Source organism: Polyangium fumosum (genome assembly GCF_005144585.1).
Taxonomy (GTDB): Bacteria; Myxococcota_A; Polyangia; order Polyangiales; family Polyangiaceae; genus Polyangium; species Polyangium fumosum.
This window is the reverse complement of the sequence record NZ_SSMQ01000014.1, coordinates 1-57,671: the sequence shown is the minus strand read 5'-3', so window position 1 is coordinate 57,671 and position 57,671 is coordinate 1. Positions and strand designations below refer to the sequence as shown.

The following is a 57,671-nucleotide window of genomic DNA, read 5'->3' as shown; positions in this document are numbered from 1 at the left end:
ACGAGGTGCTCGACCGGATCCTCGATCCCCGCGAACGCGAAGCGCTCCGCTTCGGGGCGCGCGAGCGCGTCACCGACGTCCACGAGCCCCCCATCCGCGACCTGCCGCGTGTCCTGCCCTCGCTCTTCGCCGAGGCCGCGCGGCGCGCGAAGGACGCCGGGTTCGACGGCGTCGAGCTGCATTACGCGCACGCCTACACGATGGCCTCGTTCCTCTCCGCGCGAAACGACCGGGAGGACGGGTATGGCGGATCCCGCGACGCGCGCGCGCGCCTGCCGCTCGAAGTCTTCGCCGCCGTGCGCGAGGCCGTCGGCCGCTCGTATACCGTCGGCTGCCGCTTCCTTTGCGACGAGATCATCGAAGGCGGCAGCCGCGTCGACGACGCGATCCATTACGCCCGGCTCTTCGCCCGCGCCGGCATGGACTTTTTATCCCTCTCCACCGGCGGCAAATTCGAGGATTCGAAGCAGCCCAAGGTCGGCGAGGCGGCGTATCCCTACACCGGGCCGAGCGGCTACGAGTGCATGCCCACGGCCCTCTCCGACGCGCGGGGCCCCTTCGCGCGCCAGGTCGAAAAGCAGGCCCGCATTCGCGCCGCGCTCCGCGCCGAAGGGCTCGACACCCCCACCGTCGCCGCCGGCGGCATTGGCACCTTCGTCCAGGCCGAATCGATCCTCGCCAACGGCGAGGCCGATCTCGTCGCCGCGGCGCGCCAATCGCTCGCCGATCCCGACTGGTTCCGCAAGCACCGCGCGGGCCGCGGCGCCGAGGTGCGGCGCTGCATCTACTCGAATTATTGCGAGGCGCTCGACCAGCGCCACCGCCAGGTCACCTGCCAGCTCTGGGATCGGCAAGATCTCGACGCCCCGGACGCCGTGCGTAGCGTCGAGGGAAATCGCAGGCTCGTCGCCCCTCGCTGGGATCGGTGACTCGTGTACCTTTGCCGGACCGGCGCCCCGCCGCGGGCGCCCTTGAAGAAAGAGTGGCTTTCCATGAATACACGTTGGCTCACAACGATTGCGGTCGTCGGCCTCGGCGTCCTCTCGGGCTGCAAGGAGACGGTCGACTCGCAGAACGTCAAGACCGCCGGCATTGCGGCGATCCTCTTCGCCACCGCCGAATCCGACCAGGAGACCCGGCTCACCGCCACGCTCAAGGTGGGCGGCGACGAGAGCAACACCTACGTCGACCTCTCGGGCGGCGACAGCATCTTCGCCTCGGCCGGTGACAAGCGCGTCCAGATGCAGACCCAGGAGACCGGCGTCTACGAGGCCAAGTTCAACACGGCCGCCGAAGGCACCGAGCTCCTCGTCGACCTCCAGCGCGCGAACGACGACGACGCGCCTTCGAGCCGCGGCACCCTGCCCGCGCCCTTCGACCTCACGATCGGCGCGTCCGCCGTCTCGCGCGCGGCCGATCTCAACATCACCTGGACCCCCTCGGGCTCGAACGACGACGTGCGCCTGGAGCTGAACAGCCCCTGCACGTTCCTCGAGACCATCGACGTCCCCGGCGACAGCGGCACGCACACGATCCAGGCCAATACGCTCCAGGCCACGGGCTCGGCCGATCAACCCCCGCCCACGTGTGACGTCACCGTCACGATGACCCGCACGCGCCGCGGCACGACCGACATCGCCTTCGACAGCGAAAGCTCGTTCGTCCTCCAACAGATCCGCGTCGGCAAGTTCACCTCGACGCCCTGAGCGGGGGTAGACTGCGGCGCGCATGCCGACGCTCGCCGCTTCCCCTCGCCTCCTCGCCGCCCTCGGACTCGCCGCCTCGCTCGCCTCCGGCTGTAGCGATCCGACGCCCGCCGAGCCCCCTCCGCCTCCGCCCACGGACGAACGTTGCCCCGGCCCCGGTATCAGCAAGGGGCCGTGGTCGCTTCGCGCCGATCGCACCTCCGCCGTCGTCCGCTGGGAGGCGTGCCGGCAGGGCGTCGCGGGGGGCGTCGTGTTCACGCCCGAGGGCGGGGGCGACGCGCGCGAAGCGACCTCCACGGTCACGACGTACGAGGTCACCACGACGCGCAAGGCGGTCCTCGATCCGAGCGCGCCGCCCGACGAGGCCGGCACGTACTGGACCCACGAGGCCGTCCTCTCGGGCCTCACGCCCGGCGCCTGCGTCGACTACCACCTCGCCGCCGACCCGGCCGCGAAAGGCCGCGTCTGCGCCGCCAAGCCCGACGGCGCGGACCTGCGCTTCCTCGCCATCGGCGACACGAACCCGGGCCTCAATCGCATCACGCAGAAGGTGCTCGACCAGGTCTTGCCGATGGGCCCCGATTTCACGCTGCACGGCGGGGACATCCAGTATTACGACTCCGGCCTGGAGACCTATGCCTCCTGGTTCCCCGCGATGCGCCCCTTGCTCGCGCAGGGCGCGTTTTTCCCGGCCCTCGGCAATCACGAGCTGGAGGTGCCCGAGGAATACGAGGCCTATTATCGGCGCTTCTTCGGCGGCGCCGGGTTCGACGGCGCGGGCGACCATTACCGCTTCGAATCGGGCGGCGTCTGGTTCTTCTCCCTCGACACGGAGCAGCCCCTGGGCATCGCCTCCGAGCAGGGGATATGGCTCGCCGAATCCCTCGCCGACGCGGCGTCGAAGCCCGGCTATCGATTCTCCGTGGTCTTCCTCCACAAGCCGATCGTCACGTGCGGCGACAAATCCGACGACCCTGCGACGCGCGCCGAGCTCGAGCCGCTCTTCGTGCAACACGGGGTCCGGCTCGTCATCCAGGCCCACATGCACGGCTACGAGCGATTCGCGTTCCCCGACCTCACGTGGATCACGACGGGCGGCGGCGGCGCCTCGCTCGCGAACGTCGACGAGAACATCGATCGCCCCATTTGCGCGATGCGCGCCGCGTCGGGCACCGTCCGTCACGCCGTCATCCTCGACGCCACGGGCAAGACGCTCTCGGGCGAGGTGATTGATGACAAAGGCACGGTCTGGGATACGTTTGTCCTCGACGGGCCCTGATCGAAAATGAGACATCCGCGCTGGCGCCCCCTCCTCGCCCTCGGCCTCCTCGGTGGCCTGACACTCTCGCTCCTGCCGCTTGGCTGCTCCTCGGCCAGGATTTACCGCCCTCCGGCGCCCGAGGACCGGCCGCGTGTGCCTGAAGCCACCGCAGAGCGCCTCAGGGCATGCGTCGATGAGCTCAAAAGCACCATCGAGCCTGGGTACTACTCGCTCGACGCCTCGATAAAGGTCGACCAGGAAGGTCGTGTCGTGGAGGTGGAGACGACCGGCCAGCCCAATCCGGACGTCGGGGGTTGCATGCGGATCGCCCTGCGGGGCATGACGCTGCCCGAGGAGGTCCTTGCGAGGGGCCTGTTGCGTAGGCCCGCGGCGGCGAACGGGCAGGGGATGCCGGAGCGGGGGCCGATCGGGGAGGTCGTGACCATTGTTATCGTCACGGTCGTCTTCACCGAGGTCATCATCGAGGCCTTCGCGATCGCCGTCGGCGTCACGGTCACGGCCACGGTCGCGGCGGGGGCGGCGGAGGCGTTTGCGAAGAGGAGGAAGCGTCGGAGCTGTACGACGCATTATGACATGTGCATGGACGACAAAACGGGGGACGAAGATGGGAATCATCGGGGCGAAAGCCTTTGCGGTACGTGTCGAACAATGTGCAAGAATGGCCATTGGCCAGAACAGATCGGCACGGGCCAATCCTGTTTGTATCGGGGATATGACGAATGGGACGACTGAAGCACGGCGGAGAAATGGAAAAGGATGAACTCGCATTCGCCAAGGCGAACGGCAAGCTCCTGGTCGAGTCGGTGAAGTCGAGCCGGAGCTTCGCGGAGGCCACCCTTGACTTCCGCAAGCTCGAGGCCGAGTTCGTGGAGCGCGTTGGCGACGACGAATTTATTGCGCTCGAGACGAGGCGTCGCATCGCTGAACACATCTTGATGCTAGCCCATGACAAGCGTCCCCCCTTCGACGTCTTTCGGGAGACTTGGAACGATCTGGTTCGCCTTGGCTTCTCGGGCATCGACCGCGAGTGCTCGATGTCCTGGTTTTTCGCCGATGGATGCGCGTATGACGAGCGGCCCGATGAGGGACTCGCGGTGCTCGAGCCGCTGCTCGCGAAGCTCGAGCGCTTGCTCGAAGGCACGAGGGGGACGGGGGAGAAGTACCCCGCGCACTTTTACGAAAACGAGCTCGAGCAACTGGAGAACCTCCGGGACGTGCTCGAGGCCCAGAAGCGGGGCGAGGTCGTCCCGTGGCAAGAAACCCGCCGCGAGGACGAGGCGCAGCAGAACACGCCGAAAACTCCAGACGAAGAACAGGAAGGCGCGCTCTGGGATGAGTTCGTGCGCGCGCGCCGCGCCGTGTACAACACCTTTGCAAAATCAAAGGATCGGAGCTTTGCCGACGTGGCCGCCGACTACCGACGGGTCGAGGCGGAATTCACGGCGCGAGCGGGCGAAGGCCAAGCGTTCGAGGAGTGTTTGTTCGCGATGAGGGCAGCGACCGCCGAATCGATCTTCATGGCGGCGGCGGAGACGCTCGGCGCGCCGTTCGCTGCATGGCGCGAGGGATGGGACGCGCTCGTCCGGTCCGGCTTCATCAGCGACGGGGAGGGCTGGATGCATAGGGGGATGTACGTGCAGACCTGCCTCGCGAACAACGAGCCCGAGGCAGGCCTCGCCGTGATCGAGCCGTGGATAACCGAGATCGAGCGCCAGCTCCAGGTGCCCAAGAAACCCTTGCAACCCCCGGGGCACACCCGCGCGGAGCTCAAGCGCCAGCTCGAAGAGCTCCACGAGCTCCGCGACAAGTTCATGGCCATGCGCGGGGGCGGCGAGCAGGGCTAGCACGCGACGCGCACTGCGTTGACAGGCGTTCGATGTTTCTGCTCCGATCCAGAAAATGCGACGTCCGCGTCGGCGGCCCCTCCTCGCCCTGGGCCTTCTCGGTGGCCTGGCGCTCTCGCTCCTGCCGCTTGGCTGCTCGTCGGCGAGGATCTACCGCCCTCCGGCGCCCGACGACCGGCCGCACGTCCCTGAAGCCACCGCAGAGCGCCTCAGGGCATGCGTAGACGAGCTCCGCGGCACCATCGAGCCTGGGTACTACTCGCTCGACGCCTCGATAAAGGTCGACCAGGAAGGCCGTGTCGTGGAGGTGGAGACGACGGGCCAGCCCAATCCAGACGTCGGGGGTTGCATGCGGATCGCCCTGCGAGGCATGACGCTGCCCGAGGAGGTCCTCGCGCGGGGCCTGTTGCGTGGGTCCGCGGCGGCGAACGGGCAGGGGATGCCGGAGCGGGGGCCGATCGGGGAGGTCGTGACCGTCGTCGTGGTCGTCACGGTCGTCTTCACCGAGGTCATCATCGAAGCCTTCGCCATCGCCGTCGGCGTGACGGTCACGGCGACGGTCGCGGTGGGGGCGGCGGAGGCGTTTGCGAAGAGGAGGAAGCGGAGCTGTTCAGATCACCTCGGAATTTGCCTGGAGAGGCATCCAAAGAACGGACCGGGGGAACATCATGGTGGCTCGTTATGCCACGCATGCTGGAAAAAGTGTTCGAACGGCAATTGGCCGGAGAAAGTCAGGCTGGACGAGCGATGGGAATCGTGTGCGTATGAGTAGCGGTGATAGCATTGCAAGCGGGGCGACCGGTCATGACCATTGAGGAAGGACGAACCAAGCAGCTCGGCTGGGATTTGGCTCGAGCACACGATGCCCTCTTGGTAAAATCCTTGGATCCAAAGCGGAGCTTCATCGAGGCTGTCGAAGATTTTCATCAGCTCGAGGCGGAGTTCGTGGCGCGCGCACCCGACCACGAATTCCACGTGATCGAGACGAAGCGACGCGTCGCCGAGACGATTCTCGCGCTAGCCCATGAGAAGCATCCGCCCTTCGAGGTCTGCCGCGAGGCGTGGAACGATCTGGTTCGCCTCGGCTTCTCGCACATCGACATCGAGTGCTCGATGTCCCGCATTTACGCGGATTGCTGCGCATACGACGAGCGGCCCGACGAAGGGCTCGTGGTGCTCGAGCCACTGGTCGCGAAGCTCGAGCGGCTGCTCGAGGACGCGAAGAAGACGGCGGAGGAGTACCCCGCGCGCTTTTACGAAGACGCGCTCGAGCGCTTGGGAATTCGCCGAGACGCGCTCGAGGCCCAAAGGCGGGGCGAGGTCATCCCATGGCTGGAGACCCGCCGCGAGGACGAGGCAGCCCCCCCGATCACGCCGGAGGAAGAGCAGGCCGACGCGCTCTACGACGCGTTCTGGAAGGCGCACCATGCCGTCTTCAAGACCTACGGAAAATCGCTCGATCGGAGCTTCGCCGACGTCGAGGCCGACTACCGACGGGTCGAGGCGGAATTCGTGGCGCGCGCGGGCGAAGGCGAGGCGTTCGAGGCGTGTGTGCTCGATATAGGGGCAAAGACCGCCGCGGCGATCCTCATGGCAGCTTGCAGTCTCCACGCGCCCTTCCAGGCCTGCCGAGACGCCTGGGACGAGTTCGTCCGCGTAGGCCAAGACAAGAGCTGGATGTATCCAGAGATGTATGTGCAGGCCTGCCTGAGGAGCAACGAACCCGAGGCGGGGCTCGCCGTGGTCGAGCCGTGGATCGCCGAGATCGAGCAAAAGCTCCAAGCGTGCAACGAACCCTTGCGGCCCCCGGGGGAAACCAGCGTGGAGCTCAACCGCCAGCGCAAAGAGCTCCACGAGCTCCGGGACAAGTTCATGGCCATGTGCACCGGCGGCGCGCCGTCGGCTTGAGGATCGGGGCAAGGCGGAGCGAGGCCCTGCACCAGGACCCGTGTGTCACGCCGGGGGCGTCCTTCCGTAAAACACGTGCTTCCGGCGTTCGCGCCTTGACGTGGAGAGGCTGCACTCGTTACAAAATCAACATGCGACGCGGCGTTTGCCTGGGAAAAGCCGGCCTCCTCTCGCTCCTGTGCGCCGCCACGCTGCTCCTTTCGAGCGCGGCCCGCGCCGACGATGATGATCCGCGGCGGCTCAAGCCCAAGTACGGCCTGGCCGGGATCGGCTTCCACATCGAGGCCGGCGCCGGCGTCTACCAGGTGGTCGGCCAAGGCGGCTTCGTCCCGGGCATCTACCCCCGCGCCGCGCTCGAGCTGCACCTCGGCCCGCATTTCTCGATCCCGGTCGTCGCCCGCTTCCAGACCGCCATCGACCCGAACGCGGGCGCGCCCGACTTCGCGCAGCTCTCGGTCGCGCCAGGCATCAATTTCCGCCTGCGCGAGCTCGACTGGCCCATCGCCCTCGTGTTCGGCGCCGCCGTGCGCATCGGCCGCTTCTCCGCGAGCCAGAAGCTCGTCGACGCGAACTTCGAGACGACCCCCGACGCGGGCACCGAGGAGGCGCTCGGCTTTCCCCTCGCACCCGAGGCCACGGCCAAGCTCGAATGGTGGATCGCGCCGCCGCTCGTCGCGAAGGTCAGCGCCACGTACGCGCCGGTCTTCGTGAACAAGCAGCCGATCCACAACATCGAAGAGGCCCTCGCGATCGCGCTGGTTTTTTGACGTAGCACGGGGCCATTCCCTTCCGCCGAGAGGGCTCGTACCCTCGACGGTGGGAGCCCTGCATGGAACCGACCCCTTTCTCCCGGCAGCACCACGCGCGCTTTCTCGGCGCAGGTGAAACCACGATCGTCCTCGCCCACGGCTTCGGGACGGATCAAACGGCGTGGCGCCATCAAGCGCCCACGCTCGCCGAACAGCACCGCGTCCTGCTCTTCGATCACATGGGCGCGGGGCGCTCGGATCTCACCGCCTACAGCCCGCGCCGCTACCAGAGCCTGCGCAGCTACGCGATGGACCTGCTCATCCTGCTGGAGGAGCTCGCCCTGGAGGACGTGGTCTACGTCGGCCACTCCATGAGCGGGATGATCGGCCTGCTCGCCGCCGTGGAGGAGCCGAGCCGCTTCCGCAAGCTCGTCCTGCTCGGCGCCTCGCCCCGCTACCTCGACGACGAGGGGTACGAAGGTGGCTTCACGCGCGCCAAACTCGACGGGCTCTACCGCGCGATGCAGACGAACTTCCACGCCTGGGCCAGCGGGTTCGCCCCCCTCGTGACGGGTAACCCCGACCAACCCGATCTCGCCCGGGACTTCGCCGCCACCCTGGGGGCGCTGCGGCCGGACATCGCGCTCACCGTCGCCCGCATCACCTTCGAGTCCGACCACCGCGGAGACCTGCCCAAGCTCACGCGCCCGACGCTCGTGCTCCAATCGCAGGCGGACATCGCCGTGCCCATGTCGGTCGGCACGTATCTCGCGGACCACATCCCCCGCGCGGAGCTCCAGGTGCTCGACGCCACCGGCCACCTGCCGCACTGGAGCGCTCCCGGCCAGGTAACACGCGCGATCCTCTCGTTCGCCGTCTCCGCCTGATGGGTACGAGCACGCCCGAAGCCCTGCTCGCCGCGCTCGGCGCCGGGGATCCAGACGCGGCTCTCCCCCGCGTCCTCGCCGTGCTCCACGAGCGCTTCCACGCCGACGCGGTCCTCGTGCTCCGCCGGATCGACCCCGTGACGGCCCTCGCGCTCGCGAGCGCCCCGGCGGGCCTGCTCCCCGACGGCATGACACACGCCGCGATCTTCGCCGGCGCGCTCGAAACGGCGCGGCCGGTCTTCGACGCCGTCGTGACCTCCGAGATGGGGCTGCCGCGGAGCCTCCGGGGCCGCCTCGCGATCCTGCCCTGGTCCTCCAGCGACGAGGTGGGCGGCCTCGCGCTCGTTCGTCGCGAGGACACGCCCTTCTCGGCCGAGGAGCAGCGCGCCCTCGTCACGTTCCTGCCCCTCCTGCACCTGCTCGCGCTGTACCTGCAGAAGGCGGAGCTCGCCTCCGCGGTGTCGACCCGCTTCGACACCGTCTTCCAGACCCTGCCGCATGGCCTCATCTTCGTGGACGATCGCGGGTCCGAGGCGTGGGTGAACGGGGCCGCGGCGGCGCTCCTCGGCCTGCCCAAGGGCTCGCATGAGCCGGCCCGCGTGGCGCGATCGATGGCCGGCCTCTGGAGCCGCGCCGAGGACCGCGCGGGCCTCCGGCAAAGCGCGCTCGCCGTGATGAACCAGCGGGACGGCGAGCTGCGCGACGCGCGGTGGGTCTTCGCGGGGCCGCCGCGCCGCGTGCTCAGCATCTCCAGCACGGCGACGGGCGAACGCGAGCACCGCGGCCGGCTCTGGCTCTTCATCGACGTCACCGCGCAGCACCTCGCCAGCGAGGAGCTCGAAATGAAGAACGCCGCGCTCGAAGCCGCGCGAAGGGAGGCGGACCTCGCCAACGCGGCGAAGTCGCGGTTCCTCGCGACGATGAGCCACGAGATCCGGACGCCCATGAACGCCGTCCTCGGGATGACGGGGCTCCTGCTCGACACCCCGCTCGACGAGGACCAGCGCGACGTCGTCGAGACGATCCGCCAGAGCGGCGAGGCGCTGCTCACCATCATCAACGACATCCTCGATTTCTCGAAGATCGAGGCGGGCCTGATGGACCTCGAAGAGCAGCCCTTCGCGCTGCGGCCCTGCGTGGAGGAGGCCCTCGACCTCGTGACGATCGCGGCCCGCAAGAAGGGCCTCGAGCTCGGCGCCTTCATCGACCCGCGCACGCCGCCCGGCATCTTCGGCGACGTGACGCGGCTCCGGCAGGTCCTCGTGAACCTGCTCGGCAACGCGGTGAAGTTCACGTCCGCCGGGGAGGTCCTCATCGAGGTCGCCCCCGCAGACGCGCCCGCGCCCCCCGGCAAGCTCGTGCTCCATGTCGCCGTGCGCGACACCGGCATCGGCATCCCCAAGGACCGCCTCGGGCGGCTCTTTCAATCGTTCTCCCAGGTCGACGCTTCGATCTCGCGCAAGTACGGCGGGACCGGGCTCGGCCTCGCGATCTGCAAGCGGATCGTCGAGCTCATGCACGGGCGGATCCAGGTCGAGAGCGAGGAGGGCGTCGGCACGACGTTCCATTTCACGATCACGACGAGCCCCGCGCCCGACGTCGGGCGGGACCTCGCGGACGCCCTCGCCCTCGCGGGCCCGGACCTCGCGGGCCGGCACATCCTCATCGTCGACGACAGCGCCACGAACCGGCGCATCCTCGCCGAGCAGACGCGGGCGTTTGGCTTGACGCCGAAGGTCGCCGCGTCCGGCGCCGAGGCCCTCGACCTGCTCCGGCGCCGCGCCGCGGGGCGAAAGCCCGACGACCCCTTCCCGTTCGCCCTCGCCCTCCTCGACGTGTCCATGCCGGGGATGAACGGCTTCGAGCTCGGCGCCGCGATTCGCCGGGATCCTCGGCTCGCGGAGCTGCCTTTCCTCCTGCTCACGTCGAGCGACCTCGCCACGCATCGGGAGGCGGCGGAGCTCGGGGCCACGTGCCTTTCGAAGCCCGTCAAGCAATCGAGCCTCTTCGACGCGATCATGCGCGTGCTCTCGCAATCGGTCGTGCGGCCCTCGCGCGCCCCGCGGGCCCTCGGGATCGATCCGACGCTCGGCGAGCGGCATCCGCTGCGGATCCTCCTCGCCGAGGACAACGTCGTGAACCAGAAGGTCGCGAGCCTCTTGCTCCAGCGGCTCGGGTATCGCGTGGACATCGCGGCGAACGGCCTCGAGGTCCTCGAGGCCGTCAGGCGCAAGGAATACGACGTCGTCCTCATGGACGTCCAGATGCCTGAAATGGACGGCCTCGAAGCGACCCGCCGCCTCCGCGCAGAGGGCCCGCTCCAGGGCAAACCGCGCGTGATCGCGATGACGGCGAACGCGATGCAGGAGGACAAGAAGGAGTGCCTCGCGGCGGGCATGGACGATTTCGTCGCCAAGCCCATTCGTATCGAGGAGCTCGTCGCCGCGCTGACCCGCTCGGCCCTCGGCCGGCCGAGGCCACTCTCGACCACGCGATTGCCGGCCCTGCGCCTGCCGGACGAGCCCGTCCTCGACGAGGAGGCGTTCGAACGGATCCGGCTCGTCGCGGCCCTCGACGAGGAGAACCCGCTCGCGACGCTGGTGGGCGATTTCGTCCGGGATTCGCGGCGCAACCTGGAGGACATGGGCGCCGCGTTCGTGGCGGGGGATCTCCGTACGCTCGAGCGCCTCGCGCACAACCTCAAGGGCAGCGCCGGCATGCTCGGCGCCTTGCGCCTCTCGCGCCGCTCGGCCGACGTCGAGCGGGCAGCACGCGAGGGCCTGCGCGAGGGCCTCCCCCGCCTCCTCGAAGCGGCCCTCGACGAGCACACGTGCACCGCGGAGGTGCTCCTCACGAAGTGCTAGCTCCTGGGCGATTCCCTCCCCCGTGACGTGGAAGAATTCTGCTCCCTGAAACGCGGTTCTGCGTATCATGCCGCCGCATGCGGCATTCTCTCGCCAAGACGCTCTTCTTGTGCGCCCTGCCTTTTGCCGTCGCGTGCACCACGGCCCCGGCCGCCCCCGTGAAATCGCCCGAAGGCGGCGCGCCGACGGACACGGCGAAGGCCGGCGACGGCGCGCGCCAGGTGCGCGTCTCCGCAGGCGACGATCCGGGGATCGTGATGCCGATCCCGACCCGATACGCCTGGTCGATCGGGCCCGGGGAGTCGTGGACGATCAGCATTTACCGGTTCGTGCGTAGCGAGGGCTCGAAGAACCTGCTCAAAGGCCCGGCCGACGCGCCCGAATTTTCGATCCCCGGCGCGTTCACCCGTCCGGCGTTGCCCGCCCGATCCCTCGCGAAAGGCGCGCCCGTGCTCGTGCCCGACCTCGATCCCGACGACAGGACCACGTTATGCGGCCGCGTGACGTCGACATCGCCGGACGTGGTCAAGGTCGCGATCCTCGGCGTCCAGAACGAACCCGAAGAATACACGTTCGACCTCGACCAGGTTTTGCCGCTCGACGGCAAGCTCGGTTTCGGCGCGCCCGTCGCTTTCAAACGGACCCCGGACGAGAAGCTCTACGCGCCCGGCGTGCTCGTGCGCATCGACGAGCGACATGCCTGGCTTCAATCGGCGCTGCGCGTCGCGGCCTCCGACGTGAAGGCGATCGACGTTGGGCGCACGTACAAGGTCGGCGACAAGGTGCTCGTGGTGCCAGACGACGGCAGCGGCCGCTTCACCCCGGTCACGATCACGGCCGTGATCGGCGACGGGCTTGCGTATGCGTTCCAGAACAAGGACGGCACCAGGACCGTCGTTGATTATTGCAGCGTGACCTCCGCGCTGTAACCGACCCCGCTGTTTTGTCCCGAGGGGGCGCCTCGCGTCCCCCTCTAGCTCCGGTCGACGGGGAGGACGAACGAGAACGTCGTCCCCCGGCCGAGCTCGCTCTCGACCCATATCCGCCCGCCCTGCGCGGCCACGAGGCCCTGCGAGATGGCGAGCCCGAGCCCGGTGCCCTTGTAGGCGCTCGCGTCGCCCCGCCAGTACGGCTTGAACAGGTTCGGCAGGTGCTCCGCGGGGATCCCGCGGCCCGTATCCGCGACCGAAAAGACCACCTCGTCCTCGCGCGCCTCCAGGCGCACGACCACGGATCCGCCTGGGTCCGTCGCGCTGATCGCATTGCCGAGGAGGTTGCCGAGGATCTGGATCACCCGGTCGTGATCACAAAGCACCCGGGGCGGCTCCCCGACGACCTCGCACCCCAAGCCGAGCCCCCTCTCCCTCGCCCTGCCCTCGAAGCTCGCCGCGGCTTCCTGCACGATCCTGCGTGGATCCTCGGCTTTGCGTGCCACCGTGAGGCGATTCGCCGTCACGGCCGCGAGGTCCACGAGGTCCCCGATGATCCGCGCCATGTGCCGCGCGTGGCGCAACGCCGTCTCCGTGCGTTGCCGGAGGTCGGCCCCGGCCTCGCCCGGCGGCGCCCTCCGGGCCAAGAGCTCCAGGTTCATCGTGATCACGCTGAGCGGATTGCGCAGGTCGTGAGACACGATTTCGAGGATCTGTTCGCGCGCCTGGATGGACTCCCGGAGCTCGGTGATGTCGATGGTCACCGCCTGGAACATCGGCGCGCCCGCGCGCTCGGTCCCATGTACGCCGGTGTGGACCCAGAGGACACGACCGTCCGACCGCAGGAAACGGTGGTCCATGCGCTCGTCGGTCCGTGCTTCGCGGCAGCGACGGAAAAGCGCGAGGAGCGAGGCGAGCTCCGCGGGGGGGACGTGGGCGGCCCAGAAATCGGGCACGCTCATCCATTCGGCCGGCGTCATACCGGTCACGGGCGTGGCCCGCTCACTCACGAACGAAAACCGGAGCGACTGCGCGTCGGCCTCCCATACGACGACGTGGTCCAGGTTGTTCACGAGATCCCGGAAGCGCAGCCGCTCGATGTCGACCTGGGCGAGGACACGTTCGAGCTCGGCGCGGCTCTCCCCCGCGCCCCGGTCGCGGGCGCGCGTGTAGCGCTCGACGGCCGCGACGATGGCCGCGTCGATGGCCTGGTGGAGGGTCAGGAACGCCTCGGGGTCGCCGGGCAGGTTTTGCTTTTGCCAGAGCGACCGCGTGATCGTGGACCTCAAGAGCGCGTATTCGGCGACGACGGAGGCGAGATCGAATCCCTCCTCCAGCCGCTCGTCCGCGTGGGCCTCGGCCGACTCGGACGGGGGCTTGGGGGTCCGACCGGCCCGACGCGCGTCGGCCATGTCGGCGATCTCTTCCAGCATGGTGGGGATGTGATCGAGGAGGTGCGGGCGCGGGAGATCCCGCCCGGCCGGTATCTGCCGGGCGGCGCGCTCCCACGCTTCGAGGATCTCCGGCTGCGCGCTGCGCAGGAGGTCGGCCAGCGCGGCGTCGTGCGCTTCTCCGGGTCCCTCGCTTGGGGGCACAGGCTCCACGTGGGTCGAGCGTGACCGCCCGAAACGCGTGGAAAACCAGCGGGCGAGCCGTCCCTTCGTTCGCGGGCGTTCCCTTGGGTCCATGCCTCCCGTCTCACGTGGAGCCGAGCGCCCTCTATCGGCAGGGGCCCCATGCGCTCCCGCGCCGACGGACGGGGTAGCAGCCAGGCGAGCGGGTCAATGCTCTGGGCCAATGCGGATCTTTCGAACGCACAATTTCACAGCCATAACGGACCCCCTTCATTGTGCTGTCGCTCCAGGCATTGTGTCGCTCCGTCGACGAGCCTGTGACTTCCTTTACATCGATGCCCCCCAATGTGCAGTCGCGTGCTTTCGTAAGGTCACGTTGGGCGCTTCTGGACATCGATAGCTGACGAAATCGGCGTGGAAATCGTGCCGTCCGTCTTGCGGAATTTACGTATTTGCTGGACAAACAGGATCGACGATAGATTTTTGTTCGCGATGGGGGGCGGGAGGGCCGATGAACAGCAAGACCTTCGACCCCGTTCTGGGGAGTGGTATGCCCATTCCATCCAGCGATCGGAACCCCGGCTCGCGCACCGAGGCGATCTCGTGCGACGGCTTTGCAGGGGGTGTCGGCGCCGTTTCCCATGAAATGGCGGGCGGGGCCCTGCCGAGCACGCGCGAGCCTCGCGCCTCGGCCCGTCCCCTCCAGGCGCCGGCGCGGGCCGATTCGAAGGAAAAGCGCGCCCGCGAAACGACCGATCTCCCGGGCCCCGCGGTCACGAAGGTCCCGCGCGGCGGCCTCTTGCCTGCGACGTTCGCGCAGCAGCGCTTGTGGCTCGTCGGGCAGATGTTCCCGGAGACGCCCGTCTACAACGAGCCGATCCTCGTGCAGATGCGCGAGCCCGTGGACGCCGCGGTGCTCGCCCGCGCCTTGACCGAGATCACCCGCCGGCACGAGGCGTGGCGCACCGTCTTCGTGGAGGAAGGCGGCGAGCCGATGCAGCACATCCGGCCGCCGCGGCCTTTCGCCCTGCCCGTGCTCGATTTGACGATGCTGCCGCCCGAGGAGCGCGAGGCCGAGGCGCTGCGCCTCGCCCGCATCGACGCGCGGAGGCCCTTCGACCTCGGCGAAGGCCCGCTCGTGCGCGCCCTCCTTTTGCACCTCGCCGACGACGACACGCGGCTCTGCGTGACCGCGCATCACATCATCGCCGACGGCGTCTCCTTTTTTGGGGTCTTCCTGCCGGAGCTCCGCGCGCTTTACGCGGCCTTCTCCCGCAAAGAGCCCTCGCCTTTGCGGGAGCCCGCCTTCCATCTCGCGGACTTTGCCGCCTGGCAACGGCGCTGGCTCACGGAGGACGAGCTCGCCCCGAAGCTCGCGTATTGGCGCAAGCAGCTCGCGGGCGTGACGGAGCTGGATTTCCCCCTCGATCACCCGCGCCCGGCCCGGCCCACGGGAAACGGCGCGCGCATGAAGGTGGAGCTCTCGGCGGAGCTCGCGGCGAAGCTCCGCGAGATCGGCCATCGCGCCGGCGTCACCCTGTTCACGACGCTGCTCGCCGCGTGGAAGACGCTCCTTTTCCGGTACACGCGCAAGGACGACATCGTGGTCGGCTCGGCCGCGGCGGGGCGCCCGCGCCCCGAATTCGAATCCCTCCTCGGGTATTTCAACAACAACCTCGTCCTGCGCACCCAGCTCGACGGCGCCCTCCCGTTCGAGCAGCTCTTGCCGCGCGTGGGCGAGTCGCTCCGCGGGGCGCGCGAGCACCAGGACGTCCCCGCAGACCGGCTCCTCGCTTTGCTCGACGGCCCGCGCCCGCTGGACAGAAACCCCCTGTACGATACCGGCTTCCTGCTCATGCCGCCGCTCCCGCCGGTGACCGAGGCGCCGTCCTGGAGCTCGGGCCGGATCGACATCGGCACCGCGAAGCTCGATCTTTATCTGGAGCTTCATCAACGCCCGCAGGGCCTCGTCGGCCACATCGAATACCAGACCGACCTCTTTTCCGCCGCCACCATCGAGCGCATGGCGAGCCATTACCGGACGCTGCTCGAAGGCATTGCCCGGGATCCGGCGCAGCGGCTCGGGGATCTCCCGCTCTCGACCGAGGCCGAGCGGCGGCAGTTGATCACGTGGCAGGGGCCGGCCGTGTTGCCCGCCGAGAACGACGCGCGCGAAAGCCTGGAGCAAATCTTCGCGGCCCACGCGGCGCGCACGCCCTCGGCGATCGCCCTGGAGCACGGCGACACGCAGCTCACCTATGCCGAGGTCGACGCGCGCGCGAACCAGCTCGCGCATGCGCTGCGCGCGCGCGGCGTCGGCCCGGAGACGCTCGTCGGGCTTTGCTTCGATCGCTCGATCGATGCCTACATCGCCCTCCTCGGCGTCTTCAAGGCGGGCGGCGCGTATGTCCCCCTCGACCCGGATTCCCCGCGCGAACGCCTCTCGTTCTTCCTGGAGGACGCCCAGGCGCGCCTCGTGCTCACGAATACGAGCCGCGCAGGCGTGCTCCCGGCCGGCGTCTCCCTCCTGCGGCTCGACGCCGACGCCCCCGAAATCGCCGCTTTCCCTCGGGAGGCGCCCCCGCCGATGGCAGGGCCGAACCACCTCGCGTACGTCATCTATACGTCCGGCTCCACGGGCCGGCCGAAAGGCGTGCTCGTCGAGCGCCGCGGCCTCGGCGACCTCGCCCGGTCGGAGGCGGCGTATTTCGGCCTCGGCGTGGGCACGCGTGTCCTGCAGCTCTTCCCGCTCACGTTTGATGGATCGGTCGGCGATTACACGCTCACCTGGTCCGCCGGCGCGACGCTGGTGCTCGCGGACAAGGAGAGCACCCTGCCGGGCCCGGCGCTCGCGCGGTTCCTCCGGGAAAAGGACATCCACGCCTTCGAGACGACCCCGTCCGTGCTCGCCGTCCTGCCGCACGAGGAGCTTCCCGCGCTGCAGACGCTCATCACGGCGGGCGAGGTATTGCCCGAGGAGATCGCGGCGCGCTGGGCGCCCGGGCGGCGCTTGTTCAACGTCTACGGCCCGACCGAAGCCACGGTCGCCGCCGTCGCCGCGCACTACCTCGCCGGCACAGGAAAACCTGCCATCGGGCGCCCCTTCCCGCACGTCGCGGTCCATGTCCTCGACGAGCGCGGGCGCCCCGTCCCCGTGGGCGTCCCCGGCGAGCTTTGCATCGGCGGAACCGGGGTGGCGCGAGGCTATTTGAATCGCCCCGACCTCACCGCGGCCGCGTTCGTGGCAAGGGATGGGACGGCGGGCGCGCGGCTCTATCGCACGGGGGATCGGGTGAAATGGCGCCCCGACGGACACCTCGACTACCTCGGGCGGGTCGACCGGCAGATCAAGCTGCGCGGCTACCGCATCGAGCTCGGCGAGATCGAAGCCGCGCTCGGCAATCACCCGGCCGTGAACCTGGCCGCGGTCGAGCTGCGGAAGATGCAGGGCGAGGCCCGCCTCGTCGCCTACGTGCATCCGCGCGGAGGCGCGCACGAGGACATCGGGCGCGAGCTCGGCAAATACCTCCGCGAGCGCCTGCCGGAGTACATGGTGCCGGCGAGCTTCGTCGTCCTCGAATCGATGCCCACGAACCTCAATGGCAAGATCGATCGCGGGCGGCTCCCGGCGCCGCCGCCTCCCGCGCCGGCTGCGCAGCCTGCGGCGCCGGCGGCCGCGACGACCACGTCCCCTGCGGACCTGACGGCCCGCATCGCGGCCATCTGGCGTGCGGTCCTGGGCGTCGCCGAAATCGACATCGACGTGCCTTTTTTCGAGGCCGGCGGCCATTCCCTCTCCCTCGCGCGTGTGCAGAGCGCCCTCGCGGCCGAGCTCGGGGTCGATATCGACGTCGTGACGTTGATGCGTATGCCGACGATCCGCCTCCTCGCCGGGCACATCGCCACCTTGCGCGTGGCCTCCCGTCACGACCCCGCCACGCCACGCGAGGCCGCCGCCGAGGAGCCGGCGCGCGCGCGGGCCCTTGCGATCGTCGGCATGGCGATCCGCGCCCCGGGGGTCCGTGATGCGGACGAGCTCTGGGACGTCGTTCACTCCGGGCGCGAGACCGTCCGCAGGTTCGATCCCGCGTCCTTGATCGAGGCCGGCGCGGATCCGAAGCGCGTTCGCAAAGCGGAGTTCGTCCCGGTCGAGGGTGTGCTCGAAGATGCGGATCGCTTCGACGCCGCGTTCTTCGGGTACAGCGACGCGGACGCGGCGTTCCTGGACCCGCAACAACGGATCTTCCTCGAATGCGCCCACGAGGCGCTCGAACATGCCTCCTGCGATCCGACACGTTTTTCGGGCCGGATCGGGGTCTTCGGGGGCATGGGCGCGCCATTGCACTGGCTCGGCCCGGTCGCCGACGTGATCCGCGAGGAGGGCCGCTCGGCGAATGCGTTCCGCGCGCAGACGCTCAACATGCACGATTTCCTGGCCACGCGGGTCGCCTTCAAGCTCGGCCTCCGCGGCCCGGCGATCACCGTGCAGACGGCGTGCTCGACGTCGCTCTCGGCCGTCCACCTCGCGCGCCAGAGCTTGCTCGCCGGCGAATGCGACGTGGCCCTCGCCGGCGGCGTCTCCCTGGCCTCGCTCCGGGACGGCGATCGCGGATATCTCTGGGCCGAGGGCGGCGTCTTCGCCAGCGACGGCCATTGCCGCCCCTTCGACGAGGGCGCGAGCGGCATGGTGCCTTCGAGCGGCGCCGTGATCGTCGTCCTCAAGCGCCTCGCCGACGCGCTCGCCGATGGCGACACGATTCACGCCGTCCTCCTCGCCTCGGCCATGAACAACGACGGCGCGGAGAAACTCGGCTTCACCGCGCCAAGCGAGGACGGCGTCGCGCGGGTCGTCGAGCAGGCCCTAAGCACGGCCGGCATTGATCCACGAACGATCGGGTTCGTCGAAGCCCACGGCACGGGCACGCGCCTCGGGGATCCCACGGAGGTCCACGCGCTCGTGCGGGTCTACCGGCATTCCACGGATCATCGAGGGGTTTGCGCGCTCGGCTCGCTCAAGGCGAACCTGGGGCACCTCGACGCCGCCGCGGGCGGGGCGAGCCTCGTCAAGGCGGCGCTCGCGCTCGAACACGGGGTCATCCCGCCGCTGCCGAACCTCCGGGCCCCGAACCCGCTGCTCGACCTCGCGCGCAGCCCGTTTTTCCTGCCCGACGCGCCCCGACCGTTTCCGCGGACGAAGGGCCCGCGCCGCGCGGCCGTCAATGCCCTCGGGCTTGGCGGGACGAACGTGCACGTGGTCCTGGAAGAGCCGCCACCCGTCGAAATCACCCCGAGCCGCCGCCCGACGGCGCTCCTTTGCCTCTCCGCGAACACGGAGACCGCGCTCGCGGAGGCCCAGCGCAGGCTCGGCGAGCACCTCGCGCGCCATCCGGACCTCGACCTCGCCGACGTCGGCTTTTCCCTCGCCGTCGGACGAACGCCGCGACGGTTTCGCGCGACGATCGTTTGCCATGACAAGGAGGCCGCCGCGCAACAACTCTCGGAGCGGCAAGCGCGCGCCCCGATCGCGGCGTCCCGCGGCGCGCGCCCCGTGGTCTTCCTCTTCCCGGGCCACGGCGCGCAATACCTCGGCATGGCCCGCGCGCTCTACGACGCGGAGCCCGTCTTCCGCGCCACGATCGACACCTGCGCCGAGCACCTGTACAGAGACGCGGGCCTCGATCTGAGGCCGCTCCTCCTCGAACGTTTGCCCGAGCACGAGCGCAAGCTCGACGAGATGCGCGCTGCCCAGCCCCTCCTTTTCGTGGTGCAATATGCCCTCGCCGCGCTCCTCCAGGCCTGGGGCGTTCGACCCGCGGCCATGCTGGGGCACAGCGTCGGCGAATACGTGGCCGCTTGCCTCGCGGGCGTCTTTTCGCTCCGCGATGCGCTCTTGCTCGTCGCGGAGCGCGGGCGCCTCATGGACGAGACGCCCCCGGGCGGCATGCTGACGGTCTTCGGCGACGCCGCCGCCATCGAGCCCTACCTCCCCGCGGATCTCGCCATCGGGACGTACGCGCCAAACGCCGTCGTGCTCTCGGGCCCCACCGCCTCCATCGACGCCACGCGCGCGCGGCTCGAAGCGGCCGGATTCGAGACGACGGGCGTCCGCGTCTCGCGTGCGTCCCATTCGCCGGCGATGGCGGCCATCCGACAAACCTTCCGGGACGCCGTGGCGGCCGCCTTCCTCAAGCCGCCTGCGATTCCGATCGTCTCCAACCTGACCGGAACGTTTCTCACGCCCGAGCAGGCCACGAGCCCCGATTTCTGGGCGGATCACCTCTGCAACGCCGTGCATTTGACCGAGGGGCTCGGCACCTTGCTCGATATGCCCTCTGCGGTGTTCCTCGAAGTGGGGCCCGGGGGCACGATGGGCTCGTTCCTCAAGGCGCATCCGCACGTCGCAGGGCGTGACATCGAGGTCCTGGGCACGCTGCCCGGATATCGCCGGCGCGACGTGCCCGCCCACGCCGAGGTGCTCCGCGCGCTCGGTCGGGCATGGGAGATCGGCGTCGATATCGATTGGCAGGCGTTCCACGCCCCGGAAAAGCGGCGTCGCGTCCCGCTGCCCACCTATCCCTTCGAGGGCCGGCGCTTCACGCTCGGCGCCGCGCCGGCCGAGCGCCCCGCGACGCTGGAGGAGCGGGCCCTCGGCATCGCGCGGGAGCTCGGCACGCGTGGCATCGACGACGAGCCGGGATTGCGCCCTGCGCTGGAGGCGCTCTGCGCGAGCCTGGTCCTCGATTTCTTCGCCCGGCGCCTCGGCGCCGATCTCGGCCATGTCTTCTCGCTCGAAGCCCTGCGGGAGCGCGCCGGCATCCTCCCGAAATTCGCGCCGATGCTCGATCTCTGCGTGCGCACCGTGGAGCGCGGCGGGCTCGCGTCGCGCACCCCGGCCGGGGAGGTTCGTTTCGACGTCACGCAGGCAGGACGCTCGGCCGCGCACGTGGCACGTTTGCAATCCGAGTTCTCCCGGTTCGGCGGTCTCGTCCGCCTCGTCGAGCATTGCGTTCAAAACTACGACGAGGCCCTGACGGGAGGCACGGAGCCGGTCGGCGTCCTCTACCCCGACGGGACGGATTCGCTCTTCCGCGCCTGCATGCGCGATTGCCCGCCCGGCAGCCGCGACGTATCCATCGAGCTTTGCTGCCAGCTCGTGCAGGAGCTCGTCCAGCGCCGCGGCAATCGCAAGATTCGAATCCTCGAAGTCGGCGCAGGGCATGGCACCCTGACCTGGCCGCTCGTCGCGCGCCTCCAGGGCGCCGACGTCGAGTACCATTTCACCGACATCGGCCGCTCCTTCCTGCACCGCGCCGAGGAGGAGGCCCGGCGGCGCGGCATCTCCTGGCTCTCGGCATTCCCGTTCGACATGAGCCGGACGCCCGAGGAGCAGGGGTTGTCCGGTGAATACGACCTCGTCCTCGGGCTCGACGCGGTGCACGTCGTGCCCGATCTCGCGCCCGTGCTCGAGAACCTGCACCACCTCACCGCGCCGGGCGGGACGCTCCTGCTCGTCGAGTTCACGCGCATGGATCCGTGGTGGGAGCTCATCTGGGGCCTCGCGCCGGGGTATTGGACCGTCGCGTCCGCGCGCGGCTCACTCGCCATGGGCCTCGGGCTTTGGGAGCACGCGCTGAAGCAGGCAGGATTCACCCGCGTCGTCAGCGCGCCCGGGGACACCGGGGCACACGATACGGCCGACCACGGCATTTTGATCGCCGAGCGAGCGAGCGCCCCCACGCCCCCGGCGCACCTCTCCGCCGTCATGCCCGCGGCCTCGAACAGCGCGGCACGATATACGCCTGCGAAGGTCGAGGGCGACGCGGCGAGGCACGCCCCCGAGGCCGACGGAGACGACGCCGAAATCCTCGTGCAAGGCATCTTCCGGCGCTTGCTCGGCCTCTCCCGCGTCCCCCCCCGAGCGAGCTTCTTCGACCTCGGCGGTGATTCGCTGCTCGCCATCCAGATGCTCGCGGAGATTCGAACGAGGACGGGCCACGAAATGAAGGTCTCGCAATTCAACGAGGATCCAACGGTCCACGGGATGGCGCGGTTTCTGTCGTCCCGGGACGATACGTACGCCGCGGCCGCGCCTGCGGCCCCCGTCGCCCTCCGCGCCATGCCAAACCCGCCGACGGCTTCGGCCAACGGCCTGATCCCGCTCGCGCCCGGCGGGGACAAGCCTCCGCTCTTCCTGGTCCATCCCATCGGCGGCGGCGTCGCTTGTTATGACGCGCTCGCGAGGGAGCTGTCCCCGGACAGGCCCGTGTATGGCATTTCGTCGCCGATGCTCCACGATCCCGCCGCCCGCCCCGGCAGCCTCGGGGAGCTGGCCGCGGCCTATGTGGAAGAGCTCCGCAAGGCCGCGCCGAGAGGCCCCTACCTGCTCGGCGGCTGGTCGTTCGGCGGTGTGATCGCCATTGAAATGGCGAGGCGCTTCGCGCAGAGCGGAGAGGAGGTGCGGCTCGTCCTGCTCGATGTGTTCGCCTCGCCCAACGTCGGCCGCGAGCACCTCCGCCGGACCGGCATCACGCCTCCGCGGCCGCTGGACGGCGACGTCGCCGTCGCCGAGCACCACCTCGATCTGTGGCAACGCCATGCGCTCCGGCAGCTCGCCGTCCCGGCGACGCTCTTCATCGCCGAGCAATCGCCGCCGCGCCCCGCCGGCGATCTCGACCAGGCCCTCCAGGGTCTCCACTCCGTGCAGGTGCCCGGCGACCATTTCACGATCCTCGCGGAGGAGAACGTCGCGGGCCTCGCCGCGCGTATCGAGGCGGCGCTCTCGGATCCTGCGCCCGTCCCTCCCGAGGTCGTGGACGAAGCCTCCGTCCGCGCATTCATGGAAGAGCTGCTCGAACGAATGCTGGAGCGCGACGGAGGCGCCATCGGGAGCCTGTGGGGCGAGAGCGAGACGGCCGTGCTCATCCCGGTCGGCGACAGCGTGATCGTCGGATCCGAGACCATCCGGCGTCATTACAAGCGCGGCAGCGCCTCGCTCCGCGACGCGGGCTTGCGCGTGTACGACCAGCACGTGCATGTCTTCGCGAGCGGGCGCGCCGCGACCGTGAACGCGCGGTTCGACGCCGAGATGGTGATGGATGCGAATGGCCGACGGACGCTCTACCGGGGCGTTCGCGCGAGCTGGGTCCTCGAAAAGCAGGGCGCCTCGTGGCATCTCGTCCACGTGCATTACTCCATGCCCGTTGGACCGGCCTACTCGATGGCATGACGAACGAACCTCGCTCGAACACGGAGAAGGAACAAATGCGATTTCAAGGCAAGGTGGCGCTGGTCACGGGCGGGACCTCCGGATTGGGCCGTGCGACGGCCGAGGCGTTCGCCCGCGAGGGCGCGAAGGTCGTCCTCACCGCGCGCAGCGAGGGCCCCGGGCAGGAGGTCGAGGGCGCGATCCGCGCCGCGGGCGGCGAGGCGACGTTCCTGCCGTGCGACGTGACGGACGAGCGCCAGATCGGCGCGCTCGTCGAGCAGACGGTCAAGACGTACGGGCGGCTCGATTGCGCATACAACAACGCCTGGGCCGCGCCGAAGATGGCGCCGCTCTCCGAGTTCTCCGCCGAGTTCGAGGCGAACTTCGCTCTCCTGCGTGGCCTCTTTGCCTGCCTGAAGCACGAGATCGCGGCCATGCTCACGACCGGCGGCGGGGTCATCGTCAATGGCTCGTCCGCCGCGGCCAGGGCAGGCGCCGCGTTCCTCGGCCCCTACGGCGCGGCAAAGGCGGGGCTCGAGAGCGCCACCCGCACCGCCGCGGCCGAATACGCCGGGCAGAACATCCGGGTCAATTCGCTCGCCCTCGGCGCCTTTGATACGCCGATGTCCCGGGAGACGTACAAGGATGCGCCGCCGGAGGCGCTCGCGGCCTTTACCACGAGAATCGCGCTCCGGCGCCTGGGTCACGTCGACGAGGCGGCGCAGACCGTCCTTTTCCTCTGCTCCCCGGGCGCCAGTTACATCACCGGCGCGAACCTCGCCGTCGACGGTGGTTACTTCCTGACCTGACGAGCCGCCTTTGGCGCGGCCCCCTTCACCTGCACGCTGCCCTGCGCCCGCATGCACCGGAGCAGCGCCGCGCGCAGCGTCGAGAGCGTGGCGATCGAAGAAAGATCGACCCCCATCGAGACGATCGTCTGCGCGACCTCGGGCCGGATGCCGACCACGATCGCCTGCGCGCCGAGGAGCTGCACCGCGCGGACGATCCGCATGATGTAATCGGCCGTCGCCGTATCCACGGTATCGACGCCCGTCAGATCGATGATCGTATACTCGCAGGCGGTGCGCGTCACCGCCTCCAGCACCACGCTCATCATCTCCGCGGCCCGCTTCTCGTTGACGCTCCCGAGAACGGGCATCGTCAGGACGCCCTCCCAAACCTCGATGATCGGCGTGGACAAACTCCGGATCGCGGCCTGCTGCTCCTCGATGATCCGGAGCTTCTCCCGCAACGTCGCCTCGGCCTCCTTGCGCTCGGTCACGTCGAAAAGAAAACCGCCGAGCACCTCGGCCTCGTCGACCGCCCGCGAGCTGAAGACGTTGTGCAGCCACACGGTGCGCCCGTCGGACGCCGTCATCCGGAAATCGAAATCGTCGTCTCCGGTGGCCGCGAAGAAATGCATCAGCGTGCTCTCGCGGTCCTCCGGGTGCACGTATTTCGACAGGAAATCCGGCCCGAGCCAGGCGTCCTGGGGATACCCGAGCATCTTGGCCACCTTCGGGCCGACGTACGTGAACCGCGCCGTCTCCGCGCGGGCCTCCCACGGGACCACGCTCGCCGTCTCCACGAGCCGCGCCAGGCGCTCCTCGCTCTCGCGCAACGTCCGCTCGGCCTGGGTCCGCTCCGCCGTCTCTCGCGCGAGATCGGCGGCGAGCAGCGCGTTCTCCAGCGAGATCGCGGAAAGGAACTCGAGGAGCGCGAGCCGCCGCGCCGTGAACACGCCACGCGCCAGGTTGTTTTCGAGGTACAGAATGCCCGCCACCTCCCCGCGCCGGACGATCGGCGCGCAAAGCATCGATTTCGGCGGCGCCTTGGAGAGGTAAGGATCGGCCGAGAACATGCCCTGCGCGGCCACGTCGTCGAGCATGAGCTTTTCGCGGGTGCGACGCACGTAATGCGCAATCGAGAGCGGAAACGATACCGCGGAGGGCACACGCGCCCCCTTGGGGATATCGACGCGCACGCCGTCCTGATCCGAGGTGACGTCCGCGGCGACCCCGAGCGTCCCCGCGGAGGGCAAAAGCAAGCAGGCCCGCTGCGCCCCGGCGTGCTCGATGAGGATACGCATCAGCGTCGCGAGGAGCTGATCCGGCGACATGTCGCTCGAAATGGCGGCCGAGGCCTTCGCAGCCGTCAGGGTATCGATCGGCTCGGAGTTCGCTGCGGGCGTGGGGCCGCTCTCGCGGCGCGGCTCGGCGAGGAGGTCGGGGTGGAGCGCCTCGAGCTGCCTCACCTTGCCCCGCGCGCCCCATCGCGCATAGAGGGTCCGCGCCTCGCGGAAGAATGCGGCTGGCAAGACGGCGAGGCCCCGGCGTAGCGAGAATCGGCCGGCGAGCTCGCAGGCGAGCGCCTCGATCTGGATGAACCCCGCCGCGCGGGCGTCGCGGATCGCCCGATCGTACAGGGTCGACGCGTCATGATCGCGCCCCTCCAGGCGCGCGATCTCCGCAAGGACGAGCGCGTGCCGGCAGGCGAAGTTGTCCGGACAACTCGCCGCCCAGCTCCGCAGCGTCGCCTCGCATGCGTCGAGCTCTGCCCGGAGCTTGCCCTTGTCGTTCCTCTCCTCCGCGCGCTCGAGGAGCGCCGCGAGCGTGAGCCCCGTATAGAGGCAGCACTCGGCGTCCGAAACCCCGTATACGCGGGCCCGGGAGAGCTCCGCGGCGGCCTCGGCCGACGCGAGCGCGCCCTCGTAATCGTGCGCCAGGTACCTCGCGATGAGCTGGTACGTGAAGAAAAACAGGCGGACGAGCGGGATGTTTGTCTCCCGCAGATGTACGGCGAACGCCCCCTCGTCGAACCCGTCTCCGCTGAACGAGCCGAAGCGCTCGGTATCTCCGCACAAGCATCGGATGAATCGCTGCATCAATCGGACGTTCTCAGCGAGGAAGCCGTACTTCGCGTTGTTCGCGAATTCGAACGCCGTGAGCGTCGCCTCGTACGCGGCCTCGAGCGGCTCGCCGAGCGCGAGCAGGATCATCACGTTCTGGACGAGGTCGATGGCCGCGTAGAGGTGCTGTCCCGATTCGCGAGCAGCCTTGAAGGCGTTCCGGAGGGGATCGAGCGCCTCCCGCATGTGCCTCGACCAGGGCAGGGTCGTCGTGGCAAACCCGGCCAAAGCCTGCGGGGCGGTATCGCCGAAGCCCGGCCGTCGCGTGAGCTCGCACGCGAGCTTGCCGAAACGATATCCCTCCTGATACTCCCCGAACGAGGCGCAAAGGACCGTGCCGAGGTGCGCAAATCCGGACACCGAGGCCGAGGTCATCCCATGCTCGATGCTGAGGCGCACCATGCGGGTCACCGCCATGTCCGTGAGGCCCATCGCGGCGTACACCGTGGCCGGATACACCGACGCGAGGACCTGCATCGCGGCGACCATGCTCGGATCCGTCATCGCCGGCAGGTCGACGAGTTCCTCGATGGCGTGACCGCGGAGCGCGGCGCGCATGGCCACGAGCTCGGCGCGCACGTCGTCCGGGGTCGGGCTCGCGGGCAGGTCCACGCCGAGCTCGCGCAGGCACGACAACGCGACCTCGATCGCGCGCGCGTTGTTCACCTGCGCAATCGCGAGCCGGATCTGCAAACGATGGGCGGCCGACCGCTCGACCAGCGTGCGGGCGCGCTCCACGACGGTGGCGCAAAGCCGCTCGGTCTCCTCGAAGCGCGCGAGCATGAACTCGGACTCGGCGAGCTCGAGGGTGAGGCCGTACGTCAGCGTGTATTCGACGTCCCATGGATCGGGCGGGAGCATCGACACGCCCGTGGATAGGTATGCCGCCGCAGAGCGCGGCGCGCTCGCGGCCTTCGCCTTTCGCCCAGCCGCGAGATCGAGCTCGGAGATGCGGCGCCGATCCTCGGCGGAGAGCGCGCGGTTCGCGCCGAGGTTCAACTGATTGGCGATGTCGAAGAGCAGGGCGTCGCGCCCGGATTCGGGCGTACGCTCGAGCAGGAGCCAGCCGAGGCGCAAATGGAGCCCGGCCCGCTCTTGCTCCTGAATCATCGAATACGCGGCCTGATGCACCCGCGTATGCATGAACTTGTATCCGTCCGGGCGCTGCAGGAGCAGGCCTTCGGTCAGCGCGGATTCGAGCGCGCGGCGCGCCTCTTCGGGCGTCCGCTCACTCAACGTGCCGAGGAGCGTGACCGAGAATTCGCTGCCGATGCAGGCCGCGAGCTTCAAGAGGTCGAGCGTATCCTGGGGCAAACGCCGGAGCTTGCCGAGGACCAGCTCGACCATGTCGTCGGTGATCTCTTTGGCTTCGAGTTCGGCGATGTCCCACACCCACGCCCACCGGCGCGTGTCGAATCGAATGAGCTGGTCCTGGTGCAGCGCGCCGAGGAGCTGCCCCGCAAAGAACGGATTGCCCCCGGTCTTCGTCCAGAGCAGGGCCGCGAGCGGCTCCGCGTCCTTGCGATCGCAGCCAAAGAGATCGACCACGAGATCCATCAAATCCACGCGCCCGAGCGGGCGAATCACCCGCTCGTGGACCGCGACGCCGGCCTTCTGGACCTCGCGAAGCATGGCCTGGGCGGGCTGCGACGCCTCGTCCTCGTCCTCGCGCTCGGTCCCGATGAGGAGCAAGCTCCGGCCTTCGGGGTGCGTCAGGATGTGCTGCAAGAGTTCCAGGCTCGCGAAATCAGCCCATTGTAGGTTGTCGAGCACGAGGACGAGCGGCCGCTCCCGACACGCGAATGCGGAGACGAATGCCCGGAACGTCTGGTGCAGGCGGGCGCGAGCCTCGGCCGGGGGCAGCGGCGTGACCGGCGGCTGTTTGCCGATCACGAGCTGAATCTGTGGGACGAGCCCGATGATGAGCTGCCCATTGTCGCCGAGGGCCGCCGCGAGCTCCTCGCGCACGGCCGCGAGCTCCGCGTCGGTCGAGGCGATGGTATGTCGGATGAGCCCCTCGAAGGCCTGGCCCAGGGTCGCATACGGGATGTCGCGCCGCTGCTCCTCGAACGTCCCCCACAAGAAGATCGCGCGCGCGCTCCCGGCCTCGCGCTGGAGCTCGCGCAGAATCGCGGATTTGCCGATGCCCGAGGGACCCTTGACGATCACCACCTCGCGCAGGCCCGTCTCGCGCACGCGCTCGAGGATCTCATGCAGCGCCGCGAGATCGGCGCGCCGGCCGTACATCCGGCTCGCGGCGCGGAGTTTGTCCCATACGTCCTGCGCGCCGAGGGGGAAGGGCTCGATGTGGCCATGCGCCGTGAGCTCGGAGAGGCACCGCTCGAGGTCGTGCGTGAGCCCGCGGGCGCTCTGGTAGCGCTCCTCCGGCGATTTCGCGAGCAGCCGCATCACGATCTCGGAGACGATCACCGGCGTCTCGGGCGTCACGTCCGCGAGCGGCCTCGGGGCCCGCGCGACGTGGCAATGCACCCAGCCGACCGCATCGTCGGCGTGGAATGGCAAAGTACCTGCGCAAAGCTCGTAGAGCACCACGCCGAGCGAATACAGATCGACGCGATGATCGATCGCGGCTTCGAGCCGCCCCGTCTGCTCGGGCGCGATGTACGGCAGCGCGTCGAGCGGCAGCGTCAGCACCATGGACGCGGTGAGCTCGTACCCCTCGGCGCCGACGAGCTCGACCCCCTCGCCCGCGGGCTCGATCCGCAGCGTTTGCGGGCGGATGTTCTGGTGGATGATCCCGCTCTGGTGGAGCTTCGCGAGGGCGTCGGCAGCGGCGATCGCGGCCCGAAGCCAGGGCTCGAGGGCAAGGACGGGCTGCGCGGGGTACGGAGGGTGCTGCATGCGGCCCTCGTCGTATCATGAAATGCAGGCGAACCGGTAGATCGTACGCATCCGCCCAGGAATTCCCTGAACCGACGCGCCCTTCGAGACCCAGGATACAGACCAACGACACAATAGGAAGGGCGCCGGGGTTTTGACGGAAGCCCTTCCATCCTCCTAGAATGCGCTGAGAATTCGGCCACGGACCTGCGGCCACTTGGGCGACGTGGGTGTAATCACGTCGAAATGGTCGGCGTTGTGCACTTTCTTCAAGGAGACGTGGTCCCCTGCATCGCGCGCATGTTCACGGTAGTTCTCACTCGACGAGAGCGGGATGATGTCGTCGGCGGTCCCGTGGATGAGCACTTGCCGCACCCCGATCGGCACGAGTTCGCTCGGATTGCTCTCTGCATAACGCTCCGGAACGTCCGTGGGCGTGCCGCCGAGGAGCTGATCGGCGAGGGTCCCGCAAGCGCCGCGCGCCACGGGATCGGCGATATCGAGCACGCCGGCGAGGGAGACGGCGGCCGAGAGCGGGAGCGGATTGGTGCCGCGGATGGGGCTCGTCGTGGGGAGATTCGGGCGCGCGGCGGCCCATACGCCGAGGTGACCGCCCGCGGAGTGGCCCACGGTCACCACCTCGTCGAGGTCGAGATCGTAGATCGGGGCGAGCGTGCGCAGCTTGTCGATGGCCGCGCCGACATCGAGGAACGTCTCCGGATGTCCTGAATCCGTGCCGCCGTATGTGATGCGGCGGAATTCGACATTCCAGGTGGCGATACCCCTCTGCGTGAGGTCTTCACCCATGTCGCTCATTTGCTCCAGCCCGAAGATGGTCGTCCAGCAGCCGCCGTGGAGGAGCACCGCGACGGGATGCGGGCCGCGCCCCGGAGGCACGCGCAGCTCGCCGAACTGGTCCGGCTCGGATCCGTACGAAATGAGCATGGGCTCCGCCACGCAGGAGGCGGCCTGCGCCTCCGCTGTGAGCTCCTCGGACGGGTCCCCCAGATCACCCCCGCAACCGACGAGACTCGCGAGCGAGAGCGCGAGCCCTCCGATCTGTCCGATACGACGGAGAACGCGGGCGACGTGGAGAACGCGACGAGGTGAAGGTAGAACGTACGTCATGGTTAAATCCCAGCAGGTATGCTGAGAAGGCGCAAGATCCTGACGCAAAAACCACGACAGGCCCCTCCATGGGCGAGGAATGCGAGTCCACGCTGTTTTTTTGACAAAATTGCTCGTTTGATCGCAACTCTGCCGCGACGCGGGGGCGGGGCGGCGCGACGACGAGGTCGTGCAGACGCGCGAATTCGAGACTAAAACCGCGCCTTCGCGTGCCCGCCGAGGTATCCGATCGCCATCGTGTACCTGCCATTGCCGACGTCGCTCCGCGAGGTCGTCACCGTCCTCGGCAGGATCCCTTGCGCGCGCGCGTCGGCATGCAGATCGAGCCACGACGTCGCCCGGACGACAGCGCCGAGACCGCCCACGAGCCGGTGCCCGTCGGGCGAGCCCACGTCAATTGTCTCGTCGGGCGAGGCCGGCGATTGATACCCGACCGTCGCCGACATCGTGAAGTGCCGCGAGAGCGCAAAGCGCCCATTGGCTTCGACCCACACCGTGTCGTTCCACGTCCGGGGCAAGATCGCCCGCACCGAGGGCCCGATCCCAAGCTTCGGCTGCGCGAGCGAGGGCGATCGGGTCGTCACGACGAACGCGTCCACGTCCGAATAGGTCACATACTGGACGAACCCGTCGACACGGAAGGCCCGTGTCGCCTGATACGACGCGCCTGCCGTGATTCGCTTCGGGAGCCGGAAGGCGAGCTCGGCATCCCCTTGGACGAGCGGCGGATACCGGAGCCCCTGCGCGGCGAGGTCCTGCGTGAAGAACGGATCGTTCATGTCGAGCGCGAAGCGCCCCCGGTACCGCATCTGCGCGCCGTGCTGATAGGCGAGCGCGAGGCGGACGTCCTCGGAAGGCTGGTACAAAAGGCCGACGTTGAACGAGATCCCGTGGCTCAGGGCGTTCGTGATCGAGATCGGCCGCGAGAGCACGTCGAGCTCGCGCACGTGGCTCGGCGCGTTCGGGCCGAACTCGTTTGGCTGGCCAATCGGCGGATCCGAGAACGCGCGCTGAAACTCGGGGAGCTCCGCGAAGTCTTGCTTCTTGGAGAGGCTCGCGAGGCCGCCGACGTACGAGACGCCCGCGCCGAACGAGAGGGTTGGCAGCACGCGCAGGGCCGCGCTCGCCGTCACGTAGGACGCCACGATGAACGCCTGCCGGAGCTGCCACGCCTGCGGGCCATTCGCCGGGAAATCGAGCGCCGCTGCATAAGGCACGTACGCGCCGAGCCCGAGGACGAGCCGCCGCTCGGCCATGGGCCATGCGAAAAACAGATCCCCCGTCGGCGCGAGCGGCGTCGCGATCACCTCCCTGGCAAAACCATGTTTTCCGGGGTCCGTCTCGCCCGCCGCCATGGGCCCTCGCAATCGTAGGCTGTCGGGCGTCTGGTACGTTCCCCGCCGCTCGCGGCGATACCCGACGCGCCCTGCGACGAGGCCCGCGCCACCGAAGAGCTCGGGGCGATCGAGATCGGCGAGCGCTGCGGGGTTCCAGTGAATGGCCGCGCCGTCGGAGATCGTCGGCCCGGATTGTCCGCTCCCCACGAGCGGCGCGTCGAGCCCGGACGCGCCCGCGCCTCGTGACGCGAGGAGCCCGCCGAAAAGGAGGGGCAAGGACACGATACGCAGCGGACGACGTGACATGGTGCTCTCCCCCTTCGATCGATTCACGACACGCGCGTCACGACGAGCAAGAGCCTGTGCAGGCTCGGCTTTTCTTCCGCGACGATCTCGAAGACGCGCCCCTCGGCGTCCTCCACGTACAGCCGATCGCCCGGCGCAATCGGCACCTTTTCGTGCGCTGCGTCCCCGTCGATCTCGACGCGCGAGGACACCTTTTGCGTGAGCGCGGCGTCGGCGAAGAACCCCGGGCGCGTGTAGGCGTACGGCCGCACGGGATTGCCCTCCGCGTCCTTCCGGATGTCCTCGGGCGCCACGAAATAGATCCAATCCTCGGCGCTCCCCTCGGGCTGCACGTAGAAGACATCGGCGTCGCCGCGGGTGTTCTGCGTCAGCGCCTCGGCGATCTCCCGCAGCGTCGCGGGGTTCCCTTCGATGTTCTCGCGAATTCGCGCGACGACTTGCTCCGTTCGCACGCCCACGGGCACGTCGTGCACGGCCATCACCACGTTCGCCTCGCCCTCCGCGAGCCCGCCGTCGTGCATTCGCGCCTGCGCGACTTCGAGGAGCATGTCCCAGTAATACGACGGCCGAGGCGACGTCTGGTCGAGGATCACGCTCGGATCGATGTCGATCTGCACCCATCCTGCACCATCGATGCACACCCGCACGGCCTCGAAAGGATCGGAGACCTCACCCGCCGGCGAATACGTGGTGCAATGGGGCGGGATACGCGCCGCGAGGCGCCGCCCCGCCTCGGCGAGGACACGCTCCTCGACCCAAGGCGCCGCATTCCAGACAGGAGAATTGCCGAGCGGCCGCGGATCCCGGCGCGTCCCGGGCGCGAGGTAGGCCGGGTCCTCGTCGATCGTCATCGTCATCTCCCGGATCGCGAGGTCCTCCGCGAGCCCTTGCACTTCGAGCCACCGCGGATCCGTGAAATCGAAGGCGCGGCCGATCTGCCCGCCGATCGAGTTCACGCTGGCGACGCGCGCATGGGAGGCATCGATGCCTCGATACGGCAAGGCATTCACGTCGAGCCGCACCGTCATCCGAAAACCCCCGTCGGCGGTCGAGAGGCCGGAGGCGGACTGGAGAAATCCGGGATGCGCGGGGCCTTCGGGGCGCGTCGGATCGAGCGGCGCCCGGCCAAACCGCTCCGAGAGCGAGGCGAAATCCGTGGCCACGTCGTGGAGGGTCAGGGCAATTTTCCCTTTCTCCACGTCGTAAAGGCCTTCGGGGTGATCGGCGCTCACCGGGCCCTTGCGGACGCGCGCGCGCGGGTGCGTCGCAATCACCTGGTCGAGAACGACGTCGGTGACGATCGATCGCGGGGCGAGCGGCTCGTTCGGCCCCACGCCCGCGAGGTCCGCGAGGATCCGCGACGGCGAGATCCCGACGCCCTCGCCTACGGCCGTGAGCCCCGCGAGCGACGTGCCTTCGAGCCGCGCGCTCGCCGGCGTCATGTGGAGAAGCGCGAACATGTTCCATGCCGGCTGCGGGAGCGCATTCGCTTCGTCTTCGGGGAGACGCATGAATCGATCGAGCGCATTCTCCACGAGCGGCCGGAGCTCCATGTCGAAGAGCCAAGTCTCTTCGAGCGTTTTTCGCGGCAACCGGCGGAGCTCCTCCGGGCCGAGCGTCTGCGCGAAATCCTCCACGTCGAGCCGCAGGAACCGCAAGGTGATCGCGCGGCTCTCGCCCACGGCAAGCTCGTGCTCGGGCGGGGGCGATTCCAGCGTGACGGGCTCGACGCATCCCGCTGCACCGAGGAGGGCGAGCAGGGCAGCGCATCGTCGCGGGGTCATTGGGACCTCCGCGAGGCGACCTTCTCGAAATCGACGATCATATCGCGTCCCTCCTCCTCGGGCACCAGGATCCGGATTTCGTAGACGTCGCGCGTGTCGTCCTCCGCATAAAGCACGAGCTCACCCGGCGAGAGCGGCACCTTCTCGTGCTCCGTGTCGGCGACGCCTGGGATTTGCCGCTTCGAGAGGCGGCTCTCCTCGGCGAGATCCGGGCTCTCGAAGAACCCGGGGCGCTCGTAGCGATAAGGCTTGGGCTGGTCCGAGCCCGCCAGGCCTGGCTTTGGATCGGAGGGCGCCACGAAATACAAGAGCGACCGCCTGCTTTCCGCGTCGCGACGCACGTAGAAATCGAGGTCGTGGTTGTTCTCCCAGAACCGCCCGACGATGACGTTCGCCATCAGGTCCGCCTGCGATTGCAACATCGGTCGCATCGCCTGGACGAGCTCGGCGCCACGCGGGCCGATCGGCACGTTCCGCAGCGCGAACACGGGCCTCGCCGCGCCCTCGGGGATGTCCGCGGCGCCGTCGCCCGTCGGATCGTGGAGCGAAATCTGCGCGACCTCCGCCAGGAGCTCCCACAGGAATCGCGGCTCCGGCACGGTCACGCCCCGGATCGCATTCGCGAACGTGATCCACCCCGGCGCACGACCCCGTCCAATCGTCACGCCGACCAGGCATTCGCCGTTGAGCCCGACGTAACAACGATCGTACGACCGCTGCCCGTACGCGCGCCGCGCGCTGCTCGTCACGATCGATTCCAGGAAAAACGGACGGCAGCCGGGATCGGCCTCACACGAGGGGACGAAATGGTCCGCCTCGACGGTCGCGAAACGCATGTCGACCGTGGGGACGTCTGCGACGCCCCGGATGACGAGCCGCTCGGGATCCTCGAAATCGAACGAGAGCGGCGCGCGGCCTTCCATCAAGAACATGTCACCGCCGCCAGACGAGAGATCGATCCCGCGCACGCGGCGCAGGTTCGATTCGGCGACCACACGCATGCGGAAATCGGGGCCGAGCACGTCGCTCCGCGTGGCGAAATACCCGTCGTCCGGCACGAGCACGCCGGGATGCTCGCCGGAGCCTGCGAACGGGCTCCTGCCCACGGGGCCGAAGGTTTCGGGCAATGTCGAGAGGTCTTTCAGCGCGTCATAGAGGGTCACCGGGAGTTTTCCCGAGGGGTCGTCGATTCCCGGATGCGTGCCGAGCAAGTTTTCCTGGAGCGAGCGCACCAGCGCCGCCGTGGGCACGACGGGATCCGTGCGCCCGATGCCGAGGGTCTCGGCGAGCACCTCGGCGAAATCGAAGCGGAACGTCGTCGGGTTTTGGTCGACGAGCTCGGAGAACGTCGAAAGGCTCGTCCCCGAAAGATCCGTATTCGCCGGCGTCATGCCGAGCAAACGCACGAGGCCGAACTCGGCCGAAGTGCGCCATGCGGGCCCGAAGGTCCGCCCGAGCGCGGTTTGCGTGCAATCGTAGCCGGGGTTTTTCTGATCGAGCCTCCAGCCATCGCCGCAGGCGTCGCGGATGGCGTCGAGGACGTTGCCAAGCAGCCTGGTGGAGTCGACGTCGAGGATCCGGATGCGCCGCGCGGATTCGCCGAACATTCGAAGGGCCTTGGCCTTGTCGAGCTCCAGCGTGAGCTCCTCGGACACCTCGGGGCCCGGCCGGGCGAGGAGGACCCGATTCGCGAGAATCGGCGGCGGCGGGGCCTCGTCGCCTTCGGCCGGCGGCTCGACGCCGGAGAGCTCGGTGGTGGCCGCGGGGCCACCACAAGCGCCGAGCGGTAGGCAGAGGAGCCAAAAACGGGTGCGTGTCGAGGTCCGCATGGAGCGCATCTCCGTCGGAACGAAAACGAGGCGAAAGCGCCCGGGACGCTTGCCGCGATGCGGCAAAGCCTGGAGGCATGATCGCCTTCTCCCGTTCCAAACGAGATCGTTGGGCGACGCCATGCGCCGTCAACGGCAGGCGCGCCGCGCGTGAACCGGGCCGTCCTGAACGCTTGACCTGCAACGAAGGAAAGCCATAGGATGCCCATTTCATAGGCGACCGCCTCTCCACGGAGCTCTTCCATGCGCCGCTTTCTCGCCCCCTCGCTCGCCGCCCTCGCGGCGCTTGTAACTTTATCGACCGCCCAGGACGCCGAGGCCCAGGCGTACCGCGACGGGCCGCCCCCGCAGCACCGGATCGTTTATAACGATTTGACGTTGTTCCGGTGGAATCCGCTCGGCCTCATCACGGACGCACGTTTCGTCTACCGATACCGGCTTTACAAGAGCGAGAGCGTGGCGCTCCGGGACAATTTCATCGGCATTGGACTCGCGCCGTCCCTGAGCGGCGCGTTCGCCCGCGGCGGACCCACGATCCAGATCCAGCCGGCGAGTTTCCTCCAGCTCTGGGCGCTCTACGAGGGAATCGCGTATTTCGGCGCGTTCAACTTCCTGCAATCGTACCCCACAGCGGACGCGACGAAGGTGAATTACAGCGACACCGAACTCGCTCGGCGCGGCGACCTCGAAAAGGGCGACCCCCAGAAAAATTATTCGACGACCGGCACGCAGCTCATCGCCGGCGCGAACTTGCAGTTCAAGTTCGGCCCCGTCGCGGCGCGCAACCTCTTCCGGTTCGGCCGGCCCGACATGAAGCTGCGCCAGGGCGACCGCGTCTTTTACGATATCTTCTACGATCTGCTCGTGGGCGACGGCGGCCTCTGGTACTCGAACGACACCGATCTCCTCTTCCAGGGCCTCGACAACCGCCTCAGCGTCGGCCTGCGCTGGACGACGGGGCAGGCGTTTTACAACGACGACCATTTCGCACCCGGCAACGACAAGACCCGCGCGCCCGGCGCGATTCACCGGCTCGGGCCCATCGCGGCGTGGACGTTCAAAAAGCCGGACGGCGCTGGGCTCGAACCGACGCTCCTGCTCGTCGCGAACTGGTGGCTGAAGTCGCCCTACCGCACGGGCCAGGACGTCTCGCAGGCCGTCCCCTACATCATCCTCGCGCTGAACATCACAGGAGACCTCCTGCCCGCTCCGCCGAAGGAAAAGGCCGAGCCCGAGGCCACGAAGCCCACGTCGAGCGAGCCCCCGGCCACGCCCGAGCCTGCGAAGGAGCCGGAGCCGGCCAAGGAGCCCGCGCCCGCCGAGCCTGCGCCCGCGGCCCCCGCCTCGCCCGACGCCGCCAGCCCGCAATAAACCGAGCCTCCGCTCGTCGTTTTCGCCGCATTCGGCTAGAGTTGCCGCATGCGATTTCTCCATCCCGAGCGGGACGAAAACCTCGAACTCGCGCTCGAAGACGTCTTCTTGACGCCAGGGTATTTCGAGGGCGTCTCGCGCCTCGACGTCGATCTCCGGCCGGTCGATTTTCCGGGTGGGTCGCACCCGATCGTCTCGGCGAACATGAATGCCGTCACGGGCAAACGCATGGCGGAGACGATGGCCCGCTTCGGCGGTCTCGGCGTGCTGCCCCAGGACATGGCCCTCGATACGACCGAGCGCATCGTCGGGCACATCAAGAGCGCCGATCCCCGGTACGATACGCCCCTCGTGGTCTCGCCGCGCGAGAGCCTGCGCGACGTGCAAGGCATCATCCGCAAGCGATCCCATGACATGGTCGTCGTCGTGGATGACGAGCGCCGCGTCCTCGGCATCGTCACGCACGCGGACCTGCGGGATCGGGATCAGTACACGCCCGCCTCGGCGCTGATGTCCTCGCGCCTCGTGACGATCGCCGCGGGCACGCCGAACCGCGACGCATTCCTCCTCATGGAAGAGGCGCGCGTGAAGGCCGTGCCCGTGCTCGACGCTCAGGGCAAGCTCGTGGGGGTCTTGACGCGCGACGACGCCGTGCGGCTGGAGCTGCTCCGGCCGAGTTTGTCCGGGCGCGGCGAACTCATGGTCGCGGCCGCCGTGGGCATTTCGGCGAACGCGCCCGAGTTTGCCCGTCGGCTCGTGGACATCGGGGTCTCGGCGATCGTGCTCGACACGGCGCACGGCCATCAGCGGCGCATGATCGACGCCATCCGGGCCGTGCGGAAGGCCATCGGGAGCGCCGTGCCGCTCGTCGCGGGCAATGTGTGCACCGCCGAAGGCACGCGTGATTTGCTGGAGGCGGGCGCGGACATCGTGAAGGTGAACGTGGGGCCGGGCGCGATGTGCACGACACGCATGCAAACGGGCGCGGGCCGGCCGACGTTCAGCTCGGTGCTCGCGTGTGCGCGCGAGGCGCACGCGCACGGAAAACACGTATGGGCCGACGGCGGCGTGAAATACCCGCGCGACGTGGCGCTCTACCTCGCCGCGGGCGCGTCACGCGTGATGGTGGGCACGGCGCTCGCGGGCACGTACGAGAGCCCCGGCGACGTGAAAGAGGACCGCGAGGGCGCGCTCTACAAGGAGAACTACGGCATGGCGAGCGCCCGCGCCGTGCACGATCGGACCGCCGACATCGATCCGTTCGAGCGCGCGAAAAAGAGCTTCTTCCGGGAGGGCATTTCGACGTCGCGCATTTACATCCAGGAGGGCAAGGAGAGCGTGGGCGCGCTGCTCATCGACATGATCACGGGCGTGCAATCGGCCTGCACGTACGCCGGCGCGCGGAGCTTGCCCGCGCTCCATGAAAAGGCGGTGATCGGGGTGCAGACGCTCGCGGGGTACGGTGAGGGCAAACCCCACGGCGCCGTGCGGCGCTGACGCAAGGGCGCTCCCGGCGGAGGCGAGTTTCGGGTAAGCTCCGGGGATGCGCGCGCCGCTCCTCGCCGTTTTGCTCCTCGCCTCCGCCCCCGCGTGCAGCGAGCCTTCCGAGCCCCGCGGATCGAGCATGTTCACGCCGGACGAGCTCTCGCTCTTCGCCGAGCTGCGCACGAACGGCGGCACGGCCCAGGTTTTGGTCACGTTGCTCGGCGACGGGACGAGCATCACGCTGGATAACACCGATCACTTGAGCCTCATCGAGCCGGGCGGCCCCGAGCAGGCCCTCGTCGCCGGCGGCTTCGGATACGTGGCGCAGCTCGAGACGAGCGCCACGGAGTTCGACCTCGTCTTTTTGCGCGGCACCGAGCTCTTCGTGAGCAAGCTCGTGGCGCCTCCGCCTTTTTCGATCGTGGTCCCGAGCGCGCCCGCCTCCCGCGCGTCTCCCATCCCGATCAACTGGGACGCGGCGGATGGCGCGTTCGAGACGTGGGTCGACGTGACGGCCCCCTGTTTGTCATGGCCGATTACGCGTTATTTCGCGGAGGATCCCGGCGTATACGCGATCCAGCCGGCGGACCTCGCGATCGAACCCGGGACGGCGGGCTGCGATTTCCGCGTGTGGATCACGCGGTCGGCGTCGAGCGGGACCATCGCGCCCGGGCTCGGCGAGTCCCCCGCGCCCGGCGGACTTCAAATGCGCTCGGTTTCCATCTCCACCTCCCCTTGAGGACGACGCCATGAACATGAGGCACCTCGACAAGCTCTTCGTCATGATCATCGCCACGACGGCGCTCGGGGCGCGCGGGCTCGCGTGTGGGCCGTGTCCGGAAAACGTGTCGCAGATCCCGCTCCTGCCGCCGAGCAGCGACGGGGGCGTCGAGGACGCGGGCGACTGGATCGCCGACGAATGCCAGCGCAAATGCCCGAACGGGATCTCGTGCGTGCCGGCGTCGATCCCCCTCGAAGACGGAGGCACGATGCCCGCGATCGAGTGCACACAAATGTCGGAGTGCGGCGCGGGGCGGCGGCCGCTCGGAGGGTACGGTCCGGAAAAACGTTTGGACACCAAGGATCTCGGGCCGGCGGGCGCATGGCTCGTCGACGCGGCCACGCTCGAAGCCGGATCGGTGATCGCCTTCCGGGAGTTGCGGCGGGATCTCGCCGCGCTCGGGGCACCGCGGAGGCTCTTGCGGGCGGCCTCGCGGGCGGCCGACGAGGAACGGCGGCACACGCGGCGCACGCGGGCCCTCGCGCGGCGGTACGGGGCGTGTGTGCCGAGACAACCGTTCGGCGCGACGCGGCGCGCGGCGCTGGAGGAGCTCGCGACGCACAACGCGGCCGAGGGTTGCGTGCGGGAGGCATTCGGCGCGCTCGTCGCGCGCTGGCAGGCGACGTTCGCGGAGGACGCCGAGGTGCGCGCCGCCATGGCGCGGATCGCCGACGAGGAGGCGCGCCACGCGGCGCTCGCCTATGCGATCGACGCCTGGGCGAAGCGGCGGCTCGATCCGGCCGCGCGGGCGCGCGTGGAGGCGGCGCGCAGGGAAGCCGCGCAGGCGATCGTGGCCCCGCGGGCGCGGGATACGGGGCGCGACGAGGCGCTGCGTGTCCTGGGTTTGCCCGACGCGGCGGAGGCGGAGGCGCTCGCGCAAAGGTTCGTCGCGGCGCTCGGGATCGGCGCCGCGGCCTGAATCAGCTCTTCTTGCGGCTGTGGAGGACGATCCCGAGGACGAGGGCCCCGAGGGAGAAGAGGAACGGCGTGGTCCCGAGCGCCAGACCGACGTCCTTGCACCCGTCGGCCTCGGCGTACCCCGTCTCGCGGATGAGCGCCCGCTGGGACGCATCGATGTAATCCCCTTGAAGCGCCTGGTCCGTCATGGATCGGCCCAGCATCGCGCCGACGGGCCCCATTCCGATCGAACCGAGCGACACGAGGATCGCAACGCCACCCACGATCGCGCCGCCGAGCGGCCTCTTCATGAGCGCGAGCAAGAAGCCGAGGGCCGCAAGGCCGAGCCCCAGGATCGCGAACAGCAGAATCACCCACGCGGGCCAGCCGCACCACCTGAACGTTTCCACGGGACGCCGATGGGACCGCGCGAGGCGCGGGATGTCAAGGTCAGCGGGGCGGCCTGTCGCCCGCGCGAATGCGGCCCTCGGCGACGGCCGTCGCGTACGGCGGCGTTTTGCCGGCGCGGAGCGAGTAGACGTCGAAGCGCATCGTCGCGGCGTCGGGATAACGGGCTTCCTTGTGGAACGCGAGCGCGATGTCGACGACGCGGCACACGGGCGCGGGGATGTGGGGCGCGATGGTCGCGAGCGGAGGCGCGGGGCGCGTGGCCGCGGCGACGAGCAGGAGCGCGTTCTCGGCGTCGCCGTGCACGTAGCGGCCTCCGAGCAGGCGGAACATCGTCGCGCCGAGCGCGAAGAGGTCGGTCCGGCCGTCGAGCTCCTGGTTTTTCCCCATCGCCTGCTCGGGCGCCATGTACTCGTAGCTGCCGATGGCGACGCCCGTCTTCGTGGCCGTCTTCTCGGGCAGCTCCGCCGTGCCTTCGGGGAGCGTGTCGACGCGGGCGATGCCGAAATCGAGCACCTTGATCCGCCCATCCCTGCCGTTGTGCAGGTTCTCGGGCTTGAGGTCGCGATGCACGATGCCGAATGCGTGCGCGACGACGAGCACGTCGAGGACCTTGTGCGCGATCCGCAAGACCTCGTCGACGGAGAGCACGCCCTTGCGCGCCATGCGCTCGAAGACGGTCTCGCCGTCGAGCAGCTCCATCGCCATGAACGCCGCGCCGTCCTCGGACACGCCCGACTCGTAGACGGCGGGCAGCCCTTCGCAGAGCGGGCCGACGGCCGCGAGCGCGCTGCCGATGGGCCCTTCGCGGAGGAATCGCTTTCGCAGCTCGGAGATGTCTTGCAGGTAGGGATGGAGGATCTTGATCGCCGCGACGTACCCATCGGGGCGACGGCCGAGAAAGACGCTCGCCATGCCACCGATGCCGAGCAGGCGCTCGAGGGTCCAGGTCCCGACCGACGTGCCGATGCGCCGCGCCGCGATCTCCTCGTCCGATTCCGACATCATGCGGGGCCGAGGTTACCACGACCGCGCCGCGAGCGGGTTACACTGCGGCGATGCTTCCGCGCCCACGCTTCCTTTCCGGCCTCTTGCTCGCGGCGATCGCGCTTCCGACGGCCGCCTGCTGGCTCGACCTCGACCGCCTCGGCGCGGGCCTGCCGGGCGCCGCGGCCGGCGGCGGGAGCGGCACCACGAGCAGCACCATGAGCGGCAGCGGCGGCGGCGGTCCGGGGTCGCTCGTGCTCGATTGTGATCCGTGTCCCGAGGGCGGATGCGCGCCCGTGCCTGTCGCGGAAGGGCCGTCGTTCGCGCTCGGCGCCGCGGATCTCGTGGTCGGGAGCGACGGCGTGTACTGGGTGAACCAGGAGGGCGGCGAGGTGATGCGGTTCGTCGCGGGCGCGGAGGCGCCGGAGACGCTCGCGAGCGCGGTCGCGCCGCGTTGCCTCGTGGTGCGCGACGGAAACGTGTTTTACGGGGACGACGAGGGGCTCTGGTCCTGCGCGGCGGAGGACTGCATGGCGAGCCGGCAAAAGCTCGCGACCTCGGTTGCGCAAGGTACGATCGGGCGCGTCGCGTTCGACGGGGCCTCGGTCTACTGGACGGATCGCGGCGCGGCGGACAGCGACGGCCGCGTGTACGGCTGCGCGCCGGGCGACTGCGCGGCGCCGAAGGAGTATGCGACCGGGCTTTTTCGATCGGACACGATCCTGACGAGCGGCGGCCAGCTCTTCTGGGTCGAGCTCGGCAATGGCAACGGCAACGGCGCGATCTACCAGGGTTCGTCCGGGGGAGCCGCGACGTCCGTCGCAGGCGCGCTCGTCTTCCCCACGTCCGTCGCCGTGGACAACGATTCATTTTATTACCCGTCATGGCAGCCGGGCGGCACGATCCAGCGGTGTCCCAAGGGTGGGTATTGCAGCGGGCCCACGGCGATCACGCCCGGGGAGGCCGGGGACAAACCCTTCGACGTGGCTGTCTCCGGGGGGCGCGTGTACTGGAGCGACACGATGAGCGGCGCGATCCGGAGCTGTCCCACGGCCGGCTGCGGGGACGAGGCGCCGCGCGTGCATGCGAGCGGGCGGACGGGCCTTTCGCGTTTCGCGCTGGGAAAAGCGTGTATTTTTTGGGTGGACGCGACGAACGGCGGGAGCGTGATGAAGGTCGGTCGATGAGCCGCGGTTTCAAGGGTCGCGGCCGTCACGCTTGACACGCGATGGTCCTTGTGGCAGCGGGCGAGCGCGCGAAAGCGTCTGTGCCGGCGCCGGAAGGGCCCGGCGGGAAGGGTTGTCGTCGTGCTCGGTCGCCGAGAAACGTGGTTGCGTGCGTGGGGGATGTCCGCGGCGCTGCTCGTGGGGATGGTCGTCGCGTCAGGTGAGGCGCAGGCGGGGGACGCGCCGCGCTGCTCGGCGTGGCGCGCGGCCGGCAAAGGCTACGAAAAGCTCGAATTGCGGACGTGCGCGCCCGCCGAGGGCGACGAGGACACGAGCGACGAAAGCGACGACGAGGACGCGGCGTCCGCCGTGGAGATCAAGAGCGGCTACGAGGACGCGCTGAAGGTGCGCGTCGAGCTCGTGACCAAGGGCGGCACGGTCGAGAAGCTCGACGTGAAGCTGAAGAACGGCGAGAACGCGGCCGGGACGTGCAAGGCGTGCCGCGGGCACGACGACGTGAAGAGCTTCCGCGTCACGGCGCAGGAAGGCGCCGCCGAGGGCGGCAAGGACGCCGCGCCCGAGCCCTTGCAAAAGGTGGCGGGCACGAACCACATGGAGGTGCTGGCCCGTGATTTGCGCCTCACGGACACGAACGCGAAGCGGCTCGATCGCATCGCGACGCGGTATCACAAGGCGACGAAGAAGCGGCTCGTGGTGACGGGCGGGACGCGCACGCCGCAAAGGCAAGCGCAGCTCATGTTCGACAAGCTGAAGCGCGGCGACGACGTGGTGGCGCTCTACGAGAACAAGGCCGCGGCGACCGAGGTGCGCAACGCTTATCGCGACGCCGTCGCCCGCGGGGAGAAACGAAAAGGGACGATCCGCGCGATGCGCGAGGTGATCGACGCGCAGATCGGGCGCGGGACGTACGTATCGAAGCACCTGAAATCGGGCGCGGTGGACGTGCGGTCGTGGAACATGGACGGCGCGCTGGAGAAGGCGCTGCGCGAGGCCGTGAAGCAGGAGCCCGGCGTGACGCTCATGGACGAGCGGGATGGGCCAGAGCCGCATTTCCACATGAATTTGCTCTGATCGACGCGGCGAGGGCGCTCGCGCCCTTGCCCCTCGCGCGCAGTGCCCCCACGAGGTCGGACGTGACGCTCACGAAAGGCACGCTCACGAAGCTCGGCCTGCTCTCGAGCCTGTACCTCTCCCAGGGGCTCCCCTTCGGCTTCTTCACGCAGGCGCTGCCGGTGCTGCTCCAACGAATGGGGTTGTCGCTCCCGGCCATTGGCCTGAGCCACCTGCTCGCGCTCCCGTGGATGCTGAAGTTCCTCTGGTCGCCCCTCATGGACCGGCGCGCCCCAGGGAGGCTCGGGCGGCGACGCGGCGTGATCCTGCCGGTCCAGCTCCTCTCGGCGCTCTTGCTCCTCGCGCTCGCCGTGCCGGCGGGCGGTCCGACGATCCCCTGGCTCTGCGCAGGCGTGCTTTGCATCAACCTGCTCGCCGCCACGCAGGACGTGGCGACCGACGGCCTCGCGGTGGACCTCCTCTCGGCGGACGAGCTCGGCTGGGGCAATGGCGTGCAGGTGGCCGCGTATCGCGTGGGGATGATCCTCGGCGGGAGCCTCTTGCTGCTCGTCTTCGACGCGGCGGGCTTCCGGATCACGCTCACGAGCCTCGGCGTGATGCTCCTCGTCGCCACGCTGCCCATCGGGGTCTTTCGCGAGCCGCCCGCCGCGCCGCCGCCGCCCCGCGAGAGCCCGAGTTTGTCCTACTGGTTCAAGCGCCCGGGCGCGTTCTCGTGGCTCGGGTTGCTCTTCGTCTACAAGGCGGGGGAGCATTTCGCCTCGGGCATGCTCAAGCCCTTTTTCGTGGACCCGCGCGGCGCCGGGCTCGGGATGCGGGAGGTCGGCTGGATGATCGGCGGCGTGGGGTTCGCCGCGGGCCTCGTCGGGGCGATGCTCGGCGGTGGGCTCGTGCGCAGGCTCGGATACCGGCGCGCGCTGCTCGGGTTCGGGACGTTGCAGGCGATCGGGGTGCTGCTCTACGCGCTCGTCGCGTCGCGGCCCGTCTCCATTTCGGCGCTCTCGGTGGTGTGCGGGATCGAGCACCTGACAAGCGGAATGGCGACGGCGTCGCTCTTCACGGCGATGATGGAATCGTGCCGGCCGGAGCACGCGGCGGCCGATTACACGGTGCAAGCCTCGGTCGTGGTCGCGGCGACCGGCGTCGCGGCGGCGGCGAGCGGGTTCTCCGCTGGAGCGCTCGGGTATGCGGGGCATTTCGCGCTGGCGGCAGGGCTCACTGCGCTGGCTGTGGTGTTCGTCGGGGTGATGTTTCGAGGAATGGAGCCGGTGGGGGTGCGGGGGTGATTTCGACGACGCCCTCGGGAGCCGTCGGGCTGTCCGGGCTCAATCGAAGCGCCGCTGCTGGCCGCAGCACGCGACAGCCCCCGACGCGCGCAGGATGCACGTCGTCCCCACCTCTGTGGACACCATGACGGCGTCGGAAACCCCGACCGCGGCGACGGGCTGCGTGTGATCGTCCGTGGTGCCATCACAAAGCTCACCCCACCGATTCGACCCCCAGCATGCGACCTTCCTCTCGACCGTCACGGCGCACGTATGCGTCGGCGCCACGGAGACCTGGACGGCGCGCAGCCCTGCCACGGGCAGAGCCGTCCACCCGACACGTCCCTGCGCGGGATCGAGCTCCCAGCACGCCACGGCGTTTTTCCGGTCAATGGCGCACGCTCGCTCGATGGACGACGACAACGCGATCACGTCCTCGAGCCCTGCCACCTCGCCTCCAAGCACCTCCCTCTGCAATCTCCAGCATCGAGCGTGCCCGTCTTGCCCCGCGGCACAGCCGACATGCCCAAACGCGGACGTCATCGCGCGAAGGCCCGCGCCGAAAGGCAAGCCTTGTATCTCCACGAGGTCGCCCACCGTTTGGGCGCCCCAGCAGCGGGCCGTTCCATCGGCGAGCAGCCCGCAGATCCGCGCGCCATTCTCGATGTCCGGCGCCGGGTCGAGCAGGGTCACGGGGCCGTCTCCAAGGCGCTTTGTGACGCCCAGCGTGCCCGTCCATGAGGGGAAAGGCGCGCACGAGGCATGCCCCTCCGTCGTGATGCCGCATGCGTGCCATTCGTTCGCAAATGCCGCACCGAGAGGGCCTGGGAGCGGGATCGCTTCTGCAGGGGCATGGCGCGCGTATGCATTCCACTGAAAGACGCGACCGTCCTTGTCCACGGCCACGCCGACGACGCCACCTCCCCGATGGCTGAGCTCGATCCGGCGCACCGGAATCGACGCGAGCGCGTCGACGTCCTCGGGCTCCTCGACAGGCCGATACGCGAGCCGGGATGTCCCGTCGAAGAGCGCACGCCGGGATTCGGCCACGAGCTCATCCAGCCGCTCATCGACCCGCTGGAGCATTGCAATGGCGCAGGCGATCAAGACGAGCCCGAGCGCCGGTCGCCGCCACGACCGCGATTCGGCCGGCTCCGCCATGCGCGCCGCTCGCGCGAGACGAACGACGGCGAGGACCCAAAAACTCCACGCGACAATCACCAGCACGCGCGGCGGCAAGAATTCGACCGAGTGCGGGTGACGGTCCATGGGCCTGGGTCTCGCCGCTTGCGCCGCCATGGATACGAAGGCGGACGCATACTGAAGGGCCGAGGTCACCCGCGCTCCGAGCGATGCAAGGCCGAACGCGAGCCAGGCCAAGCGCCTGCGCCGAAAGCTCCAAAGTGCAAGCGCGCCCGTGAACAAAAGGCCGAGCAGCGCGACGATGAGCGGCAGGTAAAACAGAACGTTGTCGAGCATCGGACGCCTATTGACCCGGAAAGGACCCGCCATCGAGGGGGGCAGCGCCATCCTTCATGATCCGCCCCCTCCAGGCCACCGTCGCATGCGGCGTGATTTCCGTCGCCCAAGGATTTGCGACGAGGTCGTTCCACCCCGACAGCGTCTCGTAAGGCCTCACGACGTTTCCGTATTTATGATTGCCATAATGTGTTTCGCGTGCCCCTGGATAACACGAGCCCCCGAAGGCCCCTTTCTTGCCTTGTGACCCGCAGTAGAGAATGGTTTTGTATCCGACCACGAAGACCTCCTTCGACGCCCACCGAGCGGAGATGGCCTTCAAGAACTCTTCGCCCGGCTTGTCGGCGGCGGTCCTGCAACACATGAAGAACACCGTCGCGCGGAACGCGAGCACTCTCAGGATCTGATCGAGCGGCACCGCATACTTCGAGAACGTTCCCGCATTCAGCATCTCCGGGGCGGTCGCGACGTCGAGTTTGAGATCCCACCCTGTCGTATTGTCGATGTCGACGCCGCCCGGCGCGCCGTGCGCGAGGATCGCGAGGCGCGTGATCTGATTTTCCTCGATCGGGCCACAAGCGAACATCAAATTCTTGCATACGAAGCTGGGGAGCTGGAATTGACCCCCTCCGAGCTTGTTCCCGAGATCGGCAAAGTTCGCGAAGTCGAGCCCGACGAGCCAATTGTCTTGACCGAACGGCTTGTCGCCGCCGCCGCGGTCCGGGAGCCGCGCGTCATTGTCGTTGAAACGCAGCGGCGCCCCCTTGCCCGCTGCCCACACGTGGATCGGGTTCAGGTGCCGGCCGTTCACCAGATTGTGCGCGCTGTCCGAGTCCCCGGGGGTCGCCGCGATCGGCTGGCTCACGAGATCTTCGCTCCCCATCGTTCAACCTCCTTGTTTCAACGCCCGAATGAAGGTTCCAGACCGGGTTCGGGCATAGAAAGGGACCGTACAGGGGCGTCGATGAGCTGACAAGCCCGAGCGCCTCGGGCGCGGGGAGGGCCTCGGAGCTCACGCGCCCCACACGTTGGAGCAGGCAGAGGGAACGAACCCCTTCAGGCGCCGCGAAGGTCGGGACGGCGGGAGGGGAAGCCCTGCGGGTGTGCCGTGACCCGCTCAGAACTGCGGGTGCTTTTCGAGGAGCGAGACGATCTCGGCGATGACCGGATCGGCGAGCTCCGGGTCATACGCGAGGGCCGCGTCGCGCGCCGCGGTGAGGGTCTTCTTGCTCGGCCGCTTCAGGGCCTCCGCGTACATGACGATCACCTTGCCCTTCGGCAGTCCCATCTTTTGCGCGTCGAGCAGCTCGCCGAGCGTCGTCGTGACCTCCGTCGTCTGCTTGGTGTAGGTGATGGGCGTGGTCCAGACGGCGCGAATCGTGACCGGGTCGCTGGGGTTGATGACCGACGCGTCGCAGGCTTCGAGGACCTGGCTGAAGATCAACGCGTCGTTGGGCGCGAGGTGCTGCGGCTCCACCTCCGGCTTCTCCGTCGCGTATTCCTCGCCGTAGAACTTGTGGATCTTGAAGTACCAGGGGAGCTTGAACTCGACGCTCACGCTCCGGGCTGCGATGTCCATGGTCTCGTCGAATCGCTCGGCGAACATGCGCGAGGCCTCCTCGACGGAATCGAGGTACACGTACGCGCCCCTGCCCTTGTCGGTGAGCGGATCCATGACCCCGTCGTTGTGTGTGAGCGCGGGGCCCGTGGCGACGCCGAGGAGGTAGATGCCCTCCTTGTCGGCGTCCGCGGCCGCCATCGCGATACGAGTGCCATCCGTGACGCCGACGTTCGCGCCGCCGTCGCTGATCAGGACCACGCGATTCAAACGCCCCGGCGCATAATGCTTCTGGGCGAGGTCGTAGCCCGCATTCAGGCCGCTCGCGAGATCCGTCCCGCCGCTCGCGGTGAGGGCATCGACGACGGAGAGGATCGCCGGATCGTTCGAGCCCGTGACCACGTGATCGGCAAGCAAGACGTTGTTCTCCGCGCCCCACGTGACGATTCCCACGAGGTCGCCGGCCGCGAGCTGTGACGCAATGGCGAGCACGGTGGCCTTCGCACGCGTGAGGCCCGGGCCCTGCATGGAGCCCGAGGTATCGACGAGGAACGTGATGTTCATCGGCTTTCGCGGCTGGATCACGTTGAAGGAGCGCAGGGCGACCTGGAAATAGAGCTTCGTCGGAGCATCCGCGACGACTTCGAGCTCGGGGAAGAGAGAGAGCTGGCCAGACGGGGCCGCGGGATACTGGATCCGGTAGTAATTCAGGAATTCGTGCGTTCGGATCTCGCTCGGGAAAGGCTCCATGCCGAGCCGGAGCAGATCGCGGACGTGGACCGGCGACGCCATGGAGTTCGAGTCGTCGGCCGAAACGAAAAAGGTGGCCGGCTCGGACGGATCGACGCCCATGCAGCCGGTGGGCGGCGTGGCGGGGCCGTCGAAGACCGCGACGAGGGTGTCGTCCGGGTGAGGCGGAGGCGGCTCGTCATTGCCGCCGCTGGTCGTGCCGCCTGTGCTGCCTCCCGGCTCGCCGCCAGCGCCGCCGCTGCCCCCGCTGCCACCCAGGCCCGGCGGCGAGGTGTCGTCGCGGGACTCGTCGGCTGCACACGCGGCGAGGCCAAGGCCGAGGCCGCCGATCCAGGCGGCGCAGAGCGCCGAGAAGACGAAGGAAAGAGAAGACGATCGCTTCATGGAAGACCTCCAGGCGAAAGGAAGCGTGGCAAGGTCCGTGCCCTCCCGCACCCGGCATCTCTGCCGCGAGGCCCCAAAAACGAGCCGCGCCCCGGCCCAAGATGACACAGATCCACGGAAAAAAGACAGGGCCGACGCGCCGGGCAGGGCCTCGGCGCCGGTGCTTCACGCGCGCGCATCCACGGGCGCCGGGTCGACAGAATGGTTCGTCCTGTAAACCGGTTTTGTGGAGGCCGCTCGCCTACCGCGCGAGCTGCGCCGGGACCGCGAGCCGGATCGTCCCCTTGGGGACCTGGAACTCGAAGAACGCGCCACGCCGATCCGCGATGCCCATGCGGAGGAGCCCGTCCTCCCGCACGAGCGCGTAAGGCGCGCGCGCGAGTGGCTCGTCCTTGCCGTCGGGCGCGACGAACACGAGGACATCGTCGGTGCCAGGGGTTCGCACTGGCGGACGCGCGCAACGGTTCGCCACGGTGGCGTTGCGATCTTCGCCGGCACATCGCGCGAGCGCGCGACGCTCGGTCTCCTTGCCCGTCTGCGCCCGCGCGACGTCCCGCCAGAGCGCCTCGGCTGCCGCGAGGCGCACGGCCTCGGAGCGATCCCGCTGGAGGAGGCCCACCACGAGCCCCGCCTCGCACGAGGCCCCCGCGAGGCCGAGCGAGACGACCGCGTTGGCCCGCACGTAGGGCCGCGGATCGGCGGCTGCGCGGCAGAGCGAGGTCTGCACGTCGGCCGCCGCGCCCTCGCGCGCCGCCACGCGACCCAGCGCGCCCGCCGCGTTGCCCGCGACGGCCACGTCGGGATCGGTCACGGCACGCGTGAGCGCCGCCAAGGCGTCCTTCTTGCCGACGGCGCCGAGCGACCAAGCAGCGTTCGCGCGTACGCCGGGATCGGCGTCGCCGAGCAGCGGAACGAGCACCGACGCGGCCTCCGGATGCCCCGCGAGCGCCTCGGCGACCTTGCGCCGATCGTCGATGCCAGACGCGACGAACCCGCGCAGGACCTTGCTGCTCGCCTCGCCGCGCATGCGACCGAGGCCCTCCAGCAAGGCATCCCGCGCGACGTCGGGCGACGACGGGAGGGCCGCGCCGACACGCGCTGCGAGCGCCGGATCCGTCACGCGCGAGAGCGCCCCCGCGAGCGCGAGGCCAATCGCCCCGCGATCTTGCTCGGCCGCGACCTGGAGCCGCTCGAGCAGCTTCGCCGCAGCCGAGGGGCCGCCCGCCCGCGCGATCGACGCCGCCGCCGCGAGCCGCACGTCCGCCGCGTCGTCGGCGATCGCCTCGAGCAGCACGGCCTCGACCTTCGGCGGCGCGGGCGTGTACGCGCCGAGCGCCTCGAGGACCGCGAGCCGGAACGAGCGGGATTTCGTGGTCGTGAGCGGCAAGAGCACGTCGTGCGCGCGCGGCGAGCCCGTGCGACCGAGGAGCCGCACGAGCTCGATCTTCTCGTCGGGCGGGGTCGCCGCGTCGAGCAGCATGGCGCGCGCCGGATCGACCGCGCGCCCGTCGGGCCGCGCCGGATCGAGCAGCTCCGAGGCCGCGCGGATGGCCTCGCGTCGCACGGTGGGATCCGCGTCCGAGAGAAGCTCGAGCACCGCCGGGAGCGCCTCCGATGCGCCGAGGACCGCGAGCGCGCGGAGCCCGTGCTTGAGCGGCAAGACGCCCCGCTGCATCGCGCGCACGGTCGGATCGAGCCCCTCCTTCGCGCCGAGCGCGCCGAGCACGAGCGCCGCGCCCGCCGCCGTGGACGGCGAGGGCGAGCCCGACAGCACCGCGACGAGCTGCGGCGCCGCGCTCTTGCCCGCCGCGACGAGCGCCTCGCGGACCGGCGAACGCGGCGCAGAAGGATCATCCTTCGCGAGCGCGCCGATGAGCGCACGCACGGCGCTCTCCGAGCCGATGCGGCCAAGCGCCCGAAGCGCCGCGGCGCGCACCTCCCCCGCGCCCGCGCTCCCCTGCCCCGGCCTCACGCCGGGCATAGTCGTCGGCGCGAGGACCGCGTCGCTCCCCGCGTTCGCTTCGAGGAGCGGCGCGATCGCCGCCGTGGCCTCGTCCGAGCGCAGCTTGCCGAGCGCGGTGACGGCCTCGACGCGTACGTCCTGCGAGCCGTCCTGCAGGGCGATCATGAGCGCGCTCGTGGCGCGCGCATCCCCGAGTTCGCCGAGCGCGCGCGCCACGGCGCGACGCACCTCCGGCACGGCGTCCTGCACCTTGCCGATCAGGGGGACGACAGCGCGTGGATCGGCGAGCCTGCCGAGCGCGCGTGCCACCTCGACGCGCACTTCGAGCGCGCTGTCGTCGAGGTGCCCGAGCAGCGGCGAGACCGCGTCGGGCAAACCCGAGCTGCCCATGGCCGACGCCGCGGCGACACGGACCTTCGCGTCGGGATCCCCGAGCACGCGGCCAAGCGCCACGACACTTCGATCCGTGGGCGACGAGCGGATGACATCACAAGCCGCGAGACGGAGCCTCGCGTCGCCCTCGCCGAGCCAGCCGATGACGAGGTCCCCAGCGCGCGACAAACGCAGCGCGATGGCCGCCTCGGCCGCGGCGAGCCGCACCTCGACGTCCGGATCGCCGAGCGCGCGTTGCGCGAGCGGGACGCCGAGCTCCGAGGGGAGCTCGCCGATCCGCTGCGCCGCGGCGCGCCGCTCGGAGACGTCGGGCGAGGCGAGCGAACGAGCGATGCGCTCGGGCACGTTGGGCCAGACGAACGCGTCGGCCGCTCCGCCCGAGAAGAGCGAGAGCGAGACCCCGAGCGAAAGGAGGCCGGCTCGGACGAGGCTACGCATGCGGATCGAGCGCGTGACCGAACGCACGACGCGCACCGTACCATGTTTTGTGGGTCGAGCCGGCTCCTCGCGAAGCGCGAGGTTCAGGAAAGCGGAGGAGGCGGAGCACTGTTCCGCGTGGCGACGGGACGTACGCTCTCTTGTTCACGCACGGGCGTAACCACGCTGGCCGACGGCTGCGGCTGCGGCTCGGCGGTGGCCGTGCGCTCCTTGGGACGGGCCTTCTCGGGCGTCGGCGCGGCCGCGCGCAGGTTGATGAGCTTGTTCAGGAGGTCGAACCAGAACGGCGCGCCGAGAGCGATCGCGATCGCCGTGAAGATCCATCCGCCGAAGCGACGCCCGAACCCGCCGAGCGTCGCCGGCACCGAGCGTCGATCACACGAGACCTCGGCCGTCGGCGTGCAGAAGAACGCACGCCCCTCGGGCCAGCCCATCGGCAACGTGAGCTCGTCGAGGCCCCGCTTCACCGCGACGACACGCTTGCGCACGAGCTCCTCGGTCTTCTTCTCGTCGACGAACACCTCGGACGGCTTTGCGTTCGCGTTCGCCTTTTGCTCCGCCGTGACCTCCGCGGCCGTCTTCACCACAGCCGACTCCGACTTCACGCTCTCGGCGACCGCCGTCGCCACGGACTCGCGGAGCACGGCGTCGCGATTGAGGCTGTCGAGGACGAGGAACGTGTCCACGTTCAGCACGACGGACGCGAAGAGCCCCACGACGGCGATCAGGGTGTGCGCCGTCCGCTTGTACCAGCCGGAGACGCTGTCCATCGCGCGATCGAACCAGGCAGCGATCTGCTGGCTTGCGTCCTCGAGCGTCTTGACGCTCGCGTCCGACACGAGCGCCGTGAGCGCGACGCGCGTGTCCTCCTCGAAGTCCTTGGCCTCGGCGAGGCGCTTCCTGAAATCGTCGAGGCTCGCCGCGGCCCTCTTCGTCGTGCCCTCGCCTCCGCCCTCGACCTTCGGCCAGAGCCTGCGAAAGAAGCCTCGAAGCGCGCGGAGCGGGATCGCGAAGATGCCGCGGAGCAGGCCCATGCGCTCCGGGCGCCGCGATTGATCCGTGCCGTCCTTCCATCCCGCGACGGCGTCGATGAGCGCGCGCGCGAAGAGGTCCGACGGGATGTACGAGGGGTCGCTGTCGTCGTCCTTCGTCAAACCGTCGATGAGCGGATGCGCATACACCTTGTCCGTCAGCGTGCGGTCCTTGAGGAGCCGCTCGATGCCTTGCCGCAGCGTGACGGAGCGCAGCGACAGGAAGCCGGAGATCGCCTCCGTGACGGCCGAAGCGATCACGCTGAGCAGCATGAAGACAAAGGAGATCCCGATCGCGACGTCGAGGATGGTCGATATGGACACGGCTACCTCCTCACCGGCGGGGACACCCTGCCGCGGGCCTCCCGGCGCCCCTGCCCCCCATGACCGCGGGCGCCGAGCCGATACGCTCATGGTTTCAGAGGATCCGCCGCGACGCAATCGAGGCCGGGACAAAGAAAGGCCGCACTCGGGGGCCGCCCTCGAATCGACCTCCTCTCGCTTGGCCAAGGACACGAAACTCGTGGTACGACGAGGCGTGGCCGACCATCGCGCCCGCCCCACCGTTCGCCCGCAGAGGCTCGCGCTCGGCGTCCTCGCCCGTGCTCCGATCGCGGGGACGGCGAAGCCTCGCCTCTCCCCACCGCTCTCCCCGGAGGCCGCAGCGGAATTCGCGTCGGCGCTCCTCGGCGACGCGTTGAACATGCTGGCCATCCTGCCGATGGCGTATCGCGCGGTGCTCAGCGTGTCCGACGAGGAGAGCGCAGCGCTGCAAAAGCTCATGCCCGGACGATGGCAACACGTCGTCTCGGCCGGCACGACGAGCGTGGAACAGCGGCTCGGCCACGGGCTCGCGCACCTCTTCACGTCGGGCGCCGAGGCCGCGGTGATCGTCACGACCGACGCGCCGTTCATGCCGCTCGACGAGATCTTCGAAGGCCTGCTCTGGCTCGCCGCCAAGCGAAAGCGCCTGCTGCTCGGGCCGACGGGGCCGGGCGGCCTTTACCTCCTCGGCACGACACAACCCGAGCCCGCGCTCTTCGACGGCGTCGACTGGACGTCGCCCGGCGTGCTCGAACGCGCGACGAAACGCGCCGCGGAGCTTGGGTTGGAGACGCAGCTCCTCAAGCCGACCTACGAGATCGATACGCCCGAGGATCTCGATCGTTTCGCCCGGGATCTCACGAGCGGCACGGGCGGCCCGGGGACGGCCGTGCCCGCGTGCGCCGCGTTCCTGGCGCGCACGGGCCTCCGCCCCCTGAATCGCTGAACGGGTTTTACTCGGCGTCCGCAGGCGAAGCGGGCTGATAGCCCGCGGCCCACGAGCGGCTCACCGGCGCCACGCGATCCGAGGGACGCGGATACGTGTCGCGATCGAGCCCGTCGCCGAACATGCGCAAAAGGGCCTCGGCCTGCTCCAGCGCGGCCGGCGTGTCGACGTCGATCCACCGCGCGTCGCCCGCGTCGCACGCGAAAAACATCCCCTCGTCGGCGAGCGCGCGCACGCCCTCCGAGAGCGAACAATCTCCCTTCGCCGCGTACACGCGATCCAGCGCTTCGACGAGCGAGGGGCCGATGCGGAACACGCCCGTGTCGAGCGCATCGTACGCCGCGATCTCCTTGCCGATGTCCACGATGCGCCCGCGCTCGACGCGCACCTTCGTGGCGTCATCGAGGTCGAAGCAGCGCGGGATGTCGTAATCGACGGCGAGCGCGGCCGCGCGGCTCGGCAGGTCGAGCGCGGCGAGCCGACGCACAATCGCCGGCGCGTACAGGTGATCGGCCATCGTGAGCAGCGTCCCCGGGATGACGTGCTCACGCGCGGCGAGCAGCGACACGCCGTTCTTGCGCTCGTACTGCGTGTTGCTCACGAACGAGATCGACAGGCCGAGGGAGCTCTCGCCGAGCGCGCGGCGAATGAGCTCTTCCTTGTAGCCCGTGACCACCACGACCTCGCGGATCCCCTCGGCGCGCAGCGTGCGGAGGATGCGAACCAGAAGCGGAACCCCGGCGACCGGCTTGAGGGGCTTCGGTGCGATCTCGCCGCTCACGAGACGAGAGCCGGTACCTGCCGCGAGCACGATCGCCCGCTCCATCGTTCGTTTTTCAAGCATGGAAGGTGCGTTGCCCAATCCGAAGGCGCCCCTCGTAGCACGCCTTCTACCTGCGAAACAATTCCCTTCGGGCCGCTTTCAAAACGCGGTGTTCCGGCGCCTCACAGTGTTGCAAAAGCGCAACACCCGCCCGATTCCGACGCGCGGAGCCGAGCGCCATCACGACCGCGCATCCGATGGGGATCGGCGTGCGACGCGAGGGAGACGCATCTCCATTCGAAGCAAGCCGGAGGCCAGCGGCGCCGCTACCGCGCGTTCGCACCTCACGCGCGTGGCTCCAGAAAATCGCGCTGAAACTTCGCAGCAACCTCGTTACGCGCACATGCACGCGCATGCACACGAGCGAGGTGAGGCGTGCGCGTGGCGCGACAGCCTGACGTCGTTGCCAGACCCCGCGGCGAACGTTCGCGTCATCGCGCGAGCGAGCGTCGTGGGGCGCGCGGTCAGCCGATCCGAGCCGTACGATCCCGCGTCCGCGACGTGACCTGCACCGTGCCCACCCCGTTCGGGTCAGACCCCACGCGCCGTGGTCGTTCGTGTCCCCGCGGGGATCGCGCAGACGCCGTGCACACGCCGCGCGGCACGTCATGCTCCGTGGGTCGACGTTTGCAAGCGCCGCTTGAGTGTCATGCGGCGTTGGCCTAGACATGCCCCCCCGGGGCGATCGACGGGACATACGGAGGAGCGGGAGTGAAGCAGCCGAAAGAAATCACGAAGGCAGAGGGCAAGCTCGGCGTGCTCCTGCCGGGGCTCGGTGCGGTGGCGACGACGACGATCGCCGGCGTGATGTTGGCCCGCAAGAATCAGGCGTTGCCGATCGGATCGCTGACGCAGCTCGGGACCATCCGGCTCGGCAAGCGCACGGACAACCGCTCGCCCCTCATCCGCGAGTTCTTGCCGCTCGCGTCGCTCGATCAGCTCGAATTCGGCGGCTGGGACCTCTTCCCGGACACCGCGTACGAATCCGCGCAACACGCCGAGGTCCTCGAGCAACGCCACCTCGATCAGGTGCGCGACGAGCTCTCGCAGGTCACGCCGATGAAGGCGGTCTTCTACCCGGAGTACGTCAAGCGCCTGCACGGCCCGCACGTCAAGACAGGCGCCACGAAGGCCGACATGGTCGAGCAGGTGCGCGACGACATCCGCACGTTCCTGAAGACCAAGGGCTGCTCGCGCGCCGTCGCCGTGTGGTGTGGCTCGACCGAGGTCTACTTCCCGCCGGGCGACGTGCATGCGTCGATCGACGCGTTCGAGGCCGGCCTCGCGCGAAACGATCCGGGCATCTCGAACTCGCAGATCTACGCCTGGGCTTGCCTCAAGGAGCGCGTGCCCTACGCGAACGGCGCGCCGAACCTGACCGTGGACTTCCCCGCCGCGTGGGACCTCGCGAAGAAGCTCGAGGTGCCCATCGCCGGCAAGGACTTCAAGACCGGCCAGACGCTCATGAAGACCATCATCGCGCCCGGCCTCAAGGCGCGCATGCTCGGCCTCTCGGGCTGGTTCTCCACGAACATCCTCGGCAACCGCGACGGCGAGGTGCTCGACGACCCCGATAGTTTCAAGTCCAAGGAAGTCTCGAAGCTCGGCGTCCTCGAGTACATCCTGCAGCCGCACATGTACAAGGAGCTGTACGGCAAGCTCTACCACAAGGTCCGCATCGAGTTTTACCCGCCGCGCGGCGACGCAAAGGAGGGCTGGGACAACATCGATCTCTTCGGATGGCTCGGCTATCCGATGCAGATCAAGGTGAACTTCCTCTGCCGCGACTCGATCCTCGCCGCGCCCATCGTGCTCGACCTCGCGCTGCTCATGGACCTCGCCTCGCGCGCGGGCTTCTCGGGCACACAGGAGTGGCTGAGCTTCTACTTCAAGAGTCCGATGACCGCGCCGAACCTCTATCCGGAGCACGACCTCTTCATCCAGTCGATGAAGCTCAAGAACACGATGCGCTGGATGATGGGCGAGGACCTCATCACCCACCTCGGCAACGAGTACTACGACTGATCACGCGCCGACGGGGGCTCGCCCGAACGAGCCTCCGGCTCCTCCTTCGCGCCCACCAGATAGATCACGCCGAGCACCACGAACACGAGCCCCGCCGCGCGCTTGACCCAGATCGCCGGCACGTGGCGGCTCACGACCTCCCCGAGCAGCACAGCGACCGCGCTCGTCGAGACCAGCGCGAGCGCCGAGGCCGCAAAGACCACCCAGCGCGACGAGCTGCTGCCGGCCAGCGAGAGCGTCGCGATCTGCGTCTTGTCGCCCATCTCCGCGAGGAAGATGGCGGCGAACGTCGAGGCGAAGAGCTTCCAGTCCATCCGCCGAGCGTGACGCGCGCATGCGTCGCGAACAAGCTCGCCGCGCCGACTAGTACATCATCCCGGAAGTTCGTAGTCGTTCCCATCCCTCCGCGCCCTCCTCCTCGGGTTCGTCCGAGAGCAACGGAGGGTTCGTCATGGAAACATCCTCCCCTGTTGTTCTGTTCAGGGGCACATGCCGCAGCCGGCCACCCCTGTGCACGTCTCGCCGAGCGAGCGTAAGCGCCTGGAAGCGTGTGTTCGTCGCACCAGCACGCCGCAGGCACTCGCGCAGCGCGTGAGGATGATCCTTCTTCGGGCAGATGGAGTCGGTCCCGCCAGCGTGGCGCGACGGCTCGGATGCGCTGTCAGCACCGTCGACAAATGGAGCGCGCGCTGGCGGCAGCGACCGTACCTCGAATCGCTCCTGGACGCGCCGCGTTCGGGGCGTCCGCCGAGCATTGACCTGGAAACTCGCTGCGAGATCGTGAAGATCGCGTGCAGTCGTCCCGATGGCAGCAAGGCGCCGCTGCGGGAGGTGTGGACGCTCGACGCGATTGCCACGGAGCTGCATGCACGCACAGGCATTCTCGTCAGCCGTTCTTCAGTCCATCGGGTGCTCCAGGCCCGAGGACTCCGGCCGCACCGGGTTCGTCCGTGGCTGCACAGCCCCGATCCCGACTTTCGACCGAAGGTCCGGCGCATCTGCGAGCTCTACCTCGACCCGCCGAAGG

The 57,671-nt window shown here is 69.2% G+C and carries 39 protein-coding genes (1 of these 39 running past the window's edge); 24 read left to right on the top strand and 15 right to left on the bottom strand.

Translation table 11 applies throughout. The features are described 5' to 3' along the window. The 11 genes from E8A74_RS15615 to E8A74_RS15565 all read left to right on the top strand — a co-directional run. Positions 1-929 carry the 3' portion of an oxidoreductase gene (locus E8A74_RS15615; RefSeq protein ID WP_136929806.1) on the top strand. 547 nt of this gene lie to the left of the window's left edge, so only the last 929 of its 1,476 coding nucleotides appear in the window; the start codon falls outside the window, past its left edge; it ends in the stop codon at positions 927-929. Between the two features lie 63 nt (positions 930-992). Beyond that, complete coding sequence (locus E8A74_RS15610; RefSeq protein WP_136929805.1) at positions 993-1,706, top strand: hypothetical protein; 714 nt, start codon at positions 993-995, stop codon at positions 1,704-1,706. A gap of 22 nt (positions 1,707-1,728) precedes the next feature. Beyond that, a complete protein-coding gene (locus tag E8A74_RS15605) occupies positions 1,729-2,985 on the top strand; it encodes a metallophosphoesterase family protein (RefSeq protein WP_136929804.1) in 1,257 nt (418 codons plus the stop codon). A gap of 135 nt (positions 2,986-3,120) precedes the next feature. After that, positions 3,121-3,720: a hypothetical protein gene (locus E8A74_RS15600; RefSeq protein ID WP_136929803.1), complete on the top strand. Its 600-nt coding sequence runs from the start codon at positions 3,121-3,123 to the stop codon at positions 3,718-3,720. Further along, entirely contained in the window at positions 3,708-4,832 is a 1,125-nt protein-coding gene (locus E8A74_RS15595; protein ID WP_170229153.1) for a hypothetical protein, read from the top strand. The genes E8A74_RS15600 and E8A74_RS15595 overlap by 13 nt, the downstream gene beginning before the upstream one ends. Positions 4,833-4,887: 55 nt before the next feature. Continuing rightward, positions 4,888-5,604, top strand: coding sequence for a hypothetical protein (locus E8A74_RS15590; RefSeq protein WP_136929801.1), 717 nt, complete (start codon positions 4,888-4,890; stop codon positions 5,602-5,604). Between the two features lie 98 nt (positions 5,605-5,702). Further along, entirely contained in the window at positions 5,703-6,740 is a 1,038-nt protein-coding gene (locus tag E8A74_RS15585) for a hypothetical protein (protein ID WP_136929800.1), read from the top strand. A gap of 131 nt (positions 6,741-6,871) precedes the next feature. After that, the gene (locus tag E8A74_RS15580) at positions 6,872-7,507 is read left to right on the top strand and encodes a hypothetical protein (protein WP_136929799.1); all 636 of its coding nucleotides are present in this window, start codon (positions 6,872-6,874) and stop codon (positions 7,505-7,507) included. Between the two features lie 62 nt (positions 7,508-7,569). Continuing rightward, entirely contained in the window at positions 7,570-8,376 is an 807-nt protein-coding gene (locus tag E8A74_RS15575) for an alpha/beta fold hydrolase (protein WP_136929798.1), read from the top strand. Then, positions 8,376-11,240, top strand: coding sequence for a hybrid sensor histidine kinase/response regulator (locus tag E8A74_RS15570; RefSeq protein WP_136929797.1), 2,865 nt, complete (start codon positions 8,376-8,378; stop codon positions 11,238-11,240). The genes E8A74_RS15575 and E8A74_RS15570 overlap by 1 nt, the downstream gene beginning before the upstream one ends. Positions 11,241-11,317: 77 nt before the next feature. Continuing rightward, complete coding sequence (locus E8A74_RS15565; RefSeq protein WP_136929796.1) at positions 11,318-12,169, top strand: hypothetical protein; 852 nt, start codon at positions 11,318-11,320, stop codon at positions 12,167-12,169. A gap of 44 nt (positions 12,170-12,213) precedes the next feature. Here the strand turns inward: E8A74_RS15565 and E8A74_RS15560 are convergent, their stop codons facing one another. Then, positions 12,214-13,656 (bottom strand): sensor histidine kinase, encoded by a 1,443-nt coding sequence (locus E8A74_RS15560; RefSeq protein WP_476704305.1) that lies wholly within the window; start codon positions 13,654-13,656, stop codon positions 12,214-12,216. Between E8A74_RS15560 and E8A74_RS54745 the strand changes: the two genes are divergently transcribed. From E8A74_RS54745 to E8A74_RS15550, 3 genes are all read left to right on the top strand, one after another. Continuing rightward, entirely contained in the window at positions 13,612-13,788 is a 177-nt protein-coding gene (locus E8A74_RS54745; RefSeq protein ID WP_232379586.1) for a hypothetical protein, read from the top strand. The genes E8A74_RS15560 and E8A74_RS54745 overlap by 45 nt on opposite strands. 466 nt (positions 13,789-14,254) lie before the next feature. Then, a complete protein-coding gene (locus tag E8A74_RS15555) occupies positions 14,255-22,969 on the top strand; it encodes a non-ribosomal peptide synthetase/type I polyketide synthase (protein WP_136929794.1) in 8,715 nt (2,904 codons plus the stop codon). A gap of 35 nt (positions 22,970-23,004) precedes the next feature. After that, positions 23,005-23,757, top strand: a complete 753-nt coding sequence (locus tag E8A74_RS15550) for an SDR family NAD(P)-dependent oxidoreductase (RefSeq protein WP_170229151.1) — start codon at positions 23,005-23,007, stop codon at positions 23,755-23,757. On the opposite strand, the gene E8A74_RS15545 is transcribed toward E8A74_RS15550, so the two are convergent. The 5 genes from E8A74_RS15545 to E8A74_RS15525 form a co-directional block, all read right to left on the bottom strand. Beyond that, positions 23,742-28,718 carry an AAA family ATPase gene (locus tag E8A74_RS15545; protein ID WP_136929792.1) on the bottom strand — a complete coding sequence of 1,659 codons (4,977 nt, stop codon included), beginning with the start codon at positions 28,716-28,718 and terminating at the stop codon, positions 23,742-23,744. The genes E8A74_RS15550 and E8A74_RS15545 overlap by 16 nt on opposite strands. A 156-nt stretch (positions 28,719-28,874) precedes the next feature. Continuing rightward, positions 28,875-29,825, bottom strand: coding sequence for an alpha/beta hydrolase family protein (locus tag E8A74_RS15540; protein ID WP_232379570.1), 951 nt, complete (start codon positions 29,823-29,825; stop codon positions 28,875-28,877). A gap of 191 nt (positions 29,826-30,016) precedes the next feature. After that, entirely contained in the window at positions 30,017-31,468 is a 1,452-nt protein-coding gene (locus E8A74_RS15535; RefSeq protein ID WP_232379569.1) for an OmpP1/FadL family transporter, read from the bottom strand. 23 nt (positions 31,469-31,491) lie between these two features. Then, on the bottom strand, positions 31,492-33,252 hold the full coding sequence (locus tag E8A74_RS15530) for an acetyltransferase (RefSeq protein ID WP_136929791.1): 1,761 nt from the start codon (positions 33,250-33,252) through the stop codon (positions 31,492-31,494). Next, positions 33,249-35,081 (bottom strand): hypothetical protein, encoded by a 1,833-nt coding sequence (locus tag E8A74_RS15525; protein ID WP_136929790.1) that lies wholly within the window; start codon positions 35,079-35,081, stop codon positions 33,249-33,251. The genes E8A74_RS15530 and E8A74_RS15525 overlap by 4 nt, the downstream gene beginning before the upstream one ends. 243 nt (positions 35,082-35,324) lie before the next feature. On the opposite strand from E8A74_RS15525, the gene E8A74_RS15520 reads away from it, so the two are divergent. From E8A74_RS15520 to E8A74_RS15505, 4 genes are read left to right on the top strand one after another with little or no spacing between them, the layout of a single operon-like run. Beyond that, positions 35,325-36,452 carry a hypothetical protein gene (locus tag E8A74_RS15520; RefSeq protein ID WP_136929789.1) on the top strand — a complete coding sequence of 376 codons (1,128 nt, stop codon included), beginning with the start codon at positions 35,325-35,327 and terminating at the stop codon, positions 36,450-36,452. Between the two features lie 48 nt (positions 36,453-36,500). Then, the gene (locus E8A74_RS15515; protein WP_136929788.1) at positions 36,501-37,949 is read left to right on the top strand and encodes a GuaB1 family IMP dehydrogenase-related protein; all 1,449 of its coding nucleotides are present in this window, start codon (positions 36,501-36,503) and stop codon (positions 37,947-37,949) included. A gap of 46 nt (positions 37,950-37,995) precedes the next feature. Beyond that, complete coding sequence (locus E8A74_RS15510; protein WP_136929787.1) at positions 37,996-38,676, top strand: hypothetical protein; 681 nt, start codon at positions 37,996-37,998, stop codon at positions 38,674-38,676. 10 nt (positions 38,677-38,686) lie between these two features. Next, the gene (locus E8A74_RS15505; RefSeq protein ID WP_136929786.1) at positions 38,687-39,637 is read left to right on the top strand and encodes a hypothetical protein; all 951 of its coding nucleotides are present in this window, start codon (positions 38,687-38,689) and stop codon (positions 39,635-39,637) included. Between the two features lies 1 nt (position 39,638). Here the strand turns inward: E8A74_RS15505 and E8A74_RS15500 are convergent, their stop codons facing one another. Both E8A74_RS15500 and E8A74_RS15495 read right to left on the bottom strand, forming a co-directional pair. Further along, a complete protein-coding gene (locus E8A74_RS15500; protein ID WP_136929785.1) occupies positions 39,639-40,025 on the bottom strand; it encodes a hypothetical protein in 387 nt (128 codons plus the stop codon). Positions 40,026-40,065: 40 nt separating this feature from the next. Beyond that, positions 40,066-41,031, bottom strand: coding sequence for a serine/threonine-protein kinase (locus tag E8A74_RS15495; RefSeq protein ID WP_136929784.1), 966 nt, complete (start codon positions 41,029-41,031; stop codon positions 40,066-40,068). Between the two features lie 50 nt (positions 41,032-41,081). On the opposite strand from E8A74_RS15495, the gene E8A74_RS15490 reads away from it, so the two are divergent. From E8A74_RS15490 to E8A74_RS15480, 3 genes are all read left to right on the top strand, one after another. After that, entirely contained in the window at positions 41,082-42,197 is a 1,116-nt protein-coding gene (locus E8A74_RS15490) for a hypothetical protein (RefSeq protein WP_136929783.1), read from the top strand. 159 nt (positions 42,198-42,356) lie between these two features. Next, positions 42,357-43,268: a hypothetical protein gene (locus E8A74_RS15485; RefSeq protein WP_136929782.1), complete on the top strand. Its 912-nt coding sequence runs from the start codon at positions 42,357-42,359 to the stop codon at positions 43,266-43,268. 62 nt (positions 43,269-43,330) lie between these two features. Further along, entirely contained in the window at positions 43,331-44,551 is a 1,221-nt protein-coding gene (locus E8A74_RS15480; protein ID WP_136929781.1) for an MFS transporter, read from the top strand. Positions 44,552-44,590: 39 nt separating this feature from the next. Here the strand turns inward: E8A74_RS15480 and E8A74_RS15475 are convergent, their stop codons facing one another. From E8A74_RS15475 to E8A74_RS15455, 5 genes are all read right to left on the bottom strand, one after another. Then, complete coding sequence (locus tag E8A74_RS15475; RefSeq protein ID WP_136929780.1) at positions 44,591-46,009, bottom strand: RCC1 domain-containing protein; 1,419 nt, start codon at positions 46,007-46,009, stop codon at positions 44,591-44,593. Between the two features lie 7 nt (positions 46,010-46,016). Continuing rightward, the gene (locus E8A74_RS15470) at positions 46,017-46,892 is read right to left on the bottom strand and encodes a hypothetical protein (protein WP_136929779.1); all 876 of its coding nucleotides are present in this window, start codon (positions 46,890-46,892) and stop codon (positions 46,017-46,019) included. Between the two features lie 234 nt (positions 46,893-47,126). Continuing rightward, positions 47,127-48,701, bottom strand: coding sequence for a vWA domain-containing protein (locus E8A74_RS15465; RefSeq protein ID WP_136929778.1), 1,575 nt, complete (start codon positions 48,699-48,701; stop codon positions 47,127-47,129). A 241-nt stretch (positions 48,702-48,942) separates the two neighbouring features. Further along, a complete protein-coding gene (locus E8A74_RS15460; protein WP_136929777.1) occupies positions 48,943-51,522 on the bottom strand; it encodes a HEAT repeat domain-containing protein in 2,580 nt (859 codons plus the stop codon). Between the two features lie 56 nt (positions 51,523-51,578). Further along, on the bottom strand, positions 51,579-52,850 hold the full coding sequence (locus tag E8A74_RS15455; protein WP_170229150.1) for a hypothetical protein: 1,272 nt from the start codon (positions 52,848-52,850) through the stop codon (positions 51,579-51,581). A 214-nt stretch (positions 52,851-53,064) separates the two neighbouring features. Between E8A74_RS15455 and E8A74_RS52285 the strand changes: the two genes are divergently transcribed. Next, positions 53,065-53,796: a TIGR04282 family arsenosugar biosynthesis glycosyltransferase gene (locus tag E8A74_RS52285; protein ID WP_170229149.1), complete on the top strand. Its 732-nt coding sequence runs from the start codon at positions 53,065-53,067 to the stop codon at positions 53,794-53,796. A gap of 7 nt (positions 53,797-53,803) precedes the next feature. On the opposite strand, the gene E8A74_RS15445 is transcribed toward E8A74_RS52285, so the two are convergent. Further along, a complete protein-coding gene (locus E8A74_RS15445) occupies positions 53,804-54,640 on the bottom strand; it encodes a phosphocholine cytidylyltransferase family protein (protein ID WP_136929774.1) in 837 nt (278 codons plus the stop codon). 690 nt (positions 54,641-55,330) lie between these two features. On the opposite strand from E8A74_RS15445, the gene E8A74_RS15440 reads away from it, so the two are divergent. After that, entirely contained in the window at positions 55,331-56,644 is a 1,314-nt protein-coding gene (locus E8A74_RS15440) for an inositol-3-phosphate synthase (RefSeq protein WP_136929773.1), read from the top strand. Here the strand turns inward: E8A74_RS15440 and E8A74_RS15435 are convergent. Next, a complete protein-coding gene (locus E8A74_RS15435) occupies positions 56,635-56,958 on the bottom strand; it encodes a TMEM165/GDT1 family protein (RefSeq protein ID WP_136929772.1) in 324 nt (107 codons plus the stop codon). The genes E8A74_RS15440 and E8A74_RS15435 overlap by 10 nt on opposite strands. Before the next feature lie 175 nt (positions 56,959-57,133). On the opposite strand from E8A74_RS15435, the gene E8A74_RS15430 reads away from it, so the two are divergent. Further along, positions 57,134-57,671, top strand: a 538-nt coding sequence (locus E8A74_RS15430) for an IS630 family transposase (protein ID WP_136929771.1), incomplete at its 3' end; no start/stop codon positions are given.

What these genes read in the sequence shown, in the direction of transcription:
- E8A74_RS15550 (WP_170229151.1), top strand. Translation starts at nt 23,005, where the DNA reads ATGCGATTTCAAGGCAAGGTGGCGCTGGTCACGGGCGGGACCTCCGGA.
- E8A74_RS15610 (WP_136929805.1), top strand. Translation starts at nt 993, where the DNA reads ATGAATACACGTTGGCTCACAACGATTGCGGTCGTCGGCCTCGGCGTC.
- E8A74_RS15595 (WP_170229153.1), top strand. Translation starts at nt 3,708, where the DNA reads ATGGGACGACTGAAGCACGGCGGAGAAATGGAAAAGGATGAACTCGCA.
- E8A74_RS15575 (WP_136929798.1), top strand. Translation starts at nt 7,570, where the DNA reads ATGGAACCGACCCCTTTCTCCCGGCAGCACCACGCGCGCTTTCTCGGC.
- E8A74_RS15490 (WP_136929783.1), top strand. Translation starts at nt 41,082, where the DNA reads ATGCTTCCGCGCCCACGCTTCCTTTCCGGCCTCTTGCTCGCGGCGATC.
- E8A74_RS15515 (WP_136929788.1), top strand. Translation starts at nt 36,501, where the DNA reads ATGCGATTTCTCCATCCCGAGCGGGACGAAAACCTCGAACTCGCGCTC.
- E8A74_RS15510 (WP_136929787.1), top strand. Translation starts at nt 37,996, where the DNA reads ATGCGCGCGCCGCTCCTCGCCGTTTTGCTCCTCGCCTCCGCCCCCGCG.
- E8A74_RS15505 (WP_136929786.1), top strand. Translation starts at nt 38,687, where the DNA reads ATGAACATGAGGCACCTCGACAAGCTCTTCGTCATGATCATCGCCACG.
- E8A74_RS15445 (WP_136929774.1), bottom strand. Translation starts at nt 54,640, where the DNA reads ATGCTTGAAAAACGAACGATGGAGCGGGCGATCGTGCTCGCGGCAGGT.
- E8A74_RS15545 (WP_136929792.1), bottom strand. Translation starts at nt 28,718, where the DNA reads ATGCAGCACCCTCCGTACCCCGCGCAGCCCGTCCTTGCCCTCGAGCCC.
- E8A74_RS15520 (WP_136929789.1), top strand. Translation starts at nt 35,325, where the DNA reads ATGCGCCGCTTTCTCGCCCCCTCGCTCGCCGCCCTCGCGGCGCTTGTA.
- E8A74_RS15525 (WP_136929790.1), bottom strand. Translation starts at nt 35,081, where the DNA reads ATGCGGACCTCGACACGCACCCGTTTTTGGCTCCTCTGCCTACCGCTC.
- E8A74_RS15475 (WP_136929780.1), bottom strand. Translation starts at nt 46,009, where the DNA reads ATGCTCGACAACGTTCTGTTTTACCTGCCGCTCATCGTCGCGCTGCTC.
- E8A74_RS15570 (WP_136929797.1), top strand. Translation starts at nt 8,376, where the DNA reads ATGGGTACGAGCACGCCCGAAGCCCTGCTCGCCGCGCTCGGCGCCGGG.
- E8A74_RS15565 (WP_136929796.1), top strand. Translation starts at nt 11,318, where the DNA reads ATGCGGCATTCTCTCGCCAAGACGCTCTTCTTGTGCGCCCTGCCTTTT.
- E8A74_RS15495 (WP_136929784.1), bottom strand. Translation starts at nt 41,031, where the DNA reads ATGATGTCGGAATCGGACGAGGAGATCGCGGCGCGGCGCATCGGCACG.
- E8A74_RS15530 (WP_136929791.1), bottom strand. Translation starts at nt 33,252, where the DNA reads ATGACCCCGCGACGATGCGCTGCCCTGCTCGCCCTCCTCGGTGCAGCG.
- E8A74_RS15605 (WP_136929804.1), top strand. Translation starts at nt 1,729, where the DNA reads ATGCCGACGCTCGCCGCTTCCCCTCGCCTCCTCGCCGCCCTCGGACTC.
- E8A74_RS15485 (WP_136929782.1), top strand. Translation starts at nt 42,357, where the DNA reads ATGTCCGCGGCGCTGCTCGTGGGGATGGTCGTCGCGTCAGGTGAGGCG.
- E8A74_RS15590 (WP_136929801.1), top strand. Translation starts at nt 4,888, where the DNA reads ATGCGACGTCCGCGTCGGCGGCCCCTCCTCGCCCTGGGCCTTCTCGGT.
- E8A74_RS15465 (WP_136929778.1), bottom strand. Translation starts at nt 48,701, where the DNA reads ATGAAGCGATCGTCTTCTCTTTCCTTCGTCTTCTCGGCGCTCTGCGCC.
- E8A74_RS15555 (WP_136929794.1), top strand. Translation starts at nt 14,255, where the DNA reads ATGAACAGCAAGACCTTCGACCCCGTTCTGGGGAGTGGTATGCCCATT.
- E8A74_RS15535 (WP_232379569.1), bottom strand. Translation starts at nt 31,468, where the DNA reads ATGTCACGTCGTCCGCTGCGTATCGTGTCCTTGCCCCTCCTTTTCGGC.
- E8A74_RS15470 (WP_136929779.1), bottom strand. Translation starts at nt 46,892, where the DNA reads ATGGGGAGCGAAGATCTCGTGAGCCAGCCGATCGCGGCGACCCCCGGG.
- E8A74_RS15580 (WP_136929799.1), top strand. Translation starts at nt 6,872, where the DNA reads ATGCGACGCGGCGTTTGCCTGGGAAAAGCCGGCCTCCTCTCGCTCCTG.
- E8A74_RS15540 (WP_232379570.1), bottom strand. Translation starts at nt 29,825, where the DNA reads ATGACGTACGTTCTACCTTCACCTCGTCGCGTTCTCCACGTCGCCCGC.
- E8A74_RS15435 (WP_136929772.1), bottom strand. Translation starts at nt 56,958, where the DNA reads ATGGACTGGAAGCTCTTCGCCTCGACGTTCGCCGCCATCTTCCTCGCG.